41 protein-coding genes, 1 rRNA gene, 1 other RNA gene and 2 pseudogenes (1 of these 45 running past the window's edge) are annotated in these 57,671 nt (G+C 70.8%); 20 read left to right on the top strand and 25 right to left on the bottom strand.

From position 1 onward, the window contains the following. A protein-coding gene (locus ABZT02_RS27315) for a LacI family DNA-binding transcriptional regulator (protein ID WP_356021749.1) crosses the window boundary here: on the top strand, nucleotides 1–852 show its 3' portion. Its footprint begins 153 nt before the window's first position; 852 of the gene's 1,005 nt are visible here — the last part of the coding sequence; its start codon lies off the left edge, out of view; it ends in the stop codon at nucleotides 850–852. Nucleotides 853–918: 66 nt separating this feature from the next. Here the strand turns inward: ABZT02_RS27315 and ABZT02_RS27310 are convergent, their stop codons facing one another. The 6 genes from ABZT02_RS27310 to ftsE all read right to left on the bottom strand — a co-directional run bounded on the left by ABZT02_RS27310 (nucleotide 919) and on the right by ftsE (nucleotide 5,687). Continuing rightward, nucleotides 919–1,521, bottom strand: coding sequence for a contact-dependent growth inhibition system immunity protein (locus ABZT02_RS27310; RefSeq protein ID WP_356021747.1), 603 nt, complete (start codon nucleotides 1,519–1,521; stop codon nucleotides 919–921). 156 nt (nucleotides 1,522–1,677) lie between these two features. Then, nucleotides 1,678–2,064: a transfer-messenger RNA gene (gene ssrA, locus ABZT02_RS27305) on the bottom strand. 98 nt (nucleotides 2,065–2,162) lie between these two features. Beyond that, entirely contained in the window at nucleotides 2,163–2,705 is a 543-nt protein-coding gene (gene smpB / locus ABZT02_RS27300; RefSeq protein WP_352391203.1) for an SsrA-binding protein SmpB, read from the bottom strand. Nucleotides 2,706–2,796: 91 nt separating this feature from the next. After that, on the bottom strand, nucleotides 2,797–3,969 hold the full coding sequence (locus tag ABZT02_RS27295; RefSeq protein ID WP_356021745.1) for a S41 family peptidase: 1,173 nt from the start codon (nucleotides 3,967–3,969) through the stop codon (nucleotides 2,797–2,799). Nucleotides 3,970–4,037: 68 nt separating this feature from the next. Next, entirely contained in the window at nucleotides 4,038–4,955 is a 918-nt protein-coding gene (gene ftsX, locus ABZT02_RS27290) for a permease-like cell division protein FtsX (RefSeq protein ID WP_007382423.1), read from the bottom strand. A gap of 42 nt (nucleotides 4,956–4,997) precedes the next feature. Continuing rightward, nucleotides 4,998–5,687 carry a cell division ATP-binding protein FtsE gene (gene ftsE, locus ABZT02_RS27285; protein WP_007382424.1) on the bottom strand — a complete coding sequence of 230 codons (690 nt, stop codon included), beginning with the start codon at nucleotides 5,685–5,687 and terminating at the stop codon, nucleotides 4,998–5,000. A 236-nt stretch (nucleotides 5,688–5,923) separates the two neighbouring features. On the opposite strand from ftsE, the gene ABZT02_RS27280 reads away from it, so the two are divergent. Beyond that, the gene (locus ABZT02_RS27280) at nucleotides 5,924–6,115 is read left to right on the top strand and encodes a hypothetical protein (protein ID WP_356021742.1); all 192 of its coding nucleotides are present in this window, start codon (nucleotides 5,924–5,926) and stop codon (nucleotides 6,113–6,115) included. 103 nt (nucleotides 6,116–6,218) lie between these two features. Here the strand turns inward: ABZT02_RS27280 and ABZT02_RS27275 are convergent, their stop codons facing one another. The 4 genes from ABZT02_RS27275 to ABZT02_RS27260 all read right to left on the bottom strand — a co-directional run bounded on the left by ABZT02_RS27275 (nucleotide 6,219) and on the right by ABZT02_RS27260 (nucleotide 11,352). Next, nucleotides 6,219–6,833: a hypothetical protein gene (locus tag ABZT02_RS27275; RefSeq protein WP_356021740.1), complete on the bottom strand. Its 615-nt coding sequence runs from the start codon at nucleotides 6,831–6,833 to the stop codon at nucleotides 6,219–6,221. A 293-nt stretch (nucleotides 6,834–7,126) separates the two neighbouring features. Then, complete coding sequence (gene prfB, locus ABZT02_RS27270; protein ID WP_355748469.1) at nucleotides 7,127–8,233, bottom strand: peptide chain release factor 2; 1,107 nt, start codon at nucleotides 8,231–8,233, stop codon at nucleotides 7,127–7,129. Nucleotides 8,234–8,292: 59 nt separating this feature from the next. Further along, nucleotides 8,293–9,549 (bottom strand): serine/threonine-protein kinase, encoded by a 1,257-nt coding sequence (locus tag ABZT02_RS27265; protein ID WP_356021738.1) that lies wholly within the window; start codon nucleotides 9,547–9,549, stop codon nucleotides 8,293–8,295. A 108-nt stretch (nucleotides 9,550–9,657) separates the two neighbouring features. Then, nucleotides 9,658–11,352, bottom strand: a complete 1,695-nt coding sequence (locus ABZT02_RS27260) for a serine/threonine-protein kinase (protein WP_356021736.1) — start codon at nucleotides 11,350–11,352, stop codon at nucleotides 9,658–9,660. 330 nt (nucleotides 11,353–11,682) lie between these two features. Between ABZT02_RS27260 and ABZT02_RS27255 the strand changes: the two genes are divergently transcribed. From ABZT02_RS27255 to ABZT02_RS27235, 5 genes are all read left to right on the top strand, one after another. Beyond that, nucleotides 11,683–15,744, top strand: a complete 4,062-nt coding sequence (locus ABZT02_RS27255) for an FHA domain-containing protein (protein WP_356022088.1) — start codon at nucleotides 11,683–11,685, stop codon at nucleotides 15,742–15,744. 181 nt (nucleotides 15,745–15,925) lie between these two features. Beyond that, on the top strand, nucleotides 15,926–17,317 hold the full coding sequence (locus ABZT02_RS27250; RefSeq protein ID WP_356021734.1) for an ABC transporter substrate-binding protein: 1,392 nt from the start codon (nucleotides 15,926–15,928) through the stop codon (nucleotides 17,315–17,317). Between the two features lie 4 nt (nucleotides 17,318–17,321). After that, nucleotides 17,322–18,665, top strand: a complete 1,344-nt coding sequence (locus ABZT02_RS27245; protein ID WP_356021732.1) for a sugar ABC transporter permease — start codon at nucleotides 17,322–17,324, stop codon at nucleotides 18,663–18,665. Continuing rightward, on the top strand, nucleotides 18,662–19,570 hold the full coding sequence (locus ABZT02_RS27240; RefSeq protein WP_356021730.1) for a carbohydrate ABC transporter permease: 909 nt from the start codon (nucleotides 18,662–18,664) through the stop codon (nucleotides 19,568–19,570). Before ABZT02_RS27245 ends, ABZT02_RS27240 begins: the two co-directional genes overlap by 4 nt. 143 nt (nucleotides 19,571–19,713) lie before the next feature. Then, nucleotides 19,714–21,972, top strand: coding sequence for a bifunctional glycosyltransferase family 2 protein/CDP-glycerol:glycerophosphate glycerophosphotransferase (locus ABZT02_RS27235; protein WP_356021728.1), 2,259 nt, complete (start codon nucleotides 19,714–19,716; stop codon nucleotides 21,970–21,972). Nucleotides 21,973–22,122: 150 nt separating this feature from the next. Here the strand turns inward: ABZT02_RS27235 and galE are convergent, their stop codons facing one another. Continuing rightward, nucleotides 22,123–23,103, bottom strand: coding sequence for a UDP-glucose 4-epimerase GalE (galE, locus tag ABZT02_RS27230; RefSeq protein ID WP_356021726.1), 981 nt, complete (start codon nucleotides 23,101–23,103; stop codon nucleotides 22,123–22,125). Between the two features lie 193 nt (nucleotides 23,104–23,296). Continuing rightward, on the bottom strand, nucleotides 23,297–23,785 hold the full coding sequence (locus tag ABZT02_RS27225; RefSeq protein ID WP_356021724.1) for a MarR family transcriptional regulator: 489 nt from the start codon (nucleotides 23,783–23,785) through the stop codon (nucleotides 23,297–23,299). A 122-nt stretch (nucleotides 23,786–23,907) separates the two neighbouring features. Between ABZT02_RS27225 and ABZT02_RS27220 the strand changes: the two genes are divergently transcribed. Next, complete coding sequence (locus ABZT02_RS27220; RefSeq protein WP_053850338.1) at nucleotides 23,908–24,321, top strand: organic hydroperoxide resistance protein; 414 nt, start codon at nucleotides 23,908–23,910, stop codon at nucleotides 24,319–24,321. Nucleotides 24,322–24,831: 510 nt separating this feature from the next. After that, nucleotides 24,832–25,764 (top strand): ADP-ribosylglycohydrolase family protein, encoded by a 933-nt coding sequence (locus tag ABZT02_RS27215; protein ID WP_356021722.1) that lies wholly within the window; start codon nucleotides 24,832–24,834, stop codon nucleotides 25,762–25,764. Between the two features lie 180 nt (nucleotides 25,765–25,944). Here ABZT02_RS27215 and ABZT02_RS27210 read toward each other — a convergent pair whose 3' ends face one another. After that, nucleotides 25,945–26,583: a TetR/AcrR family transcriptional regulator gene (locus ABZT02_RS27210; RefSeq protein ID WP_356021720.1), complete on the bottom strand. Its 639-nt coding sequence runs from the start codon at nucleotides 26,581–26,583 to the stop codon at nucleotides 25,945–25,947. Between the two features lie 313 nt (nucleotides 26,584–26,896). On the opposite strand from ABZT02_RS27210, the gene ABZT02_RS27205 reads away from it, so the two are divergent. Then, nucleotides 26,897–27,814: an ABC transporter permease gene (locus tag ABZT02_RS27205; RefSeq protein WP_356021718.1), complete on the top strand. Its 918-nt coding sequence runs from the start codon at nucleotides 26,897–26,899 to the stop codon at nucleotides 27,812–27,814. Then, entirely contained in the window at nucleotides 27,807–28,628 is an 822-nt protein-coding gene (locus ABZT02_RS27200; protein WP_356021716.1) for an ABC transporter ATP-binding protein, read from the top strand. Before ABZT02_RS27205 ends, ABZT02_RS27200 begins: the two co-directional genes overlap by 8 nt. A 75-nt stretch (nucleotides 28,629–28,703) precedes the next feature. Here ABZT02_RS27200 and ABZT02_RS27195 read toward each other — a convergent pair whose 3' ends face one another. Further along, the gene (locus ABZT02_RS27195) at nucleotides 28,704–33,653 is read right to left on the bottom strand and encodes an NAD-glutamate dehydrogenase (RefSeq protein WP_356021714.1); all 4,950 of its coding nucleotides are present in this window, start codon (nucleotides 33,651–33,653) and stop codon (nucleotides 28,704–28,706) included. A gap of 516 nt (nucleotides 33,654–34,169) precedes the next feature. On the opposite strand from ABZT02_RS27195, the pseudogene ABZT02_RS27190 reads away from it, so the two are divergent. Further along, nucleotides 34,170–34,738: pseudogene (locus ABZT02_RS27190) on the top strand (DJ-1/PfpI family protein). Between the two features lie 30 nt (nucleotides 34,739–34,768). Here ABZT02_RS27190 and ABZT02_RS27185 read toward each other — a convergent pair. Beyond that, nucleotides 34,769–35,434: an HAD hydrolase-like protein gene (locus ABZT02_RS27185; protein WP_356021712.1), complete on the bottom strand. Its 666-nt coding sequence runs from the start codon at nucleotides 35,432–35,434 to the stop codon at nucleotides 34,769–34,771. An 88-nt stretch (nucleotides 35,435–35,522) separates the two neighbouring features. Further along, nucleotides 35,523–36,038, bottom strand: a complete 516-nt coding sequence (locus ABZT02_RS27180) for a hypothetical protein (RefSeq protein ID WP_356021710.1) — start codon at nucleotides 36,036–36,038, stop codon at nucleotides 35,523–35,525. Between the two features lie 306 nt (nucleotides 36,039–36,344). Between ABZT02_RS27180 and ABZT02_RS27175 the strand changes: the two genes are divergently transcribed. Continuing rightward, the gene (locus ABZT02_RS27175) at nucleotides 36,345–37,184 is read left to right on the top strand and encodes an Rv3235 family protein (protein ID WP_356021708.1); all 840 of its coding nucleotides are present in this window, start codon (nucleotides 36,345–36,347) and stop codon (nucleotides 37,182–37,184) included. Between the two features lie 151 nt (nucleotides 37,185–37,335). Here the strand turns inward: ABZT02_RS27175 and secA are convergent, their stop codons facing one another. After that, entirely contained in the window at nucleotides 37,336–40,176 is a 2,841-nt protein-coding gene (secA, locus tag ABZT02_RS27170; protein WP_356021706.1) for a preprotein translocase subunit SecA, read from the bottom strand. 271 nt (nucleotides 40,177–40,447) lie between these two features. Here secA and ABZT02_RS27165 point away from each other — a divergent pair, with 271 nt between their 5' ends. Both ABZT02_RS27165 and ABZT02_RS27160 read left to right on the top strand, forming a co-directional pair. Then, on the top strand, nucleotides 40,448–41,020 hold the full coding sequence (locus ABZT02_RS27165; protein ID WP_356021704.1) for a GNAT family N-acetyltransferase: 573 nt from the start codon (nucleotides 40,448–40,450) through the stop codon (nucleotides 41,018–41,020). Between the two features lie 49 nt (nucleotides 41,021–41,069). Beyond that, nucleotides 41,070–42,281, top strand: coding sequence for a crosslink repair DNA glycosylase YcaQ family protein (locus ABZT02_RS27160; protein WP_356021702.1), 1,212 nt, complete (start codon nucleotides 41,070–41,072; stop codon nucleotides 42,279–42,281). 12 nt (nucleotides 42,282–42,293) lie between these two features. Here the strand turns inward: ABZT02_RS27160 and ABZT02_RS27155 are convergent, their stop codons facing one another. The 7 genes and pseudogenes from ABZT02_RS27155 to mtnA form a co-directional block, all read right to left on the bottom strand. Beyond that, a complete protein-coding gene (locus ABZT02_RS27155) occupies nucleotides 42,294–43,040 on the bottom strand; it encodes a response regulator transcription factor (RefSeq protein ID WP_356021700.1) in 747 nt (248 codons plus the stop codon). 202 nt (nucleotides 43,041–43,242) lie between these two features. Then, nucleotides 43,243–43,935: a ribosome-associated translation inhibitor RaiA gene (raiA, locus tag ABZT02_RS27150; protein WP_356021698.1), complete on the bottom strand. Its 693-nt coding sequence runs from the start codon at nucleotides 43,933–43,935 to the stop codon at nucleotides 43,243–43,245. 825 nt (nucleotides 43,936–44,760) lie between these two features. After that, a pseudogene (locus ABZT02_RS27145) lies at nucleotides 44,761–45,531 on the bottom strand (ComF family protein); the annotation flags it as partial. Between the two features lie 304 nt (nucleotides 45,532–45,835). Further along, nucleotides 45,836–47,680, bottom strand: coding sequence for an LpqB family beta-propeller domain-containing protein (locus ABZT02_RS27140; RefSeq protein WP_356021695.1), 1,845 nt, complete (start codon nucleotides 47,678–47,680; stop codon nucleotides 45,836–45,838). After that, nucleotides 47,670–49,739 (bottom strand): MtrAB system histidine kinase MtrB, encoded by a 2,070-nt coding sequence (gene mtrB / locus ABZT02_RS27135; RefSeq protein ID WP_356021693.1) that lies wholly within the window; start codon nucleotides 49,737–49,739, stop codon nucleotides 47,670–47,672. Before mtrB ends, ABZT02_RS27140 begins: the two co-directional genes overlap by 11 nt. A 1-nt stretch (nucleotide 49,740) precedes the next feature. Then, complete coding sequence (mtrA, locus tag ABZT02_RS27130; protein WP_187281934.1) at nucleotides 49,741–50,430, bottom strand: two-component system response regulator MtrA; 690 nt, start codon at nucleotides 50,428–50,430, stop codon at nucleotides 49,741–49,743. A 145-nt stretch (nucleotides 50,431–50,575) separates the two neighbouring features. Next, a complete protein-coding gene (gene mtnA, locus ABZT02_RS27125; protein ID WP_356021691.1) occupies nucleotides 50,576–51,724 on the bottom strand; it encodes an S-methyl-5-thioribose-1-phosphate isomerase in 1,149 nt (382 codons plus the stop codon). Between the two features lie 140 nt (nucleotides 51,725–51,864). Between mtnA and ABZT02_RS27120 the strand changes: the two genes are divergently transcribed. The 5 genes from ABZT02_RS27120 to ABZT02_RS27100 are packed head-to-tail and all read left to right on the top strand — an operon-like array spanning nucleotide 51,865 to nucleotide 57,427. Further along, nucleotides 51,865–53,178 (top strand): hypothetical protein, encoded by a 1,314-nt coding sequence (locus ABZT02_RS27120; RefSeq protein WP_356021689.1) that lies wholly within the window; start codon nucleotides 51,865–51,867, stop codon nucleotides 53,176–53,178. Nucleotides 53,179–53,209: 31 nt separating this feature from the next. After that, nucleotides 53,210–53,929, top strand: a complete 720-nt coding sequence (locus ABZT02_RS27115; protein WP_356022085.1) for a DUF4129 domain-containing protein — start codon at nucleotides 53,210–53,212, stop codon at nucleotides 53,927–53,929. Continuing rightward, nucleotides 53,926–55,128 (top strand): DUF4350 domain-containing protein, encoded by a 1,203-nt coding sequence (locus tag ABZT02_RS27110; protein WP_356021687.1) that lies wholly within the window; start codon nucleotides 53,926–53,928, stop codon nucleotides 55,126–55,128. Before ABZT02_RS27115 ends, ABZT02_RS27110 begins: the two co-directional genes overlap by 4 nt. Further along, nucleotides 55,128–56,117 carry a MoxR family ATPase gene (locus ABZT02_RS27105; protein ID WP_356021685.1) on the top strand — a complete coding sequence of 330 codons (990 nt, stop codon included), beginning with the start codon at nucleotides 55,128–55,130 and terminating at the stop codon, nucleotides 56,115–56,117. The genes ABZT02_RS27110 and ABZT02_RS27105 overlap by 1 nt, the downstream gene beginning before the upstream one ends. Further along, on the top strand, nucleotides 56,117–57,427 hold the full coding sequence (locus ABZT02_RS27100) for a DUF58 domain-containing protein (protein WP_356021683.1): 1,311 nt from the start codon (nucleotides 56,117–56,119) through the stop codon (nucleotides 57,425–57,427). The genes ABZT02_RS27105 and ABZT02_RS27100 overlap by 1 nt, the downstream gene beginning before the upstream one ends. 94 nt (nucleotides 57,428–57,521) lie before the next feature. Here the strand turns inward: ABZT02_RS27100 and rrf are convergent. Continuing rightward, a 5S ribosomal RNA gene (rrf, locus tag ABZT02_RS27095) occupies nucleotides 57,522–57,638 on the bottom strand. Between the last annotated feature and the right edge of the window lie 33 nt (nucleotides 57,639–57,671).

Genomic DNA, 57,671 nt, shown 5'->3' with positions numbered 1-57,671 from the left:
CGCGCCCTGGCCGGCAGACGGTCCAACGTCCTGGCCCTGGTCGTGCCCCTGCGGCCGGGGATCCACGTCCCGACCGTGATGCAGTTCGCGGTGTCCGTGGTGACCACCGCCCGCCGCCACGACCACGACGTGCTGCTGCTCACCCAGGAGGAGGGTGAGGACGGGCTGACGCGGGTCGCGGACACGGCGCTGGTCGACGCGCTGATCGTGATGGACGTCCAACTGGACGATCCCCGGCTGCCGTTGCTGCGGTCCCTGGACCTGCCGTCCGTGCTCATCGGCTTCCCCGCCTCCCCGGAGGGCCTGACCTGCGTCGACCTCGACTTCAGGGCGGCGGGCGAGGCGTGCGTGGAGCATCTGGCACGACTGGGTCACCGGTCGGTGGCCCTGGTCGGTTCCCCGCCGGAGGTGTACGTGCGCCGGACGGCCTTCGCCCAGCGGGTGGTCCAGGGCTTCACGGCCGCCGCCGACCGCAGCGGCATGTCGTCGGCCGTGCACCCCTGCGAGCCCGGCGCGGCCCGCGAGGTCGCCGAGCGACTCCTGCGCGAACAGCCCGCGTTGACGGGAGTGGTCGTCCACAACGAGGCCCTGCTCGAGCCATTGCTCGACGCCTTCGAACAACTCGGCCTACGCGTCCCGGCCGACCTGTCCCTCACCGCCATCTGCCCCGACGAACTCGCCGAGTCGGTCCGCGTCCCCATCACCTCGGTGGCGCTGCCCTCGGCGGAGGTGGGCGCGCGGGCCGTGGAGCTCCTGATGAAGAAGCTGGACGGGACGACCGTACCGGAGTCGACGTTGTTGCCTCCTCGGATGACGGAGCGGGCGAGTACGGGGCGGCGGACGGTTTCCTGACCCGCGACCCGAGGCGGCACGGAGAAGGCCCGCACTCGGTCGAGTACGGGCCTTCCCCGCCGGAACCTACGGCTCCTCGACCAGGAACCTGACGCTGTCCACGACGAATTCGCCGTAGTGGAGAGCCGACCCGACGGCCTCCATCCGCTGGTACTGGGCCGAGGACAGCGAACCGTCAGGGGCGTACACGACGGCCTTCAGCAGCACCCGGAACGCCAGGTCCGGAGTGCAGCGGCGAGCGCACTCGACCAGCGCGCGGCGCACCTCGGCGTCCAGGAACTCCACCCGCTCGATCTCGGCGACGACCGCGTCCCGGTGGGCGATGCCGTCCTCGATATCGGCTCCGGCCAGCGGGCGCACGTCCGCTTTCGCGGCCAGCCGCGACGCGCACAGGTCGATGACCGTCCGCGTCCACTCGGCACCCGTGATCCGCTCGAAGCTCGGTATGTACTGCGTCCCGGCCGTCCACAGCACCTCCAGCGTCTTTGAGGGAAGGTGGTCGAGAAGGGCCCGGGCATCACGCTGTACCGCCAGGACCTCCTCGTCGCTCTCCTCCTCCAGGTGTTTCGCGACGACATCGGCGGCCGTGGGCCCGTCGTAGATCCAGTCCTGATGGAAGAAGCCCATCACCCAGGGGACACCGAACTCGAACTCGGTGAAGCGCTGCACTGTTGGTTGACCCCTTACTTCGAAGAGTTTTGTGGGTTACCTGTGGGAAACGTGTGAAGCCCGGGGCTGCCCTGGTCAGGACAGGACATGACGAAGGCCCCGCAGCCGTGAAGCTGCGGGGCCTTCGCCCACATGGGGTTGCCTCCCGGAAGAGGCGAGTGGAGATGGCGGGAATCGAACCCGCGTCCAACGGTGCAGAACCAGGGCTTCTCCGTGTGCAGTTCGCTGCGATTTTCTCGGCCCCGGCGATCACGCGAACAAGTCGCCGACGGGCCCAGTCACTGTTTGGTTTCCCATTGAACCCCGTGACCGGGCTCAATGGTTTAGTCCCCTAGATTATGCCAGGATCCGGGTCGGGAACACTCCCGGGCTGACACCCGTTAGGGCCTTCACTCACTGCTTATTAGGCAGCGAGGGCGAAGGCGCGGGAATCGCTCTTGGAATTGGCGATTATTGGTTGCGACATATGGTTTACGAGATCATTGCCGCTTCCTCGACACGCTTCCCCTGCCTCAACAGCCGCTGTCGAAACCGATCATCCCCATGTTTTGTTTTCAATGCGCCCACCGACCGCGGCCGGTGTTGACACCATCGTACGTGACCAACGTACGCCGATGCCACCGTATTCCGGGCGGTCCGGCCTACTGGCCCCGCTCCTTGCGCTTCACCGCCGCGATCGCGCGGTCCGACTCCCGGCGGTCCTGCTTCTCCCGCAGCGTCTGCCGCTTGTCGTACTCCTTCTTGCCTCGCGCGAGGGCGATCTCGGCCTTGGCCCGGCCATTGGTGAAGTACAGGGCGAGGGGCACGATCGTGTGACCCGTCTCCTGGGCCTTCGTCTCCAGCTTGTCGATCTCCTCGCGGTGCAGCAGCAGCTTGCGCTTGCGGCGCGCGGAGTGGTTGGTCCAGCTGCCCTGGCTGTACTCGGGGATGTGGGCGTTGTGCAGCCACGCCTCACCGCCGTCGATCTGGACGAAGCCGTCGGCCAGCGAGGTGCGCCCCTGACGCAGCGACTTCACCTCGGTCCCGGTGAGCACGATCCCGGCCTCGTAGGTGTCGATGATCGCGTAGTCGTGCCGGGCCTTCTTGTTCTGGGCGACCAGCTTCCGCTTGCCGCCCTTCTCGCCGTCCTGTGCCTTGCCGCCCCCGCCACCCTGCTTCGGCTGGGACTCCTTCGGTACGTACATTCCCTTGCTCATAGTGCTGCCATTTTCGCACCAGGGAGGGGGGCGGAGACCAGTGCTTATCCGGTGGACGGTCGGGCCCGGGGGCGACCGTCTAGTCGCCCAGCCCCCCGAGCACCTTCTCCGCCTGCTGAAGGCCCCGGTCGTCCGCCTCCAGATCAGGCGTGATCCCCCGCCCGTCGACCCCTCGCCCCGACGGAGTCCGGTAGTGCCCCACGGTCAGCTCGGCCACCGACCCGCCCGGCAGCGGGCTGGGCATCTGCACGGACCCCTTGCCGAACGTCCGCGACCCCACGACCACCGCCCGCCCCCGGTCCTGAAGGGCCCCGGTGAGAAGCTCGGCCGCGCTCATCGTGCCGCCGTCGACCAGCGCGACCAGCGCCCTGCTCGTGTCCCCGCCGGGCTCGGCGTGCAGCGCCTGCTGCGACCCGTCGACGTCGTAGGTGGCCACCAGTCCGCCGTCGAGGAAGGCGGACGCCGTGGTGACGGCCTCGGTGACCAGCCCGCCGGAGTTCCCGCGCAGGTCGAGGATGATCCCGCCGCCGGCCGGAGCGTCCCGTACGGCGTCACCGACCTCGTCCCCGACGCCCTTGGTGAACGAGTCGATCCTGATGACGGTGATCCCGCCGGCGAGTTCTCGGACGGCGACCGAGTCGGTGGACAGCCGGGCTCGCCGGACGGTCCGCGTCCACGCGTGTGTGCCGCGCTCCAGGCCCAGCCGGACCGCCGTACCGGCGGCCGCGTCCGTGGCGTCGCCGCGCAGTAAAGAGACCACCTCGGTGACCGGATGCCCGTCCACCCGCTCCCCGTCGACAGTGCGCAGCCGGTCGCCCTCACGGATCCCGGCGGCCGCCGCGGGCGAGTCCGAGCTCACCCGGGTCACCTCGATACGGCCGTCCCGCTCGCGCCGCGCCCACAGGCCGACGCCGGTGTACCGGCCGTCGAGGGCCTCCTCGAACTCCTCGTACTCGCCCCGGGAGTAGACGGCTCCCCAGCGGTCCCCGCTGCGGCTGACGGCACGCTCCGCGGCCTCGGTGGGGGACTTGCCGTCGGCCAGGGCCTCCTCGGCCGCCTCGGTCACGTCCTCGTGGTGACCGGCGGGGGCTGCCGAACGGGCCGTGTCCGACGGGGACTTCCGGTCGCCGCCGTCGGCCTCGGGGAAGGAACCGGTCGCCGCGCCGGCCACCAGCACGCTCGCGAACACCAATGTCAGGGCCGCCCCGCGGCCGATGCGGCGGGGCTGACAGAACAGATCTCGGCCCGACATGCCGGTGAGTCTAGGACAACGCAAGAGGGCCGCACGGCCGGTTGACCGTACGGCCCTCTTGGCATGTGTCACACCTTCAGGTACTTGCGCAGCGCGAAGAACGCGGCCAACGCCGGCATCAGCACGCTCGCGGCCAGGATGAGCGGCAGCTTCGTCAGGACGGCGTCCCAGCCCACGAAGTTGATCAGGTTGAGCTTCGTGGCCAGGGCCATGCCGTGGTCGACGGTGAAGTACCGGCCGACCACCAGGAAGACACAGGCGAGCCCGCCGCCGATCGCACCGGCGACGGCGGCCTCCATGATGAACGGCGCCTGGATGTAGAAGCCGGACGCGCCCACCAGCCGCATGATCCCGGTCTCCCGCCGACGGCTGAACGCCGAGACGCGCACCGTGTTGACGATCAGCAGCAGGGCGACGATCAGCATGAGCGCCATGACGCCGAGCGCGGCCCGGTTCATCAGGTTCAGCATCGTGAAGAGGTTGTCCAGGATGCCCTTCTGGTCCTGCACGGACTGCACGCCGTCACGGCCGTTGAAGGCGGTCGCGATGACCTGGTACTTCTCCGGGTCCTTCAGCTTGATCCGGTACGACTCCTGCATCTGGTCCGGGGTGAGGGACGCGGCCAGCGGGGAGTCGCCGAACTGCTCCTTGTAGTGCTTGTACGCCTCGTCCTGCGACTCGTGGATGACCGTCTCGACGACCGACATCTTCTTCAGGTCGGAGAGGATGTCCTTCTTCTGGTCCTCGGTCACCGCGCCCTTGGCGCAGTTGGGGTCCGACTCGGCGTCGCTCTTGTTGCAGAGGAAGATCGAGACGTTGACCTTGTCGTACCAGTAGCCCTTCATGGCACCGACCTGGTCGCTCATCAGGAGCGACCCGCCGAACAGGGCGAGCGACAGGGCGACGGAGACGATGACGGCGAAGGTCATCGTCAGGTTGCGACGGAGACCGACACCGATCTCGGAGAGTACGAACTGGGCGCGCATGGCGTCTTCTTCAGGCCTTTCCGGGGACTCTACGAACGGCGGTCAGTGCTGGTAGCCGTAGACGCCGCGTGCCTGGTCGCGGACGAGGCGGCCCTTCTCCAGCTCGATGACGCGCTTGCGCATCTGGTCCACGATGTTCTGGTCGTGCGTCGCCATCAGCACGGTCGTGCCCGTCCGGTTGATCCGGTCGAGCAGCTTCATGATGCCGACGGAGGTCTGCGGGTCGAGGTTGCCGGTGGGCTCGTCGGCGATCAGCAGCTTGGGCCGGTTCACGAAGGCCCGCGCGATGGCCACGCGCTGCTGCTCACCGCCGGACAGCTCGCCGGGCATCCGGTCCTCCTTGCCGCCGAGCCCGACGAGGTCGAGCACCTGCGGCACGGACTTGCGGATCTCGCCGCGCGACTTGCCGATGACCTCCTGCGCGAAGGCCACGTTCTCGGCGACGGTCTTGTTCGGCAGCAGCCGGAAGTCCTGGAACACCGTCCCCAGCTGGCGCCGCATCTGCGGCACCTTCCAGTTGGACAGGCGCGCGAGGTCCTTGCCGAGGACGTGCACCTGCCCCTGGCTGGTCCGCTCCTCGCGGAGCACCAGCCGCAGGAAGGTGGACTTTCCGGAGCCGGAGGACCCCACGAGGAACACGAACTCGCCCTTCTCCACTTCCAGGGAGACATCCCTGAGTGCGGGGCGGGTCTGCTTGGGGTAGACCTTGGATACGTTGTCGAATCGGATCACGGATGCACCACGGTAGGCCGGGGGTAGATGAGCGTGACCATACGCGAACCGGGTGCGCGAGCGCAGGCGCCGGTTCGGGTTGCGTATCGGATGGGCGGTTTTGTGCCGACCTGGTAACCCACCCTTCGGCAGCGCACAGGCGACCCCCAGCGGAACCTGGCACAGTAGGGAGGGGAACGTTCTCCGCCCCGGAGGCGTTCTCCCCGTGGAACGTATTCGCAAGAAGGGTGACGCGCATGACGTACGACCGCCTGGTGTGCGCAAACTGCGCGGCACCCGTGAGCGAGGGCCGGTGCCCGGTGTGCCGCGCGAACCGTGAGCGGCTGGAGCAGGAGAGCCCCTTCGCGGGCATGAACCCGATGGCCCTGATCGCCCTGCTCGCGGTCCTGATCGCAGCGTTGGCCCTGCTGGCGCACCAGACCGCGTAGGCGGCGCCGAGGACATACGAAGGGCCCGGAGCCGACAGGCTCCGGGCCCTTCGTCGTACAGCATGCGCACGCTAGGCGGGCACGTGACTACCGGACGTCACCGTCAGGCGGCGGCGCCACCGCGGCCGCCGGCGAGGCGCGGAAGAACACGGAAGCCGACACCGCCGGCGATCATCGTGGCGGCACCGATGATCAGGAACGCGGTCTGACCGGCACCGGTCTCGGCGAGCTCCTGGCCGTTGCCCTGGGCCGACGTGTTGGACGTGGTGTCCGTGCCGGTCTCGGTGAGGGCCGAGGAGCCCTCCTCCTGGGTGGAGGCGTTGGAGCCGCCGTCGGGGTTGGTGTTGCTGTTGCCACCCCCGGCGTTGCCGTTTCCGTTGCCGTTCCCATTCCCGTTGCCGTTCCCGTTACCCGGGGCGGTCGGGTCCTCCGTGGGCTCGGTGGGCTCCTCGGTGGGGTCCGTCGGGTCGTCCGTCGGGTCCTCGGTGACCGGCGGTGTCACCGGAGTGGTCGGCAGCTCGGTCGCCGGGTCCGTCGGGAGCTCGGTGACCGGCGGCGTGGTGGGCGGGTCGGGAGTGGGCGTGGGCGTGCTGCATTCAAGGCCCAGGAACCCGCAGTCGTCGGCGGATGCGACGCCGGCGGCCGTCAGCGAGGCGCCGGCCGCGATCACGGCACCGGCTGCTATGCGCGCGATCCGGATGCGCGTCTTCTTCGTCATGTGGTTGCTACCCCCAGTAGCTCATCGTCAATGAGGCGGCGCTCGGGGCCGTGATCGACGGGAGAAGGTAGCTGTTGCTCAAGTCCCCCGGTTCACATGCGCCCCAGAGATACGCATGCCGCGCTTCACCCTTCCCATTTTTCAAAGCAACGTCAAGGCCGTTGCGGGCGCGATGTCCTGGTAAGCGCTCTTTGCCGGGGAAAGCGGTCTGTGAGTGTGATGTAAAACCCAGACATAAAGCAAACTGCCGCCCGCTGGGCGGCAGTTGCAGAACGATGGTCAAGTCGACAAAGTTACTTCTCCTGCTGCTTGCGCCAGCGAATTCCGGCCTCGAGGAAGCCGTCGATCTCACCGTTGAACACAGCCTCGGGGTTGCCGACCTCGAAGTCGGTGCGCAGGTCCTTGACCATCTGGTACGGGTGCAGGACGTACGAACGCATCTGGTTGCCCCAGGAGTTGCCGCCGTCGCCCTTGAGGGCGTCCATCGCGGCCTGCTCCTCCTGGCGGCGCCGCTCCAGCAGCTTGGCCTGGAGGACGTTCATCGCGCTCGCCTTGTTCTGGATCTGCGAGCGTTCGTTCTGGCAGGAGACGACGATGCCGGTGGGGAGGTGGGTGAGGCGCACGGCGGAGTCGGTGGTGTTGACGCCCTGGCCGCCGGGACCGGACGACCGGTACACGTCCACGCGCAGCTCGGACTCGTCGATCTCGATGTGGTCGGTCTGCTCGACCACGGGAAGGATCTCCACCCCCGCGAAGGAGGTCTGCCGGCGCCCCTGGTTGTCGAAGGGCGAGATGCGCACGAGCCGGTGGGTGCCCTGCTCGACGGACAGGGTGCCGTAGGCGTACGGCACCTGCACGGCGAAGGTGGTCGACTTGATGCCGGCCTCTTCGGCGTACGACGTCTCGTAGACCTCGGTCTTGTAGCCCTTCTGCTCCGCCCAGCGCAGGTACATCCGCTGCAGCTTCTCGGCGAAGTCGGCGGCGTCGACACCACCGGCCTCGGCGCGGATGTTGACGAGCGCCTCACGGGAGTCGTACTCGCCGGAGAGGAGGGTCCGCACCTCCATCTCGTCGAGCGCCTTCTTGACGGCGACGAGCTCGGACTCGGCCTCGGCACGGGTGTCCGGGTCGTCCTCCTCCTCGGCCATCTCGAACAGCACGGAGAGGTCGTCGATGCGGCCGCGCAGCGCGTCCGCCTTCCTGACCTCCGCCTGGAGGTGGGACAGCTTGCTGGTGATCTTCTGCGCCTCGTCCGGGTTGTCCCACAGGGACGGCGCGGCCGCCTGCTCCTCGAGCACGGCGATGTCTGCCCTCAGCTTGTCGAGGTCCAGAACGGCCTCGATCGACTCCATGGTCGAGGAGAGGGACTTGAGCTCTTCGGATACATCGACGACTGCCACGCCCTCCAGCCTAACGGCTGTGGCAACCGACGTCGGTCGTCCCCCGGACCGCCGTCTCCTCAGGGGGAGGCGGGCGCCGAGTTCTGCGTGTCCTGCGGTGACGCTCCCGCGTCGTCGCCCGAGGTGGCCGCCCAGATACCGACGCCCGCCGCGGCCGCCAGCACCACCGCCGCGGCCCCGACGGCCAGCCGGCGCCGCCGCGTGGCCGCCCGATGCCGAGCCGAACCCGGGCGGGGCGCACCCGCGGGCCGGGGCACCCGGGCGGTCCCCCGCGCGCCTCCGGCCAGCTCGTCGGGCGCCGGCACCCTCATCGACGTGTGCGTGTCCCGGTTGGAGTCGGCGGGCTTCGCCCCCGGCACCAGCGGCACGGCCCCTCGCCGCACCGGCCGCCCGGAGGACACCGCCTCCCCGTCGGAGGCCGCCGTCGGCGCCTCCCCGTCCCGCTCCTCCTCCTGCTCCCCGTCCGGCTCGTCCACGTCCAGCGGGGGCATCCCGGCCAGCAGGGGCAGCAGCTCCCGCAGCCGCACGCCGAGCTCGGACGCGCGCAGACGTGAGGCCGGCGCCTTCGCCAGGCACTGCACGATGAGCTGCCACAGCTCGTCGGGGATTCCCGGGAGCGGAACGACCGTCTCCGTCACATGCCGGCGCAGCACCGCTCCGGGATGCCCGCCTCCGAACGGCGTGAACCCGGCCAGCAGTTCGTACAGGACGGTCGCGAGGGCGTAGATGTCCACGGACGCCCGCGGCGGCAGCCCCTCGACGATCTCCGGCGCCAGATAGTCCGGGGTACCGATGATCTTCGTGGCCCGGGTCCGCCGCGGCGAGTCGATGAGCTTGGCCACACCGAAGTCGGTCAGCAGAGCGGGGTGCGCGCCGCCGGGGCCCAGCGGCCCCTGCATGTCGAGCAGGATGTTCTCCGGCTTCACGTCCCGGTGCACGACCCCCGTCGCGTGCGCGGCGGCCAGGCCGTCCGCGACATCCGCCACGATCGCCACCGCCGCCTCGGGCGCGAGCCGCTTCTCCCGGTCGAGCCGGGTGCGCAGATCCGTCCCCCGGACCAGGTCCATGACGAGCGCGAGGTCGTTGCCGTCGACCACGAGGTCGCGTACGGAGACCACGTGGGGGTGCTCCAGGCCGAGCAGGGCCGTGCGCTCCTGGACGAAGCGTCCGACGAGCTCCTGGTCCGACGCGAGATCCTCGCGCAGCAGCTTGACGGCGACGGGCCCCTCGGGTCCCTCGCCCAGCCACACCGTGCCGGCGCTGCCCCGCCCCAGGATCTGGTTGGCGGTGTACCGGCTGCCGATCTTCCGTGCCAAGACTGCTCCTACAGACGCGTGTTGCCGACAAAACTACGCGTCGGAAGAGCCAACCTTCACCGCGGAGACGGAAATCACCCGCTGGGTGTCGACAAATCTCCAGAGTTACTACTGACCTGAGGTCTTTCCGCCCAGGTCCCCGATCCAGCCGCTGACGGTGTCGATGATGTCCCCGATCTGCTGCCAGTAGCTCTTACCGGTGCCGATCCACTCCTGGAGCGGGCTCAGCTCCCAGATCAGCCAGCTCGCGACGAACAGGATGACGATCGTGAACAGGCAGCCCTTGAGGCAGCCCAGACCCGGGATCTTCATCGGGTTGGCACTGCGCTGCCGCGGCTGCCGGGGCTCGCGCGCGGGGCGCTCGGGCTGCGGCGGGGGCGCGTACCGCTGCGGCTGCTGCTGCGGGGCGTACTGCTGGGGCTGCTGCTGCGGCTGACGGCCGTGACCGCCCTGCGGCGGGCGCTGCTGGGGCCGCTGCTGCCGCTGCGGAGGCTGCTGTTGCTGCGGTCTGGCGACCTGCCGCTGGGGGCGGCGGCGCAGCGGGTCCTCGTTGGGGTCGAGGTACTGGACCTGCGTCTGTTCGTTGCGGTCCCGGGCCGCGCGCAGCTGGTTCTGCCAGGGGTGCGGGTCCTCGGGGCCGCCGGGCTGCTGTCCCTGCTGCCCGTACTGGCCCTGTCCCGGCTGTCCGGGCGGTACCGGCGGCATGACGGCGGTCGGATCGGCCGCGCCGCGGTGCGGGAGTACGGCGGTGGGGTCGGCGGCGCCGACGGGGTTGCCGGGGCCGGTGTGCGGCAGGAAGCTGGTCGCGGCGTTCGGGTCGTAGGCGCCCGCGCCGTGCGGCAGCACCTGCGTCGGGTCGGCGGCGCCGGGGGTGTCCGGCACCGCCGCCGGGTCCGGGTCGGGCAGCAGCAGCGCGCCGACGTTGTCCGCCGCGGCGATCTGCGCGGAGTTCGCGTGCACGCCGATGCCCTCGGCGACCACACGCAGCCCGCGCGCGAGGTTCTCGGCACTGGGACGCCGGTCCGGGTTCTTGCTCAGACAGCGCTCTATGACCGTCCACAGCGGGTCGGGGACCGTGGAGGGGCGGCGCGGCTCGGCGCTGAGGTGCTGGTGCAGGACTTCGAGGGCGGAGCCGCCGGCGAACGGCGGACGGCCGGTGACCAGTTCGTACAGCAGGATGCCGGCGCCGTAGATGTCGACGGCGGAGGTCTGCGGGCGGCCCTCGGCGGACTCGGGCGCGACGTACGCGGGCGTGCCGACGAATTCCTGGGTCCGGGTCAGTCCCGGGGAGTCCGCGAGGCGCGCGATGCCGAAGTCGGTCAGCAGGGGGTGCATCTGGCCGCCGTGCTGTCGCAGCAGCACGTTGGCGGGCTTGAGGTCGCGGTGGACCACGCCGTCGGCGTGGCTGGCGGCGAGCGCGTCGGCGATCTGGGCGGTGATCAGGGCGGCGCCGACGGGGCTGAAGGGGCCGTTCTCGCGCAGGTAGCGGTGCAGGTCGGGGCCCTCGACGAGGTCCATGACCAGAGCGAGCAGATCGCCCTCGACGACCAGGTCACGCACCCGCACGATGTTCGGATGGGTCAGCCGCAGCAGGACGGAGCGCTCGCGCAGGAACCTCATCACGATGTCCGGGTCGCTCGCGAGCTCCTCCTTGAGGACCTTGATCGCGACGGTCTCGCCCGGCTGTCCGGGAACGGCGGCCTCGGCGCCCGCGGTCTCCCGCTGGCGGGCTCGCCACACGGTCCCCGTGGCACCGCGTCCGAGCGGCTCCTCGAGGAAGTACTTGCTGCCTACCGGCCGCACGTCTGCACTCCCTGCTGCTTGCTGTCGTTCCGACCCACTGTAGTGCCGCTCCTCCAGGCACTACGTAAGCGCTGCCAAGCACGTTCGAAGGAAAGACGCTCCGTCCGGGCCTCCTGGTTGCCGGACGTTGACGTGACCGATCTCAAGTGATCGCCGGCACCGCACTGGTCAGGCACTTTTGGGGGCAGAGCTGACCAATCAAGATCACTTGCCCTCGGGCGGCGGGCGCGTTGTCAGTGGCAGGTGCAAGGATGCCTACCGTCAAGGCCGACGAACTTGGGCGCGTGCTTGTCCGCGAACCAGTCCGCGCAGAAGGGACCGCTGACGGCGATGCAGATCCGGCTGACCGTCGTAGACCCGCTGGGCCCGTCCGACCGGCCCCGGGGCCGCGCCGCGAGCTGCGACGTGCTGGTCACCGCTCCCGTCGGCACGGCACTGGCCGCGGTGGCCACGGCGCTCGCCTCGGCGGTCCCCGGGGACGGGGGCGCCTCCCGCGCGGGCGAGGCCGAGCGCGGCGGCGGTCCGGTCGTGCTGTACGCGGGCGGCGAGCGGCTGGACGCCCAGCGCGCCACCCTCGGCGAGCCGCCGCTGATCGACGGCGCCGTGCTGTCCCTGGGCGCCCCGGCGGCCCCCGAGCCCCACCCCGAGCTCGACGACGCCCCCACCCAGCTCCATGTGGTCGCCGGCCCCGACGCCGGCGGCGTCCATCTGCTGCACGGCGGCCAGATCCACATCGGCCGCTCCGCCGACGCCGACGTCCCCCTGGACGACCCCGACGTCTCCCGCCTGCACTGCGCGGTCACGGTCGCCCCCGACGGCCGCGTCTCGGTGGCCGACCTCGACTCCACGAACGGCACGACCCTGGACGGCGCCCGCGTGGGCACCCGCCCGGTCCGGTTCCCTCCGGGGGCGCTCCTGAGGATCGGCGAGTCGGTGCTCCGGCTGTCGCCGAGCGGGGGGCGACGGCTCGGGACGGAACCGGACGGCGAGGGACACGTGCGGGTGACCGCCGGCGAGGCCGGGCCCGTGCCGGGCGACGAGCGAGGGCCCGCAGACGCGGATGCCGCCGCCCGTGCCGCCCGTGCCGGGCATGCGCCGGGCGGGAGCCTCGCAGCCGGTGGCTCGGCAGCGGCCTGGGAGCCGGGCACCGCGGGTCATGGACCGAGCGTGGTCGGGCAGCGCCGGGCTTCGGAGAGCGCCGCGGAACCCGGCCCGGCCGGGAACCCGCCGGGTGCTGTCCAGGGGCGCGGGACGGCAGGAACCCGCGAGGACGGCGGAGGTGCGTCCGGCTCGGCCTCCGGACCAGCCGCCGGCCCGCCACGCGCGCGCGGCAGGGTGTCGGCACGTGCCGCTGAGGCCGCCGCGTCCGCCGTGAACGCGAGGTCGGCGGAGGGCTCGGCACCCGCGCGTGGCGGCCGGGCCGGCGGCGACGCCTCACCTCAGCAGCCCGCCGACCGGACCCATCACGCCTACGGCTCCGCGAGCTGGGGCGCGTCGGGCGGCGGCCCCGAGACCACGGGAGCCCAGGGCCACGGGCCCACCGAGCCGTCGGTCGTCGTGCCGGGGCAGGGCGGCGCGCCCCGCATCGAGCGCCGGGGCGACACCGAGGCCGGCCCCCGGGGCGCTGCCGGAGCGCGCTCCTCCGGCGAGGCAGGGGGCAGGGCTCCCGGCGGGGACACCCACGGCGGCCGGTCCGGCCTCGGCTCCTTCGAGGTGACACGCACGACCGCTGTTCCCCCGCCTCCGCCGGCCGGCCAGGACCTGCCCTCCGCTCCCGCCTCCGACACCCCGGACGCCCCCGCGACCGGCCGCCGCAAGGGCACGCCCCTGCGCGGCACCGACGTACCGCAAGGCGTGCGGCGGCGCGGCGGGCTCTCCGCGTGGGCCCGGCGGCTGACCGGGGGCCGGAGCGAGCAGGAGACGTCCGAGCGGGACGAGTCGTACGACGGGACGACCCCGCCCGTCACCGCGGTGCCGTCGGCCGCCGCGCCCCAGATGCCCGAGGTCTGGCCCGATCCGGCGGCTTTGCTGCTGACGGCGCTGGGCCCCGGTGCGCGCCTGTGGGAGCGCGGGCCCGGGCATCCGGAGGCCCTCACCGTGCGGCTCGGCACCGCCGACCGGGCGGCCCCCGACGGCTCGGGGCTGCTGCCCGCCGTTCCGGTCACCGCGGATCTGCGCGAGGCCGGCGCACTGGGCCTGGCCGGTCCCCGCGCGCGGCTCGCCGGGCTGGCCCGCGCGGTGGTGGCCCAGCTCGCCGCCCTGCACGCGCCCGAGACCCTGGAGATCGTCCTGATCAGCACGGACCGCTCCCGGTCCGCGCAGGAGCGCACCGCCGAGTGGTCCTGGCTCGGCTGGCTCCCCCATGTCCGCCCGGGACACGGCCAGGACTGCCGCCTCCTCCTCGCCCACGACCGCGAACAGGCCGCGGCCCGCACCGACGAACTTCTGCGCCGCCTGGACGACCACCTGGCCGACTCCGAACTCCCCCCGGCCCGCAGGACCGCCCCCGCCGCCCACTCCGCCACCGCGCAGGACCGCCCCGGCAACACCGTCCGACGGCCCTCCTGGGCCCGGGACGACGCGGAGGACGGGACGAGCGGTGGTTTCCCCGGGCCGTACACCGTGGTCGTCGTGGACGGCGACCCCGGCGGCGCCGGTCTGCGCAAGGCCGTGGCGCGGCTGGCGGCGGAGGGCCCCCGGGCAGGCATCCACATCGTGTGCCTCGCCGAGACGGCCCCGGCCTCACCCGCCTCTCCGGTGACGGACACGTACGAGGCGGCCTGCGCGGCGGCCCCGACGTTCCGCGAGTGCGGGGCGGTCGGCCTGCTCAGCGGGGACGTGGCGACGGCACTGCGGCTGATGCGGGTGGCGCGCACAGGGGTTCCAGCGGAGGCGGGCACCGGGACCGACGGCACCGGCCCTTCCCGCAACCGCCCCGAGCCCGGCCGCCCCGACACCTCACGCTCCGGCAGCACCGCGGCCGACGCGCGCCACGCGGACGCGCCCCGCACCGGCACCGAGGCCCGCTCCACCGGCTCGGCCTCGCGCACCGACACCGACACCGTCCACCTCACCGCGGCCCCGGCCCCCGTCGGCCACGGCACGGTCGCCGCCGTGGACGCCGTCTCCGCGGCCTGGGCCGAGCGCTTCGCGCGGGCGCTGGCCCCGCTGCGGACGGACGGGGCCGTCGGTGCGGGGCACACGCGCGTGTCCGCGCCGTTGCCCCAGTCGGCGCGCCTGCTGGACGAGTTGGGGCTGGCCCGGGCCACCCCGCCGTCGCTGATGACACGCTGGGCGGACGCGGCCGACGACCCGGAGTCGCTCGGCGGCCGGGCCTGGGCGGTGCTGGGGGCCGGACCGCGCGGCCCGGTCTGCGCCGACCTCGTGGCCGAGGGCCCGCACCTGCTGATCGAGGGCCCCGCGGGCAGCGGCCGTACGGAACTGCTGCGGGCGGTCGTCGCCTCGCTGGCCGCGGCCGAGCGCCCGGACCGCCTGAGCATCGTCCTGATGGACGGCCGGGACAGCGTGGGGGGCAGCGGCCACGGCGAGGGCCTGCGCGTGTGCACGGACGTACCGCATGTCACCACCCACCTCACCGCCAACGACCCGGTCCGCATGCGGGAGTTCGCCCAGTCCCTGAGCGCCGAGCTGAAGCGGCGCGCGGAGCTGCTGGGCCGCTCCGACTTCGCGGAGTGGCACACCGGCCGGGAGCTCTCGGGCCGTATGGTCGCGCAGCGCACCGCGTCGCCCCGGAGCACGGCGGGCAGCGCGGGGACGCCCGGCGACCCGGCCGCCGGTGACCTCGACTCGCCGCCCAGCTCCACGATCCGCCTGCGCCCCGCGGCGGTCCGCCGTGGGACGGAGACGGCACCCCCGCTCCCCCGTCTGGTCGTGATCGTGGACGACCTGGACGCCCTGGTCTCCCCGTCCCTCGGCTCCCCGGGCAGGCCGGCCGCCGGCTCGGTCATACGCGCGCTGGAGGCGGTGTCCCGTGAGGGCGAGCGCCTGGGCGTCCACCTGGTGGCCGCGACCGGCCCGGGCGGCCGTACGGCGGAGTCGGAGGCGGCCCGCCGGGCCACCCTCCGCGTCACCCTGGACACCCCGGCCGCCGGCCCGGACGAACCGGCTCCCGGCCGGGGCCGGTTGACCTCATCCGACGGCCGGGTCACGGCCTTCCAGGCGGGCCGGGTCACCGGCCGCATCCCCCGCACGGCGACCCTGCGCCCCACGGTCGTCCCGCTGGAATGGGAACGCATGGGCGACCCCCCGGCCCGCCGCCCGGTCCGGGAACTGGGCAACGGCCCGACGGATCTTGCCCTGCTGGCGAGTGCATTGGAACGGGCAGCGAGGGAAGTCGCAGCGGCAGAGGTCCCGTCACTGCTCCAGACGTGACGGGGTCCGGGGGCACCGCCCCCGGCGACGCGCGCCACAACGCACCGGCACTGGTCACGACGGCATCACGATCTTCCGCTTGACAGCGGACGCCCACTTGCCGACCTCGTCCCCCCGGCGTAGACCAGATCGCACGAGACAGCCCTCGAACGTTCGACGAGGAACGAAGAACGGGGTCGTGATGCGCAGCACGAGCAGCACACAGCGGAAGCCCAGGTCAGCGAACAGGGCTGCGAAATCGGCGGCCGCCGCACTCGCGGCGGCCCTCGCCCTCTCGCTCACCGCATGCGGCGGAGACGACGACAAGAGCAATGACACAGGCGCGACAGGCGGCAAGGAGAGCGGCAGCAGTCTCAGCCTGCCCAAGCTGAACGGCCAGAGCCTGGAGGTCGCGGCCGTCTGGAGCGGCGCGGAACAGGCCAACTTCAAGAAGGTCCTGGCGGAGTTCGAGAAGCGCACCGGTGCCAAGGTGACCTTCGTGCCCGCCCAGGACCCGATCGTCAACTTCCTTGGCTCGAAGGTCGCGGGCGGCCAGCCGCCGGACATCGCGATGCTCCCGCAGCCGGGCGCGATCAAGCAGGCCGTGGACAAGAAGTGGGCCAAGCCCCTCGGCACGGAGGCCAAGGCCGAGCTCGCCAAGAACTACTCGCAGGGCTGGCAGGACATCGGCAAGGTCGGCGGCACCCAGTACGGCGTCTACTACAAGGCCGCCAACAAGTCGCTGATCTGGTACAACGCCAAGGTCTTCGAGAACGCGGGCGCCACCGAGCCGAAGACCTGGGACGAGCTGCTGACCACCGCCCAGACGGTCTACGACTCGGGCGTGACCCCGTTCTCCGTGGGCGGCGCCGAGGGCTGGACCCTGACGGACTGGTTCGAGAACATCTATCTCTCCCAGGCGGGCCCGGAGAAGTACGACCAGCTCGCCAAGCACGAGATCAAGTGGACGGACCCGTCCGTGAAGGACGCGCTGACCACGCTGGCCCAGGTCTGGGGCAAGAAGGACTATGTCGCGGGCGGCGCCAAGGGCGCGCTGCAGACCGACTTCCCGGCCTCGGTGACCCAGACCTTCACCGGCGGCGACCAGCCCAAGGCGGCGATGGTCTACGAGGGCGACTTCGCGCAGGTCAACATCCAGACGGCCAAGGCGAAGGTGGGCACGGACGCGAAGGTGTTCCCGTTCCCGAAGGTCGGTGACACCGCCCCCGTGGTCTCCGGCGGCGACGCGGCCGTGATCCTGAAGGACTCCAAGGCGGCGCAGGCGCTGGCCACCTTCCTGGCCTCCCCGGACGCGGCGACGATCCAGGCCAAGCTGGGCGGCTATCTCTCGCCGAACAAGAGCGTGGACATCTCCGTGTATCCGAACCCGGTGCAGCAGAAGATCGCCAAGGCGCTGATCGACTCGGGCGACGACTTCCGCTTCGACATGTCCGACCAGGCCCCGCAGGCCTTCGGCGGCACCCCCGGCAAGGGCGAGTGGAAGGCGCTCCAGGACTTCCTGACGAACCCGAAGAACATCGCGGGCACGCAGGCCAAGCTGGAGGCCGACGCGGCGGCCGCCTACGGGAACTGACGCGATGACGTCGGCCACCGAGGCAGGGGCCCCACCGGCCCCTGCCTCTCCCAAGTCGCGCAGGAGCGTGACCGGCACGCGCAGGACCGTGGCAGTGCTCTTCCTGCTGCCCGCCCTCGTGCTGCTGGGCGCGCTCGTGGTCTACCCGATCGGGTACTCCCTCGTCCGCAGCTTCTACGACCAGTCCGGTGACGGCTTCGCCGGAATCGACAACTACAAGGCCCTGTTCACCGACGACGGCATCCGCACGGCCCTGAAGAACAACATCATCTGGGTGGTGTTCGCGCCGACGATCGCCACCGCGCTCGGTCTGATCTTCGCGGTGCTGACCGAACGGGTGCGCTGGGGAACGGCGTTCAAGCTGGTCGTCTTCATGCCGATGGCGATCTCGATGCTGGCGGCGGGCATCATCTTCCGGCTCGTCTACGACCAGGACCCGGACAAGGGGTTCGCGAACGCGGTGTGGGTGGGCGTGCACGACACGTTCGCGCAGTCCTCGGCGTTCCCGAAGGCCCACCCGGGCCGCAACTCGCCGCTGGTGGCCCAGGGCGGCGGCTTCGTCACCAAGGCGACCGTCCACACCGGCGGCACGGTCACCCTCCCTCTGGTGGGCGTCGCCCCGGACCAGATGCCCGGTGACGCGAAGAAGGCCGTGGCGCCGCAGGCCGACCCGGGCCGGATCACCGGGACGACCTGGCAGGACTTCACGCGCGGCAAGGGCGTCGGCACGCTCGGCGGGGTCGACCCGACCGAACTCGGCTACCCCGGCATGAAGATCGAGGCGGTCAAGGACGGCAAGGTCGTCGAGACGGCGAAGGCCGGTGACGACGGCACGTTCTCCTTCTCCGAGAAGGCCGACGGAGCCCAACTGCGGTTGCCGGCGAGCAACTTCAAGGAGGCCTACAACGGGATCGACTGGCTCGGCCCGTCGCTGGTGACGCCGGCGATCATCGGGTCGTACATCTGGATGTGGGCCGGTTTCGCGATGGTGCTGATCGCCGCCGGGCTCGCGGGCATCCCCCGCGAACTCCTGGAGGCGGCCCGGGTCGACGGCGCGAGCGAGTGGCAGGTCTTCCGCAGGGTCACGGTCCCCCTGCTGGCACCCGTCCTCGCGGTCGTCACCGTGACCCTGATGATCAACGTCCTGAAGATCTTCGACCTGGTCTTCATCATCCCCCCGGGCTCCTCGCAGGACGACGCGAACGTCCTCGCCCTGGAGCTGTACCGCAAGGGCTTCGCCGAGGACCAGCCGGGCATCGCGAGCGCCATCTCGGTGTTCCTGCTGCTTCTGGTGATCCCGGTGATGTGGTTCAACATTCGTCGGCTCAGGCGGGAGGTGCGGCGATGACGACTCAGGCCGAAAGGCTCCCCGAGACGACAACGGCCGAGGGCACGAAGGCGAAGCAGTCGCTCGGCTCACGGCTCGTGGAGCGCGTCAGCGGCGGTGTGGTGAGTGTGTTCCTCGTCGTCGTCGGCCTGTTCTGGCTGGTGCCGACGATCGGGCTGCTGATCTCCTCGCTGCGCAGCCCCGGGGACCTCGCCGCGACCGGCTGGTGGAAGGTCTTCACCAAGCCCTCCCAGCTCACCTTCGACAGCTACGACAAGCTGCTCCACAACAGCGACATCACCAGCTCCATCGTCAACACCATCCTGATCACGGTCCCGGCGACGCTGCTCGTGATCGTCATCGGCGCGCTCGCGGGCTACGCGTTCGCGTGGATGGAGTTCCCGGGCCGCGACTGGTGGTTCATGGCCGTGGTCGGTCTGCTGGTGGTGCCGGTGCAGGTGGCGCTGATCCCGATCGCCGAACTCTTCGGCAAGATCGGTCTGTTCGGCAACATCTTCGGGGTGATCCTCTTCCACACGGGCTTCGGTCTGCCGTTCGCGGTGTTCCTGCTGCGGAACTTCTTCGCGGAGATCCCGCGTGAACTCCTGGAGGCGGCACGGCTCGACGGCGCGGGTGAACTGCGCCTGTTCGCAAGGGTGGTGCTGCCGCTGGGCGGGCCCGCGATCGCGAGTCTGGGCATCTTCCAGTTCCTGTGGGTGTGGAACGACATGCTGATCGCCCTGGTGTTCACGGACGCCGACAGCCAGCCGATCACCGTCGCCCTGCAGACCCAGATGCGTGCCTTCGCCGACAACGTCGACGTCCTGGCACCGGGCGCGTTCATCTCGATGGTGATCCCGCTGATCGTGTTCTTCGCGTTCCAGCGGCAGTTCGTGTCCGGCGTGATGGCGGGCGCGGTCAAGTAGCCCGTACGAACAGTTGAGTTGGAGGGGCGGACCGACACCGGTCCGCCCCTTCGCGTTCGCCCGAATGCCGTACGGACCGTAACCCCGCGCGGTCGTGGGGCGTTCCCGGGCAGACCGCCCGCGCCGACCCATGGATGTGTGCCGTGCCCAGGTTCAGTGTCATCGTCCCCGCGTACAAGGTCCAGGCGTATCTGCACGCCTGCCTGGAGTCGGTGCTGTCACAGTCGTACGAGGATCTGGAGCTGATCGCGGTCGACGACTGCTCGCCGGACGCGTGCGGCGAGATCGTCGACGAGTTCGCGGCCCGTGATCCCCGGGTCCGGGCGGTCCACCTGGCGCAGAACTCGGGGCTCGGTCCCGCCCGCAACGCCGGGACGGCCGAGGCGACCGGCGACTATCTGCTGTTCCTCGACGGCGACGACACCCTCACCCCGCACGCGCTGCGGGCGATCGCCGACCGGCTGAAGGAGACCGGCGAGCCGGACGTCCTGGTTTATGACCACGCGCTCGTCCACTGGTCGGGCGGGACCGTCCGCGAGGCCTTCGCGGGCGTGCTCACCGAGCAGGGCCCGGCGCCGTTCCGTCCGGAGGACCGGCCGGGGCTGCTGCGGGTGCCGGCGGTGGCCTGGAACAAGGCGTACCGCAGGGAGTTCGTCGAGCGCGCCGGCTTCGCCTTCCCACCCGGCCAGCACACGGATCCGCCCTGGACCTACCCGGTCCTGCTGGCCGCCGAGTCGATCGCCACCCTGGACCGGGTCTGCGTCCACCACCGGCAGCACCGCAGGCGCGAACTCCTCGGCCCGGACAGCCACTTCGACCTCTTCGGGCAGTACGACAGGGTCTTCGCGTACGTCGACTCGCGCCCCGAACTCGCCCGGTGGCGACCGGTGTTGTTCCGCCGCATGGTGGACGACCTCTGGGCGGTGTTCGCCGAGCGGGACCGTCTCCCCCGTGGCCTCCGTCGCGAGTTCCTGCGCCGGGCCCGCGACCACTACCGCGCCCACCGCGCCCCGGGCCACCCGGTCCCGGCGCGTTCCCGGCCGCGCCACACCGTGATCCGCCTGGGCCTGTACCGCACCCACCGGCTCACGGAACTGGCCCACAGGTTCGGCCGACGGACCGCCCGCCCGGTCGTACGCCTCGCCAGGTTCCTGCACGCGGCAGCCCTGCGGCTCCACTACCGCGTCCAGCGCCGCCTTCCCCTGCGCGCGGACCGTGCCGTCTTCGCCGCGTACGGGGGCCGCGGCCACAGCTGCAACCCGGGCGCGCTGGAGGAGGCGTTCCGCACCTTCGCCCCGCACATCCGCACCACGTGGATCGCCCGCCCTGAGCACCACCACACGATCCCGACCGCGACCCGCCGTGTCCGACCCGACACGGCCGCCTACTGGACGGCGCTCGCCCGCTCCAAGTACCTCGTCGACAACACCGACTTCGACCGCCGTCTGGTCAAGCGCCCCGGCCAGATCCTCGTCCAGACCCAACACGGCACGCCCCTCAAGCACATGGGCCTGGACCTCCAGGAACGCCCGGCGGCCGCAGGCGACTTGGACTTCGACGCGATGCTGCGCGGCGTCGACCAGTGGGACTACCTCCTGTCCCCCAACCGTCACACCACCCTGACCTGGGAGCGGGTCTACCCCGGCGGCTACACCACGCTCCCCTACGGCTGTCCCCGCAACGACGTGTTCCAGCGGGCGACTTCGGAGGACGTACGGCTGCTGCGCGAGTCCCTCGGCATCCCCGCGGGCTCGGTGGCGATCCTGTACGCACCCACCCACCGCGACTACCGCCGCACCCAGCACGCCGGTCTCGACCTGGACCGGCTCCTGCGCCGCCTGGGCCCCCGCTTCGTGGTGCTGGCCCGCGCCCACCACCGCCACGGCGGCCCGCTCGTCTCCCCCGCCCCCGGCCGGGTCATCGACGTCACCGACCATCCGAGCGTCGAGTCCCTGTGCCTCGCCTCGGACGCCCTGGTCACCGACTACTCGTCCCTGATGTTCGACTACGCCAACCTGGACCGCCCGATCGTGATCCACGCCGACGACCGCGAGGCGTACGAGGCGGCCCGGGGCACCTACTTCGACCTGCGGTCCTTCGCGCCGGGCGCGGTCGCGCGCAACGAGGACGAACTGACCGACATCTTCGCCACCGGCCACTGGTGCGGTTCCCGCTCCACCCAGCTGCGCTCGGCGTTCCGCGAGCGCTTCTGCCCGTACGACGACGGCCGCGCCGCCGAGCGGGTCGTACGCCATGTCGTCCTGGGCGAGTCGCAGGTGCCCCCGGTGATCCCGCTCGCGGAGCGCCACCCGGTGCCGTCGGCGGCGGCAGCGCTCGACCGCCCTCCGCCGGCCACCGTGCTTCGCCCCGCCACAAAAACGCCCGTCGCCGAGACCCACTGACGAAACGCCGAGACCAGGAGGGGCCGATGCCGTCCAGCCCGTCCCATCCCACACCGACCCGCCCGCCCACCTGGCGCCCGGTGGGACGGCCGGGGCGCCGGCTCCGCTGCCGGGGCGCGCGGATGGTGGGCGGATGGTGGAGGGGCGCCGCTAGCCCCGAGCCGCCTCCGGATGCAGCCGCACCCATCCCTCCCACGCCGACGTGATCATGTCCCGGACGTCGTGCTTGGCCTTCCAGCCGAGTTCTGTGGCAGCCAGGTCGGCGCAGGCGACCACCCGGGCCGGGTCTCCGGGGCGGCGGGGGGTGACGGTCGGGGGGCGGTCGTAGCCGGTGACGGCGTTGATGTGGTCGATCATCTCGCGGACCGAGACGCCTTCACCGCGGCCGATGTTGACGGTGAGGTCGCGTCCGGGAGCGGACTGCAGGGTGCGGGCGGCGGCCACATGGGCCTCGGCCAGGTCGGCGACGTGGATGTAGTCGCGGACGCAGGTGCCGTCGGGGGTGTCGTAGTCGTCGCCGAAGATGCGCGGGGCCGCGTCCTCGGTGAGCTTCTCGAAGACCATCGGGACGATGTTGAAGACGCCCGTGTCGGCCAGTTCGGGGCTCGCCGCGCCCGCCACGTTGAAGTAGCGGAGGCAGGCGGTGGAGAGGCCGGTCGCGCGGCCCGTGGCGCGGACCAGCCACTCCCCGGCCAGCTTGGTCTCGCCGTACGGGGACATCGGCGCGCACGGGGTCCGCTCCGTCACCAGCGGGACGTCCGGCATGCCGTACACCGCCGCGGACGACGAGAAGACGAAGGAGGGGACGTCGGCCGTCGTCACCGCCTCCAGGAGGACGCGCAGGCCCTCGACGTTCTCCCGGTAGTAGTGCAGCGGCAGCTCCACCGACTCCCCGACCTGCTTCTTCGCCGCGAGGTGGACCACGCCGGTGACTTCGTGGTCCGCCAGGGTGTGCGCGACCCGTTCGGCGTCCAGCGTGGAACCCACCACCAGCGGCACGTCGGCCGGTACGCGCTCGGCGACTCCGGTGGACAGGTCGTCGTACACGACCGCCTGCTCGCCCGCCCCGGTCATCGCCCTCACGACGTGCGCCCCGATGTAGCCGGCGCCGCCGGTGATCAGCCAGGTCATGTACGGCCGTCCCCTCGTCGGTTGACCCGTGTCCGCGTTTCAGTGAACCAGGCCGCCGGGTTCGGCGGGTGTCACGGGGGTCACCGCGTGCGAAGCGAGTGACACGTGCGGTGTCGACGCCCTTTTCGGTGACCGCCGGTCCTCAGCCGATGCTGAGCAGGTCCTCGGTGGCCGATCCTGGGCCAGTCCTCTGTCAGTCCTCGTCGGGCAGCTCGGCGTGCACCGCCGCGTCCAGGGCCGAGGTGAGCTGGTCCAGGCGGGCCCGCAGGTCGCGGATCTCGTCCACGTCGAAGCTGGTCGCGGAGACGATCCGGCGCGGCACCTGCACCGCGCGCTCGCGCAGGGCGACGCCCTGCTCGGTGAGCCGCACCTCCACCGAGCGCTCGTCGCGGGCACTGCGCTCGCGCTGGACCAGGCCGGCCGCCTCCAGTCGCTTGAGGAGCGGGGACAGGGTGCCCGAGTCGAGCCGCAGGTGCTCGCCGAGCTTCTTGACGGGCAGGTCGCCGTGCTCCCACAGCACGAGCATCACCAGGTACTGCGGGTAGGTGATTCCCAGGTCCTTGAGGATCACGCGGTAGACGCTGCCGAAGGCGCGCGAGGCCGCGTTCAGGGAGAAGCAGATCTGCTGGTCGAGGCGGAGCCAGTCGGTGGCGGGCGGAGAGGCGGTCGGGGACGTGTCCATGCGTCCAGGGTAACCCTTGGGAGCCATTTAGTTGTGCACAATTGAGTTGTGTGCTCTACTTGAGCCCGTGAGGCGGTCGCTGAAGCACCGCCGGAACGTGACTTCGAGAGGGATGGGTTTCCATGGACGCGCTCTACACCGCTGTCGCCACCGCCACCCACGGCCGTGACGGCCGCGCCTACACGAACGACGGCAAGATCGACGTCGCTCTGGCCCCGCCGGTGGAGCTGGGCGGCAACGGACAGGGCACCAACCCGGAGCAGCTGTTCGCCGCCGGTTACGCCGCCTGTTTCGGCAGCGCCCTCGGTCTGGTCGGCCGCCAGGCCAAGGTGGACGTCAGCGACGCCGCCGTCACCGCCGAGGTCGGCATAGGCAAGCAGGGCGAAGGCTTCGGCCTCAAGGTCGCCCTCCGCGTCGAGCTCCCCGACACCGTGGACGCGGAGACCGGCCGCAAGCTCGTCGAGCAGGCCCACCAGGTCTGCCCCTACTCCAACGCCACCCGCGGCAACATCGAGGTGGAGCTCGTCATCGAGTAGGGCAGCGATGTGACTTGCGGGGGTCGGGGAGTCCGGTTGTCGTCGCGGCTCGGGCTCGACGGGCGGCCGGATGGAGCGGGGCTTGCTCGCATGGGTCGTCGGCGGGTTCGGCCGGCCCGCGCGGGGGGGCGCATCCGGTTAGGACCAGCCCGCGCGGAGGGCTGTTGCGACTCAGAGCTGTTGCGACTCAGGGCCCGGTTGCGCGGAGGGCTGTAGCTGCTTGAAGTCGGTTCCTGCGCCCAGCGGTCGCACCCCCGGGACAGGGCTCACTTGCGGGGCTACCAGTGGCTCAGGGACGGCCCAGGGACGGCCCGTGCGGAGGGCCGCGCTGCGCGGGCTGCCCCGCACACAGCGCGGCCCTGGCAACTCTGAGGCCGCCGGGAGGCCGCACCGGACCAGGACTTGCCCGCGCGGGCTGCCGACGACTCACGGCGGCCCACGCGGAGGACCTTTGCAGCTCCGAACAGGCCCATGTGGGAGGCCGCAACCGGTCGGGGCTAGCCTGCGTAAATGGTCGTTCGCGCAGAGCGCGCCCTGGGCGCCGTCGTCGGTTCCGCTGTGGGGGACGCGTTGGGCGCCCCCTTCGAGTTCGGGCCGGAAGGTGCCTTCTCGCACCGGTTTCCGGAGCCGGGACATGGCGGCGAGATGTGCGGCGGTGGCGGCTGGGAGCCAGGTGAGGCGACCGACGACACGCAGATGGCGATCCTGGTCGCCGAGTCCTTGGTCGAGTGCGGCGAGCTCGAACTCCCGGACGTCTTCCGCCGGTTCCAGCGGTGGGCGGCGGCTGAGCCGAAGGACATCGGCCTCCAGACCGAGGCCGTGCTGAGCAGCGGTGACCCGTGGGACACCGCGGCCGCCCTCCACTTCCAGATGAACCAGAGGGCGGCGGGAAACGGCGCATTGATGCGGGCGGCCCCGTCCGCCGTGTATTTCGCTGCCCACGGCCGGGAGGCCACCATGACCGCCGGCCGCCGCCTGGCAGCGCTCACGCACGGCGACCGGGCCGCCTGGGAGGGCACGGCCGTCTTCCACGAACTGGTACGGGTGGCCCTGGCAGGCGGCGACCCGCTGGACGCCGTAGAAGCCACCCTTGACGCGGTCCACCGAGACCACCGTCGGCGCTACGCAACCGTCCTGGCCCCCGACTGGCACCCGGACCAGGCCACCGAGTTCAACGGCGCCGTATGGCCCTGCCTGGGCTCCGCGGTCTGGGCGCTGCGTACGACGACCTCGTACGAGACAGCCGTGCGTGCCGCGATCGACCTGGGCGGCGACACGGACACGGTGGCAGCGGTGACGGGCGGCCTGGCGGGCGCGGTGCACGGCATCACGGCTGTCCCGGAGCGCTGGACGACGGCCCTGCATGTGCCACTGCCGGGCTTCGCCGACCGGGTACTGAGAACGTCCGACCTGGCAGCCCTGACCCAACGCCTCACCGGCTGACGCAAGCGATCGCATTGGTGAGCGCCCACGCCGAGTGCTGCTCCACCGATCCGCCCATGCGGCGGCAGCAGACGGGGCAGGGGCAGCGGCCGGGTCCGGGTCCGGGTGCTCGCCCCGGAACTCCTGGCCTTGCGCGCGGCACAGCACTCCGGCCAGGGACGCGGCCACGGCCGCTGAGGCTCAGAGCGCCTTCAGCGCCTCCGTCGTGGCCCGGGCCAGCGCCGCGAGATACCCCTTCGGCAGCTTAGGGCTGCGGATCACCACCGAGCGCCAGTACAGGGGGCCGGAGATCAGATCGAGGGCCAGTTCGTCGTTGAGGCCCGTACGGAGCTCCCCGCGCCGCTCCGCCGCCGAGATGATCTTGCTGGCGACGCCCTCCTGCCCCTTCTGCAACGCGTTCTGCAGGGCCTCGGCGATCTCGGGGTTACGGGCCGCCTCGGCCTGGAGGTCCGGGATGATCTGCGAGGCCACGGGGTGCCGCAGCGCCCGGGACGTCACCTCGTACAGCATCCTCAGGTCGTCCTCCAGCGAGCCCGTGTCCGGCACCGGCAGGCCCATCACCGCGATCTCCGAGACGACGTCGAGGACCAGGTGCAGCTTGGAACGCCAACGCCGATAGACCGCGGTCTTGCCGACGCCCGCGCGGCGCGCGATGCCCTCGATCGACATCCGCGCGTATCCGACGCCCGCGAGTTCGTCGAAGACGGCCGCCCGAATGGCTTCCGTCACGTCCTCACGGAGAACGGCGGCTCCTGCCGGGGCACGGCGGCGCGTACGGGTCTGCGGCGCGTCGGCATTGGTCGTCATGCGGACCAGCATAGGGCGTAGCGACGAAACGGTCCCGTTCCGACGCGAGGTCGCCACGACGAAAGGGTAGCGACCTGACGGGAGTCGTCGCGACGAGACGGTGCCGTCCCGACGTGGCCCGTGACGACGATACGGTTACGTTCCACCGTCATCCGTGACGACGAAACGGTTGCGTTCCGACGCTCACTCGCCTTACGCTCACGTTGCGACGATACGGTCCCGTCCCGACGTAAGAAAACGTGAAGAGTCACGTAAGGAAACGTCGGATGACGGGCACGCCAGCCGCACGCGCACCACCCCCACCCTCCGAGCGAAAGCAGCGGATGTGAGCCAGGTCCTCGACACACCGCCCCCGACAGCGTCCCCGGCCGAAGACGACCTCTCGGCCCTGGCCGCCCGGCACGGCCTCGCGGTCAGCGGCGCCCGTCCCTCCCTGCCGGACTACGTCCGGCAGTTGTGGGCAAGGCGTCACTTCATCACCGCGTTCTCGACCGCCAAGCTCACCGCGCAGTACAGCCAGGCGAAGCTGGGCCAGGTCTGGCAGGTGATGACCCCGCTGCTGAACGCGGCGGTGTACTACTTCATCTTCGGCGTGCTGCTGGGCACCAAGAGGAACGTGGCGGACTATGTCCCGTTCCTGGTCACGGGCGTGTTCATCTGGACGTTCACACAGAGCTCGATCATGGCGGGCACCCGCGCGATCTCCGGCAACCTCGGCCTCGTGCGCGCCCTGCACTTCCCGCGGGCCGCGTTGCCGATCTCGTTCGCCCTCCAGCAGTTGCAGCAGCTGCTCTTCTCGATGGCCGCCCTGATCGTGATCCTGCTCTGCTTCGGTGTCCCGGTCGCCGCGTCCTGGCTGTTGGCGGTCCCGGCACTGGTGCTGCAGTCCACGTTCAACGCCGGCGTCTCGATGATCATGGCGCGGATGGGCGCCAAGACGCCGGACATCGCGCAGCTGATGCCGTTCGTCCTGCGCACCTGGATGTACGTCTCCGGCGTGATGTGGAGCATCGACAAGCTGGCCAAGGGCCACCACGACTGGCCGTCCTGGGTGGTGCCCGTCCTGCAGGCCAACCCGGCCGCGGTCTACATCGACCTGATGCGTTACTCCCTGATCGACAGCTTCCACGCCAGCCAGTTGCCGCACCACGTGTGGGCGATCGCGGTGGGCTGGGCGCTGGTCGCCGGCGTCGGCGGCTTCATCTACTTCTGGAAGGCTGAGGAGACGTACGGCCGTGGCTGACATCGAGAACGACAAGATCCCCACCGTCGTCGTCGACGGCGTCGACATCGTCTACCGCGTCAACGGCACCGGCGCGGGCAGGGGCTCCGCCACCGCCGCCCTCAACCGCATGCTGCGCCGCGGTCAGGCCGAGAAGGCGGCGGGCGTACGCAAGGTGCACGCCGTGAAGAACGTGTCGTTCGTCGCCTACAAGGGCGAGGCGGTCGGACTGATCGGCACCAACGGCTCCGGCAAGTCGACCCTGCTCAAGGCGGTCGCGGGCCTGCTCCCGGTGGAGAACGGCCGTATCTACACCGACGGCCAGCCCTCCCTCCTGGGCGTCAACGCGGCCCTGATGAACGACCTCACCGGCGAGCGCAACATCCACCTCGGTGGTCTCGCCATGGGCATGTCCCGCGAGCAGGTCAGGGACCGCTACCAGGAGATCGTCGACTTCTCCGGCATCAACGAGAAGGGCGACTTCATCACCCTCCCGATGCGCACCTACTCCTCCGGCATGGCGGCCCGCCTGCGCTTCTCCATCGCCGCCGCCAAGGACCACGACGTCCTCCTCATCGACGAGGCCCTCGCCACCGGCGACCGCTCCTTCCAGAAGCGCTCCGAGGAACGCATCCGCGAACTGCGCAAGCACGCGGGCACGGTGTTCCTGGTCAGCCACAGCAACAAGTCGATCCGCGACACCTGCGACCGGGTGCTGTGGCTGGAGCGCGGCGAACTGCTCATGGACGGCCCCACCGACGAGGTGCTGGCGGCTTACGAGGAGTTCACGGGCGGCCCGGACAAGGCGAAGCCGCAGCCGAAGGTCGCGGCCTGACGTCCGGGACAGCCGACCGGATGAGCGAGGGCGCCCCGAGCCACACGGCCCGGGGCGCCCTCGTCGTCGTATCGCCTATGAATGCTGCCGCAGCAGCGTCCTCATGGTGCGCATCGCCACCGACAGGTTGGCCAGGTCGAACGCGTCCGAACTCTGGATCTCGTCCAGGGTGGTGCGCGCCCGGCTCAGGATCGGGGCGTTCTTCTCCTCCCAGGCCTTGAAGCGCTGCTCGGGCGTGGACGTGCCGTTGCCCACCGCCAGTACGTCGGCCGTGAGCGCCGAGTGGGCCGCGTAGAGGTCCTCGCGGATGGATGCGCGGGCCATGGACTGCCAGCGGTCGGCGCGGGGCAGCTCGATGATGCGGTCCATGAGCTGGGTGATGTGGAGACGGTCGGCGAGGTCGTAGTACACCTCGGCGACGTCCATCGGGTCCCGGCCCATGCGGTCGGCCACCGAGACGATGTCCAGCGTCGGGAAGGCCGAGGAGAACCCGGCCACGCGCGTGGCGAGTTCATCCGGGACCCCGGCGCCGCTCAGCTCGTCGTAGATCTTCTGGTACCACTCCAGGTCGGCGCCCCGCAGCAGCTTCGGCAGCTGCGACCACACCTGCTCGACGCGGTCACCGAAGAACTCGACGGTCTCGGCGAGCTGGAGCGGCTGCGGCCGGTTGTTGAGCAGCCAGCGCGTGCCGCGCTCGACGAGGCGGCGCGAGTGCAGGCGGATACGGGTCAGTACGGCGGCCTCGACCTGGTTGTCGAGCGCCTCGACCCCGTCCCACACGACGCCGGAGCGGAAGATCGCGCGGGCCACGGTCTGCGCCCGGACGATCTCCTCCAGCGACGCGCCGGTCTCCTCCCGCAGGCGGTGCAGATAGGTCGTACCGCCCGTGTTGACCGTGTCGTTGACCAGGACGGTCGTGGTGATCTCGCGGTGCAGCGGGTGGTTGTCGATGTGCTCGGGGAACTTGTCGCGCAGCGCGGCCGGGAAGTACGTGTGCAGCAGGCCGTGCAGGTAGGGGTCGTCCGGGAGCGAGGTGTGCAGCAGTTCCTCGGCGACCGTGATCTTCGTGTACGCCAGCAGGACGGCCGTCTCCGGGCTGGTCAGGCCCTGGGCGGCGCCGAGGCGTTCGCGGATCTGGCGGTCGGTGGGCAGGAACTCCAGGGCCCGGTCGAGGTGGCCCTCGCGCACCAGGTGGCGCATGAAGCGCTGCTGGGCGTGGAGCATGTCCTTGGACTGGGCGAGTGCGTTGGCGATGGCCGTATTCTGCGCGTAGTTGTTGCGCAGAACCAGGCGGCCGACCTCGTCGGTCATCTCGGCGAGCAGCTTGTTGCGCTGCTTGACCGTCATGTCGCCCTCGGTGACCAGGCCGTTGAGCAGGATCTTGATGTTCACCTCGTGGTCGGAGGTGTCCACGCCGGCGCTGTTGTCGATGGCGTCGGTGTTGATCTTGCCGCCGTGCAGCGCGAACTCGATCCGGCCGAGCTGGGTCAGGCCCAGGTTGCCGCCCTCGCCGACGACCCGCACACGCAGGTCGGCGCCGTCGACGCGGATGGGGTCGTTGGCCTTGTCGCCGACGTCCGCGTGGGTCTCGGTGGACGCCTTCACGTACGTGCCGATGCCGCCGTTCCACAGCAGGTCGACCGGCGCCTTGAGGATCGCCTTCATCAGGTCGGCCGGGGTCATCTTGGTGACCTTGTCCTCGATACCGAGGGCCTCGCGGACGTGGGCGTTGACCGGGACGGACTTGGCGGTACGGGGGAAGATGCCGCCGCCGGCGGAGATCAGCTCGGTGTTGTAGTCGGCCCAGCTGGAGCGCGGGAGGTCGAAGATGCGGCGGCGCTCGGCGTAGGAGGTGGCCGCGTCGGGCTTCGGGTCGAGGAAGATGTGCCGGTGGTCGAAGGCGGCGACCAGGCGGATGTGCTCGCTGAGCAGCATGCCGTTGCCGAACACGTCACCGGACATGTCACCGATGCCGACGACGGTGAAGTCCTCGGACTGGGTGTCGAGGTCCAGTTCGCGGAAGTGCCGCTTGACGGACTCCCAGGCGCCGCGGGCGGTGATGCCCATGCCCTTGTGGTCGTAACCGGCCGAGCCGCCGGAGGCGAAGGCGTCACCGAGCCAGAAGTTGTACGACTCCGCGACCCCGTTGGCGATGTCCGAGAAGGTCGCGGTGCCCTTGTCGGCGGCGACCACCAGGTAGGTGTCGTCCTCGTCGTGCCGGACAACGTCCGCCGGGGGCACGACCTCGCCGGCCACCATGTTGTCGGTGATGTCGAGCAGGGCCGAGATGAACATCTTGTAGCTGGCGATGCCCTCGGCCAGCCACGCGTCCCGGTCGACGGACGGGTCGGGCAGCTGCTTGGCGACGAAGCCGCCCTTGGCGCCGACCGGCACGATGACGGTGTTCTTCACCATCTGCGCCTTGACCAGGCCGAGGATCTCGGTGCGGAAGTCCTCGCGCCGGTCGGACCAGCGCAGCCCGCCGCGCGCGACCTTGCCGAAGCGCAGGTGCACGCCCTCGACGCGCGGCGAGTAGACCCAGATCTCGAACGCCGGGCGCGGAGCCGGCAGGTCCGGAATGGCCTGCGGGTCGAACTTCATGGAGACGTAGTCGTGCGGCAGGCCGCCCTGCGCCTCCTGGAAGAAGTTGGTGCGCAGGGTCGCCTTGATGACGGTCAGGAAGGAGCGCAGGATCCTGTCCTCGTCCAGCGAGGCCACCTGGTCGAGCGCCGCGTCGAGCTCCTCCAGGAGGGCGTCGACGAGTTCGTGCCCGGCGCGCTGGCGGTCCGGCGACATCCGCGCCTCGAACAGGGAGACGAGCAGCCGGGTGGTGTGGACGTTGTTGCGGAGGGTGTCCTCCATGTAGTCCTGGCTGAACGTCGAGCCCGCCTGGCGCAGGTACTTGGCGTACGCCCGCAGCACCATCGCCTGACGCCAGTGCAGGCCGGCGCTCAGCACCAGGGCGTTGAAGCCGTCGTTCTCCGCCTTGCCGGTCCAGGTGGCGGCGAAGGCCTCCTGGAAGCGCTCGCGGCCGTCGTCGCCGAGGTAGTCACCGGTGCCGTTCTGCGACTTGGGCATGCGCAGGCCGAAGTCGTAGATCCAGGCGATGCTGCGGTCCGAGCAGCGCAGTTCGTAGGGCCGCTCGTCCATGACCTCGACGCCGAGCCGGTTGAGGACCGGCAGGACGGCGGACAGGGAGATGGCGTCGCCCTTGCGGTAGATCTTGAAACGGCGCTCCTCGGGGGCGGCGCCCACCGGTTCGTAGAGGCTGAGCGCGAAGTCGTTCTCCTCGCCGAGCCGCTCCAGGTGGACGAGGTCGGCGACCGCGGAGCGCGGACTGTGGTCGGCCTTGTAGCCCTCGGGGAAGGCGCTGCCGTAGCGGCGCGAGAGTTCGGATGCGCGCTCCTCGCCGAGCTCGGCGTTGAGCGCCTCGGCGAAGCCGTCGGCCCAGGAGCGGGCGGCCTCGACCAGGCGGGCCTCGATGCGCTCCTTGTCGCTGTCGCTGAGCTGCGGCAGCTCGGTGCCCTGCGGGACGCGGACCACGAAGTGCAGCCGGGACAGGATCGACTCGGTGTTCCAGGCGGTGAAGTCGACGCTGATGCCGTCGAGTTCTTCCTTGAGGATGTCGATGATCCGGAGGCGGACGCCGGTGGTGTAGCGGTCGCGGGGCAGGTAGACGAGGGCCGAGTAGTAGCGGCCGTACTCGTCCTGGCGCAGGTAGAGGCGCAGCCGCCGCCGCTCCTGGAGGTACAGGACGGAGGTGGCGATGGACTCCAGCTCGTCGGCCGGGGTCTGGAAGAGCTCGTCGCGCGGGTAGGTCTCCAGGATCTGGAGCAGGTCGCGGCCGTCGTGGCTGTTGGGCGAGAAACCGGCCCTTTCGAGCACCTCGTCCACCTTGCGCCGAATGACCGGAACCCGGCGCACCGACTCGGTGTAGGCGGCAGAGGAGAACAGCCCGAGGAAACGCCGCTCGCCGACGACATTGCCGTCCGCGTCGAACTTCTTGACCCCGATGTAGTCGAGGTACGACGGCCTGTGCACCGTCGCCCGGCTGTTGGCCTTGGTCAGCACGAGCAGATTGTGCTCACGCGCCTTCGCGCGGGCGTCGGCGGGCAGCCGCTCGAAGGACGGGCTGACCGGGTGGCCCTCGTCGCCGGCGTGGTGCGGGTCGGAGCGCAGGATGCCGAGGCCGGTGCCGGGCACGGCCGCGAGGGAGTCGTCCGGCCTGAGCTGGTACTCCCGGTAGCCGAGGAAGGTGAAGTGGTCGGCGGCCAGCCAGCGCAGCAGCTCGCGGGCCTCGTCGATCTCCGTGTCGCGCAGATCGGTGGCGACGGGCTCGGCGGGCAGTTCGTCGGCCATCCGCAGGGCCGCGTCCCGCATCTTCTCCCAGTCCTCGACGGCCTCCCGGACGTCGGACAGGACACGCAGCAGGTCGGCGGTGATCTGCTTCAGGTCCCCGCGGTCGGTCTCGCGGTCGATCTCGACGTGGATCCAGGACTCGGTGTGCGCGTCGTGCGGGAGGTCGGCGGAGGGCGGGGCGGTGAGGACCTCGATCAGCCTGCCGGTGAGGTCGCGGCGGACGACGACCTGGGGGTGGATGACGACATGGATGCCGCGCCCCTGCCGGGTCAGCTCGTTGGTGACGGAGTCGACGAGGAAGGGCATGTCGTCGGTGACGACCTCGACGACCGAGTGGGTGCACGTCCAGCCGTTCTCCTCCACCGTGGGCGTGTGCACTCGCACGTTGGCCGTGCCCTGCGGGCGCGTCTCGCCCAGCCGGAAGTGGGAGAGAGCGGCTCCGTAGACGTCGACCGGGTCGCGGCCGGCGAGGTCTTCCGGGGCCGTGTGCAGGTAGTAGCGCTGGAGGAACGCGAGCACGGTCTCGCTGTCCGGGGTGTCCGGGGTGCGGGGGGTGTCGTCGTCCGTCGTCCCAGTCGGTAGGTGCCCCCCGACCGGGCTGTTCTCAGCTACCCGTGCGGCCCTCTCGAGCAGCTCGGCCTTGGCTTCGTCCAGCTTGGTCTGCATTGTCCTCTGACTCCTGTCGCGCGCCGTTGCGTGACGTAGAAGGAAGTACGGCCTCTTCCCCTGCGGCTCGACGCCACGGCCCGGGGTCTCCGGTCTGCTCCGACGCTATGCCGCAAGGTGAGAAGAGCGGGGGTATATCAGCCATTCTCGACACGCCCGCCAGGTGTGACGCTGCTCTCTGCCGCGCCGGTGACGAGGGTGTACTCGGCGTCATGGGGGCCCCTACGGCCCCGTCCCGCCCGCGAGGACCAGCGGCCGCCGCCCGGCCACGGAGGTGTTCCGTGCGCACCGGGCGCGGGGCGGGGGCCACAGCGCCCCCGCGAACTATCGCGCTGATCACGCCACCCAGGCTATCGCCCCTCACAGGGGGGTCGTCATGAGCCGTATGTGTACAAAACCGGGGGTGGAACTTTGACACTCTGCACAGTGCCCACGCCGCATCCAGGCCATGACCTTTTCCCCTCCCCCTTCGCACACCCTCTTGGCAAGCACGTCCCGTCGGTGCACTTTGCCGACATGACCACAAAAATCCTCATCGTCACCGGTGACGCAGCAGAGTCGCTGGAAGTCCTGTACCCCTACCAGCGGCTCCGCGAGGAGGGCTACGACGTCCATGTCGCGGCCCCCGCCCGCAAGAAGCTCCGCTTCGTCGTCCACGACTTCGAACCCGGCTTCGAAACACCTACACCGAGAAGCCCGGCTACACCTGGCCCGCCGACCTGGCCTTCGCCGAGGTCGACGCCGGTCAGTACGCCGCTGTCGTCATCCCCGGCGGCCGCGCCCCCGAGTACCTGCGCAACGACCCCGAGCTCCGCAAGATCCTCAAGTCCTTCTTCGACGCGGACAAGCCGGTCGCCCAGATCTGCCACGGTCCCCTGCTCACCGCCGCGATCGACGGCCTGCGCGGTCGCCGCGTCACCGCCTACCCGGCTCTGGAACCCGACATGCAGTCCGCCGGCGCGGCCTTCCAGGACGCCGAGGTGGTCGTCGACGGCACCCTGGTCTCCTCCCGCGCCTGGCCGGACCACTCGGCCTGGATGCGGGAGTTCTTGGGGGTGCTCAGGGCGAAGGCACCGGTGACCTGATCGACGGGGTGCCGGAACCGACGCGAACCGTCACGCCGCTATTCGCTCGGCCTCCGCGACCGCCTCCGCCAAGGTGTCCACCACCGGCACCCCGACCCCCTCGAGACTGGCCCGGCTGTGCGACCCGCCCGTGTACAGCACAGCCCGTGCCCCCACCCGCATCGCGGCCACCGCGTCGTCCGCGGCGTCCCCGATCACCACGGTCCGCGCCGCCTCCACTCCCACCAGCGCGGCGAGATGCCGCTCCATGTGCTCCGCCTTGCTCCCGCCTGACGGTCCCGTGCGCCCGTCCACCCGCAGGAAGTGCGCCTCGATCCCGAACCCCCGCACCAACGGCACCAGCTCGTCATGCACGTACATGCTGAGGATCGACTGGCTGCGGCCGGCCGACCGCCACCCCATGAGCAGCTCCACCGCCCCCTCGGTGAGCCCGCACCCCACCCGGTGCTCGGCGTAGTACCGGTGGAAGGTCTCGTCCATGACCTCCCACTCCGCGTCGGTGGGCAGCCGGCCGAGCAGTCGCTCGTAGAACTTCGGTACCGGCACGCAGTACAGCGCCCGGTACTGCTCCATCGTGATCGGCGCGAGCCCCAGCTCGCCGAACGCCGCGTTCGTCGCCCCGATGATCGCGTCGTTGTCGTGGAACAGCGTGCCGTTCCAGTCCCAGACGATGTGCGCCCCTGTCAGCTTCCCCATGCCAAAAACGTACCCGCCCCCACTGACAATCAGGAGACGGGCAGGTCAAAGTGGGTAAAGCCGCGACTCTGCACGACGGAGAACGGACTCAGCCGCCGAGCCCCACCAGGTTCGGGATCTCCTGCGTCGCGTACCACAGCAGCTCGTGGTCCTCGGCCCCGTCCACCACGAACTGCGCGTCGTCGTCCCCCGCGTCCGCCGCCGCCAGCGCGTCCACGGCGGCGGTGACGTCCTCCACCGCGCCGTCCGAGTCGACGTGCACCGCGGCCGCCTTGGCCAGCTTCACCGTCCCGGCGACCCGCACCTCACCGAGGGCCACGGGATCCATCGCCCGGTCGGGATCGGCGACCGCCGCTCCGTCGGCCACGTCGACGGCCACGACGACCCGGCGCCGCACGGCCCCGGGGTCCGCGGCGAGCAATCGCAGCGAGCCCAGCGCGGCCCGGTTCAGCGCCGCGTACTCCAGCTCCTCGATGTCGTCGGAGAGGTACCACTCGCGCAGGGCGGGCGTGACGGCGTAGGCGAGGAGCGGTCCGGCCCCCAGCTCACCCGTCTTGTACGCCTCGGCGAGACCGGAGAGGGTCAGGGGGACGTAGACGCGCATGACTGGCCGCTTTCGTGGTCGGAGAACATCATCGGAGGGGCTCCGCGAAGGCCTTCAGGATACGTGCGGGCGTCCCCTTTCGAGTCCCTGCCCAGACCTCGGCAGGCGTCCACCCCGGGCCTGGAATTCACCCGCCCTGCCCCCGGATTCCCGGGCTTCCGTCCCCTCGGATCACCCTGATAGGTGAACATTCCGGCCGCCCGACCCGACCCGCCGCTTCCTTGCCGCCGCGGTCCACGGCCCCGTACAAGATCCCCATCAGAAGTTACTGCCCGGTACTCGCCGGGCTCGCAGAACGGGGATCCCATGAACAAGGTCATGACCAGGGCCCAGCACCACCCCGGCGCCCGCCCACCGGCTCGCCGCGACTCCCGCCGCCCGGGCGGCACACCGCCCCGCACGCCCGGCGGCAGCACGCCTCGCACGGCCCCGGGCGACGGCCGCCCACCGGGTTCCCCCGGCAGCGGTCCCCGCGCCGGCACGGGCCCCGCGGACAGCCGTCCGCAGAACATCCCGGGCCGGTCCGAGACGACCACCGGAGCTTCGCGGCGCAGCACCAGGGCGGGCACCACGACGACGAGCACGACCGACACCACGAGCAGCGGCACGCGCGGCACCTCCACCGCGACACGCGCCGCCGCTCTCACCCGCACCGCGGCAGCGGTCTCCGAAGGAACCACTACCAGGCCCTACGCCCCCGCCTCAGGCCCCGCACCCCGCGGCACAGCCACGCGGTCGCACCGCACCCCCGCAGCCACCCCGGCGGTCGTCCCGCCCCAGTCCCCGCGTCGCCCCCTGGCTCCCCAGCCACGCCCCACCGATCTCTTCGCCGACCTCCTCCTCGCCGTGCTGAGCGGCCAGCGCCCCGTCCACTCGATGCTCCGGCACACCGCGGGCCGCGCCTATGACGAACTGGCCCTGCTCGCCGAGCGCGGCCCCCTGCGCACCCGCGGCACCCGCCCCGTCGTCCGGGACATCGGCTACTACGTCCCGCGTCAGGGCGCCGTGGAGGCCTTCGCCCGCATCGGCGCCGGTGACCAGCTGCGCGCCATGGCCTTCCGCCTGGAACAGGGCCAGGACCTCCGCTGGCGCTGCACGGCGGTCGAACTGGGCGGCCCCCGGGCTCCGCGTCCGGACGACGACTGACAGGCCCGGAGAAGCCCGCGAGAGGCACCCACGCATCCCTCATACGCCGAAGGGCCGGCCACCCCGAGGTGACCGGCCCTTCCTGCGCCACGGCGCCCGAGGCACCGTCACATCCATCCGCTACGGCGACCAGCGCGCCGTAGGCACGGCACTACTTCTTGCGCCGCCCCCGCGCACGGGACTGCTTGCGCCGCTCCGCACGCGTGAGGCCGTCCGCCTCGGAGCGCACGGGCTCGTCGTCGTCGGCGAACTCGCCCTCGATGACGCCGCCCTCGCCGTCCACGCTCGGCGCGGAGAAGTGCAGGTCCCGCCGCTGCGGGGCGTCGAGCCCCTTGGCGCGGATCTCGGGACGCGAGCCGGCCTGCGCCGGAACGGAGTCCTGCTTGGCGAGGGACGGCTTCTCGTCCTCGACCGGGACCTCCTCGACCTGCTGCTCGACCTGGACCTCCAGGTTGAACAGGTAGCCGACGGACTCCTCCTTGATGCCCTCCATCATGGCGGTGAACATGTCGAAGCCCTCACGCTGGTACTCGACCAGCGGGTCCTTCTGGGCCATCGCGCGCAGGCCGATGCCCTCCTGGAGGTAGTCCATCTCGTAGAGGTGCTCGCGCCACTTGCGGTCCAGGACCGACAGCACGACCCGGCGCTCCAGCTCGCGCATGATCTCGGAGCCGAGCTGCGCCTCGCGCGCCGCGTACTGCTCGTGGATGTCGTCCTTGATGGACTCGGAGATGTACTCGGCGGTCAGGCCCGCGCGGTCGCCGGCCGCGTCCTCCAGCTCCTCGACGGTGATCTTCACCGGGTAGAGCTGCTTGAACGCGCCCCACAGCCGGTCGAGGTCCCAGTCCTCCGCGAAGCCCTCGGCGGTTTCCGCCGCGACGTACGCGTCGATCGTGTCGTCCATGAAGTGCACGACCTGCTCCTGCAGGTCCTCGCCCTCCAGGACACGACGCCGCTCGCCGTAGATGACCTCGCGCTGCCGGTTGAGCACCTCGTCGTACTTCAGGACGTTCTTACGGGTCTCGAAGTTCTGCTGCTCGACCTGCGACTGCGCGGACGCGATCGCGCGCGTGACCATCTTGTTCTCGATCGGGACGTCGTCCGGGACGTTCGCCATCGACATCACGCGCTCGACCATCTGGGCCTTGAACAGCCGCATCAGGTCGTCGCCCAGGGAGAGGTAGAAGCGGGACTCGCCGGGGTCGCCCTGTCGGCCGGAACGACCGCGCAGCTGGTTGTCGATACGGCGCGACTCGTGCCGCTCGGTACCGAGGACGTAGAGCCCGCCGAGCTCCTTGACCTCCTCGAACTCCGCCTTGACCGCCTGCTGGGCCTTCTCCAGGGCGGCGGGCAGGGCCGCGGCCCACTCCTCGATGTGCTCCTCGGGGTCGAGGCCGCGCTGGCGCAGCTCCGCCTCCGCGAGGTCCTCGGGGTTGCCGCCGAGCTTGATGTCGGTACCACGGCCGGCCATGTTGGTGGCGACGGTGACGGCGCCCTTGCGGCCGGCCTGGGCGACGATCGTCGCCTCACGGTCGTGCTGCTTGGCGTTCAGCACTTCGTGCTGGACGCCGCGCTTGCTGAGCTGCTGGGAGAGGTACTCGGACTTCTCGACCGACGTCGTACCGACGAGGATCGGCTGGCCCTTCTCGTGCTTCTCGACGATGTCGTCGACGACCGCCTCGAACTTCGCGACCTCGGTGCGGTAGATCAGGTCCGACTGGTCCTTGCGGACCATGGGCCGGTTGGTCGGGATCGGGACGACGCCCAGCTTGTAGATCTGGTGGAACTCGGCGGCCTCGGTCATAGCCGTACCGGTCATGCCGCAGAGGCCCGGCTGTTCCTTGCCGTTGTGGTCGTGGCGCTTGTAGAGGCGGAAGAAGTTCTGAAGGGTGATCGTGGCGAGGGTCTGGTTCTCGTCCTTGATGTCCACCCCTTCCTTCGCCTCGATCGCCTGGTGCATGCCCTCGTTGTAGCGGCGGCCGGCGAGGATACGGCCGGTGTGCTCGTCGACGATCATGACTTCGCCGTCCATGACGACGTAGTCCTTGTCCTTCTTGAAGAGCTCCTTCGCCTTGATGGCGTTGTTCAGGTAGCCCACCAGAGGGGTGTTGACCGACTCGTAGAGGTTGTCGATGCCCAGCCAGTCCTCGACCTTGCTGACACCGGACTCGTGGATGGCGACCGTGCGCTTCTTCTCGTCGACCTCGTAGTCGCCGGTCTCCTCGATGCCCTTGAGCGGGTTGCCGGCCTCGCCCTTCTTCAGGCGGGTGACCAGCTTGGCGAAGTCGCCGTACCACTTGGTGGCCTGGTCGGCCGGACCGGAGATGATCAGCGGCGTACGGGCCTCGTCGACCAGGATGGAGTCGACCTCGTCGACGATGGCGAAGTTGTGGCCGCGCTGGACGAGTTCGTCCTGGGACCACGCCATGTTGTCGCGCAGGTAGTCGAACCCGAACTCGTTGTTCGTGCCGTAGGTGATGTCGCACGCGTACTGCGCGCGGCGCTGGGCCGGCGTCATGTTGGCGAGGATGCAACCGACCTCGAGGCCCAGGAACTTGTGGACGCGGCCCATCATCTCGGAGTCGCGCTCGGCCAGGTAGTCGTTGACCGTGATGAGGTGGACGCCCTTGCCGGACAGCGCGTTCAGGTACGCGGGCAGCGTGCCGACGAGCGTCTTGCCCTCACCGGTCTTCATCTCGGCCACATAGCCGAGGTGGAGGGCTGCGCCGCCCATGATCTGCACGTCGTAGTGGCGCTGGCCCAGCGCGCGCTTGGCGGCCTCGCGCACGGTGGCGAACGCCTCGGGCAGCAGGTCGTCCAGGCTCTCACCGTCGGCGTACCGCTGCTTGTACTCCTCGGTGAGGGCCCGCAGCTCGGCGTCGGAGAGGTCGATGAAGTCCTCTTCGATGGAGTTGACCTGGTCCGCGATGCGGTGCAGCTTGCGCAGGATCTTGCCTTCGCCTGCACGCATGATCTTCGAGAGGACGGACACGGGGGTTGGTCTCCTTGCCGGTCGGGCCTGGCACGGTCGGTTTCCATTTGACTTACTGAGCAACGGCCATCGTATGCGAGGACCCCGCCAGGTCGGGAGGCCTGCCGGGTACGCCGACTGTCAGCTCCTTCAAATCTGCTTCAAAGGGGACAACGGGCGGGGAACGCCGATGGTGCCGCGCCCTGCTCACGAATTGCGCGAATTGTGATCACTCGCTCACTCACAGCGAAAGCGATGGCGTCTTCACCGAACACCTGAGCAGAATCGGCCGATGGAACCCGTCACGCTGACCACGGACCGTCTCCTGCTGCGCGCGCCCGCCCCGCAGGACACCGAGACCGTCCTCGCGGCCGTGCAGGACCCCGACATCCTGCGCTGGACCACGATCCCCTCGCCCTACCTGGTGGAGCACGCCCGGAGCTTCACGGAGCAGCTGGCCCCGGCGGGCTGGGCGAACGGCACGATGTTCACCTGGGGCCTCTTCCTCCCCGAAGGGGAGGACCTGGTGGGCATGCTGGGTCTGACCATGCGCTCGCCGGGCACGGCCGAGATCGGCTACTGGGCCACCAAGGAACACCGCGGCCACGGCTATGTCACCGAGGCCGTGCTCGCCGCCTCCCGCTGGGCGTTCACCGAAATGTCGATCGACCGCGTGGAGTGGCGCGCGGAAGTGGGCAACCGGCCCTCCCGCGCGGTGGCGGAGCGCGCCGGGTTCGCCATCGAGGGCGTCCTGCGCTCCGGCATCGCCCACCAGGGCGTACGCCGCGACTGCTGGGTGGGCGCGCTGTTGCCCTCGGACCTGGGCCTGCCGTCGACGGCGCAGTATCTGCCCGCCCAGGGGTAGATCCGCAGATCGCCTCGCGTTGTCAGTGCCGGGCCCTATCTTCGGACCCATGACGACCCCGCCTCCCCTCACCGACCTCTCGGCCGACGAGGCCCGCCGCATCGTGCTGCGCGCCCAGGGCTTCCTCGGCACCCCCGACCGTCGGGCCGGAGTCCGCGGCGTCCTCCGTCACCTCGGCGCGGTCCAGCTCGACACCATCTCGGTACTCGCCCGCTCCCACGAGCTGATCCCGTACGCCCGCCTCGGCGCGGTGGGCCGCAAGAAGGTGGAGAGCGCCTACTGGACCACTGCTCCCTTTGGCGCGCCTCCGGCACGACCCCACGCCTTTGAGTACTGGTCGCACGCGGCGTGCATCCTCCCCATCGAGGAATGGCCCCACTTCGCCTTCCGCCGCCGCGCCTACCGCAGCCGCCCGCACTGGAACCACCAGCTCCCGGACGGCACCTACGACCAGGTCATCAAGCAGCTCCGCACGGAAGGCCCCCTCACCGCCACGGAGTTGGGCGGCGCGAAGAAGACCAGCGAGTGGTGGGACTGGTCCGGCACCAAGGTCGCCGTCGAGCGCGCCCTGATGTACGGCGAGGTGGTGTGCGTGGAGCGCCGCGGCTGGAAGCGTGTGTACGACCTCGCCGAGCGCGCCGTCCCCGCCGACCTGCTCCACGACGAGCTGGACGACGCCGAATGCCTGCGCCGCCTGGTCCGTCTCGCCGGCCAGTCGCTGGGCGTCGGCACCCGCGCGGACATCGCCGACTACCACCGCCTCAAGGGCGAACAGGTCGACGCGGTGATCGCCGACTCGGGCCTGGTACCGGTCACGGTCGAGGGCTGGGGCAAGCCTGCCTGGGCCGACCCCGCGGCTCTGGAGACGCCCCCGCGTGGCCGCCACCGCACCACTTTGCTGTCCCCGTTCGACTCCCTGATCTGGGAACGCGCGCGCACGGAGCGGATCTTCGGCTTCACCCACCGCCTGGAGGCGTACGTCCCGAAGCCCAAGCGGGTGCACGGCTATTTCGCGATGCCGGTGCTGGCCGGTGGCCGTCTCGTCGGCCGCGTGGACCCGGCCCGCGAGGGGGCCACGCTGGTGGCCAGGCAGGTCACTCTGGACGGCTCGAAGGCGGTCCCGGCGGTGGCCCAGGCCCTGGTCGAGGCGGCGAGCTGGGTGGACTGCACGGACGTTCGGGTCGAGCGGGTGGACGCGCCGGATCTGCGCGAGCCCCTCGCCAAGGAGGTCACTCGAGCGCTGACGACGGCTCTGCGCTGACCGGGAGCCGGGTCAGCGGATTTCGAGGATCTTCTCCCGCATCGCGTAGACCACCGCTTCCATCCTGGAGTGCAGTTGCAGCTTCTCCAGGATGTTGCGTACGTGGTTCTTCACGGTGTTCTCGGAGATGAACAACTCCTTCGCGATATCGCGGTTGTTCATCCCGGTGGCGACGAGCTTGAGGACTTCCAGCTCACGGTCGGTCAGCCGCGGGGCCGGCACGAGACGGCGCTCGTCCGTCCGCTGGATCATCGACTTGAACTCGGTGAGCAGTTTCGAGGCCATGGACGGGCTGATCTGCGACTGTCCGTCGGCCACCGCGCGAATGGCGGTGGCCACCTCGTCCGTGGAGATTTCCTTGAGGAGATATCCGGTCGCGCCCGCCTTGATCGCTTCGTAGAGGTCGGCTTCCTCATCGCTGATCGTCAACATGATGATCTTGGCGCTGGGTGCGACTTCCTTGATGGAGGTGCAGGCCTCGATCCCGCCTCGCTTGGGCATCCGCACGTCCATCAGAACGATGTCCGGCAGCAGGTCGGCGGCCTTGTCGACGGCCTCGGCGCCGTCGCCCGCCTCGCCCACGACCTGGATGTCCTCCTCGGCCGCGAGCACGATCTCCAGTCCGCGCCGGAAGAGTGCGTGGTCGTCCACGACGAGAACCCTGATCGGCTCCTTGCGTGGAGAGCCCGTGTCCGCGCCCATGCCGACGGCACCGTCGCCGGCATGCTCGCCGTGCAGCGGTCCGAAGCTGTCCGCCATCGTTCCTCCCCCTGAAGGCTGTGGCTGGTTCTGCGCCATCGCCAACGCAAGGCAACGACCCACCGGTTGGGCCGGTGGGGCCATGATTTCATGCCCGGACGACAGTGAGGTGACAGTGCGGGGCGCGAAGTGGTCGCACGCGGGTGCCCCTGGGGGCGCACACGCGCTCCAGGGGCACCGGCTCAGCTGTCATCCGGGAGGGTCAGCTGCCCGTCGTGTCGCCGGCCGCGGGAGAGTGCGCCCGGGCGACCATCGGGTCCGTGCTCAGGTGGATGACGCCGTAGTCATAGGCGTGCCGCCGGTAGACGACACTCGGTTCCTTGGTCTCGGAGTCGACGAACAGATAGAAGTCGTGCCCGACCAGTTCCATCTCGTAGAGCGCCTGGTCGAGGGTCATCGGGGAGGCGACGTGGGTCTTCTCACGGACCACGAGGGGGCCTTCACCCTGGATCTCCAGCGAGCCGATCTTCTTGGTGGGCACGCCGTCCGGCTCGTCATCGTGGACCGGGCGGCCGTCGCCGTTGAGCGTCGCAGCGTCCGGAACGTGGTCGGCGACCTCAGCAGCCGTGAGCCGTCGTGCGCCCCTGCGTGTGTGGCGCTTGTCGTGCTCCTTGCGCAGCCGGGCGTCCAGCTTCTCCGCCGCCAGGTCGAGTGCCGCGTACGGGTCGCTGGCTGCCGCTTCCGCCCGGATCACCGGACCGCGGGAGCGGAGCGTGATCTCCACTCGGTCACAACGGTCGGCCTGTCGGGGGTTCGGCTCCTTGGACACCTCGACGTCGAGGCTGATCACCTTGCCATCGAGCTTCTGGATCTTCTCCAGCTTCAGCTTCTCGGCCACGTGCTTGCGGAACCGCTCGGGCACCTCGGTCTTGCGGCCCTTGACGACGATGTCCACGCAGAACTCCGTTCCCGGATCGCTCCGCCTCGATGCGGAGCATCTCCCTTTTGCACCCGGCTCCGGTGAGCCCCGGAACCTCGGACTCGGTGACGTCCACCTCCTCCCCCGCGGGCAAGATCTCCATTCCACCGTCGCGGATGATGGTGGAAATCCCGCGGGCACGGCATTCGGATTTGCGAGGTGTGGCCTGCGCCTTTCTCTCACAACCGAACATATCTCGCCTGGACGGATGTCGTCACCCTCTACTGCGGCGTACCTCCGTTCAGGTGAATTGATCCTCTCGTAACCTGCAACGATGCAACTACACAGTCAGTTCCGGTTTATTTCGAAAGATTCCGGCGAGGCCGCGACCACCGCCGCGCAGATCACGTCACGAACGCCACCGGCGCCCGCCGTTGTCGCCAAGCAGTGCTCCCGGACCGTGCCCTCCTCGGTCACTGCGATCATCCGTTCCCTCATGCCTTCCCGAGTTGCAGCGGTGTACACGAGACCCGTCGGTTCATCGCCGCATCCGCCCACCACTCGTCCACCACGGTTCCCGCCCCCGTCCTGCCGCCGTTCGCCATGACGTGCCTCCGCTCCCCGCTGCCCCCGGACAGGCCGTCCCGCTGCCCCCGGCTGCCGATGCCTCTCCCGTGTACCCGCTTCGGGCCATCGATCATCAGGCCACGCAGCCGTCTTCAGCGACCGACAACCGCTGCCCTCTCCTCCGTGCTGTTGCCGTGGATCACGGTGCCCGGTGGTCATCCGTTCATCGCCGTGCGCGATGTCCTCCCGAGCCCTCGCCGCCGGGTTGTCCCCAGCCGCCCTCTCCCGAGCCCTCGCCTCCCGGACGGCCCGCGCCGCCTCGGTCAGCGACGCACCCGTCGTCATCAGGTCGTCGACCAGCACGACCAGGCCCTCGGCCAGGAGCCGACCGCCACCGGGAACCACGGTCAGCGCGCCCGCGAGATTGTCCCGCCGCTGGCGGAAGTTGAGCCCCGACTGGTCGGCCACCCCCCGCCGCTGCCGCAGTACGGCAACCACCCGCGCCGGCATCCCCGCCCGCCGCAGCTCCCTCGCCGCCGCAAGCGCGATACGCCGAGCCGGATCATGCCCCCGAGCCCGAACCGCCCGCCGCGCGGAGGGCACGGGAACGAGCAACACCGGCACACCGATCCCCTCCCCGGCCCACCCTCCACCGACGAACGCACCCGACTGCGAGCCGGCGCTCCCGGCCAGGACCTCACCACGTGACACCCCGCCTCGGGCCAGTGCCCCACCACCCGACGCCGATCCCTCACCCCCCGGGTCACACACCTCCCGCACGCTCGCCCACACAGCCCCCGCCAAGGCCGTCCCGAGCGGCCCCGCGAGGCCCAGCACCCCCCTCTCCTTGTGCGCCAGCAACACCGCCCGTACCGAGTCCGCATACCGAGCCGCCGCATGCACGACCGGCAGTCCGGGCGGCTCCGGCACCGGTCGCACCCGGCTCGGCGCGGCCCCGTCCAGGGCGGCACGGCACTCCGGACAGAGCACCGTGCGAGGCGTCCCGCAGCCTCCGCACTCGGCCGGCAGCACCAGATCGGTGAGGTCCTGCCACCACCCCCGCATGCCCACCACTGTGCCAACGCCGAAGCCGACCGGCCACCCCTGTGGATAACCTCCTGTGGAAAACCCCGCCCCGACACGAACAACAGTTCCCACCACAAATGCGGGCCCTATACAGCCAACCGCTCGGCCGAACACAGCCCGCGAATCCGCTGCTCCCCGTACGACGATTCCGCCCCGCCCCACCCAGCGAATCCAGCCCGCCCGGCCGCGAATCCCCCACCGGCCCCAGAAACGAAAGCGGCCACCCCCACCAGGGCCTCACCCCGGCAAAAGCGGCCGCTCCCGACAGCGCGGTCCCGTCACCTCATCCCGGATAGACCGGCGCCGTCCCGTCCGCGTCCACCTTCTGCCACTGCCCCCCGGACGGCAGCCGTACGATCCCGTCCTCCGAGTAGGCCACCAAGGGCATCTCGTCGTCCTCGGACGCCGCGATCTCCTTCACGCCGGTGAGCGCGGCCGGCGGCGGCCCCTCCGGAGTGGAGCCGTCGACCTGGACGTACCGCGTCTGCTGCACCCCGCCCTTCTCGCGCCCGACCACCACGAGCCTGCTGTCGCCGGCCCAGGACATGGTCGTGACCTCCTCCAGATCCGGTGTCGTGGAGCGCAGTTCCCGCACCGAGACGCGCTGCGGGTCCCCGGTCCTGCCCTCCCGCTCGATCCGCCCGATGAACAGCGACTGTTTGCCGCCCTTCTCCACGACGAGCGCGATCCGCACACCGTCGGCGCCCACCCGAAGGTCCCTGACACGCCCCTCCAGGCCGGGAGTCTCCACCTCCAGCGGCTTGCCCGCACCCTCCTTGAACAGCAGCAGCCGCGGATCGGCGGGGTTCCGGTCGGCCACCCACAGGTCGCCCTCGGTGTCCCAGCTCGGTGTGGTCAGTCGGTCGTCGGCCGTCTTGCCGTTGCTGACCAGCACCGGTTCCCCGAGCGACCCGCCCGACACCAGCGACCCGACGTACAGCGCCTTGCCGTCGATGCCGACACCGGCCGCCGTGTGCTCGTCACGCGAGACGGCCACCGACCGCAGGGCCTTGTCGCCGTCGCCCAGTGCTCCGGGCACCGGCACCGGCTCGGCCTTCGTACCGCTGCCGTCCGGCGCGGCCGAGACCCGTACCAGCCGGTGCTCGCCGTTGACGAAGTACAGGAACTCGGGGCTCTCGACCGAACCGCGCGTGGCCTCCCCATCGGCGTCTCTCTCCGCGGCGGAACACAACTGCTTGCCTCCCGCCTGCAGTTCGACGTCATCCACGGCAGGGGTGAGATTCTGCAGGGTGAACAGCAGCTGGGCCGCCATCGCCTTGCACTGGTCCAAACCGACGTTCCTGGCCTTGTTGTTGAGCGGCACCGTCAGCGTGCTCCGGTCGTCGGGAGTCAGCGAGGAGACGCCGCTCCTGAGGGCCGTACCGGTGGGAAAACTCGTCCTGACGACAGGGTCGAGCCAGCTCGTCGGCCCGCTGAGCAGGGACCGCACCAACTGCGTCATGGGGTCCACGCGCTCCCGCACATACACGGGGTCGGCGACCGCCACGGTCTCCGGAGCCGTCGCCGCCCTGGTGTGCGAAGCGAAGTAGTACTTGTTGACGGACACGTAGTTTCGCTGGAAGTCCGACTTGCCCATGACGACACCGCGCGGAGGGCTGTCGATCCGCCACTGCTTGGTCTTCTTGTTCTGCACGAGGTGCACGGTCTCCCGGTACTCCCCCGAGGCCGGCGCGTACGACTGCTGCGCGTCCACCACGGCCACCTTGGTGCCGACCAGCGTGAACGACTTGTCGTCGGTCTGCTGCCGGTCCGCGGGCGGCACGACGTCGGCACCGGGACCGTCGTCGAGCACCGTGGTGGACAGCCCCGGCTGCCACTGCTTCGCCACGCTCGGTGTCAGGTACTTGCGGGCCGTCTCGTAGTTCGGATCATCGCTGGTCAGCGCCTCGAGGAAGCCCTGCACGATGTCCGTGGGCTCGGCGTCCTCCTGCGGCGGCATCGCGAAGACCCGCACCGGCGTGTCCTGCCGCGGCGTGGAGTCGACGCCGCGCAGATCCCCGCTGTCCGGCATGGAGGCACACCCCGCCAGCAGTACGACACCACAGGCGACGTACGCCACCGCGCGCCCCGGCGTGCGCCGGGCGCCCGCCTCGCGGTCAGCGCCCACGGAATGCCTCCCCCTGCTGTTCGTACGACTCCTGCGACCCGGCGTCCGGGCGGCTCACGGTCTCGTCGCCGGACGCGTCCCCGGCGGACGCACCGTCCGGCCGTCGCGCACTCGAGGTCGGCCGGGGCACCACGCGCGCGCCATTGCCTGGCAACGCCGTCGGATCGGCTGTGGGGGTCGTCGCACCCGCCCGGGGCGCTATCGGGTCCCGCGCGGTCGCCTGGTCGCCCTTCGGCTGGACCGGCACGGTGGCTGCCTTGTCACCGCCCCCGCGCGGCAGGCCGGCGTCATCGAGTCCACGGTTGCGCCGCGAATCCTTGGGCTCCAGTGGTATCGGCGAGCCGCGCAGCGGCTCGTCGGCCGTCCTGGGCAGGGTCAGCCGGAACTGCGAGCCGCCGCCCGGCTCACCCCACGCCTGGAGCCAGCCGCCGTGCAGCCGCGCGTCCTCCAGGGCGATGGACAGCCCGAGACCCGTACCGCCGGTGGTACGCGCGCGTGCCGGGTCGGCCCGCCAGAAGCGGCTGAAGACGCGAGTGGCCTCGCCGGGCTTGAGTCCGACCCCGTAGTCGCGAACCGCGATCGCGACCGCCCCGCCCGCAGATGCCAGCTTGACCACGACGTCCCTGCCCTCGCCGTGCTCGACGGCATTGACGACGAGATTGCGCAGCACCCGCTCCACCCGCCGGGCGTCGGCCTCGGCGACGACGGGCTGCTGGTCGCCCACGATCCGGACGGTCGTGCCCTTGCGCTCGGCCAGTGGCTCGGCCCCACTGACGACCCGCCGCACGACCTCCCTGAGGTCTATCGGCTCGGCCTCCAGCGCCGCCGCCCCCGCGTCGAACCGGCTGATCTCCAGCAGGTCCGCGAGCAGCGTCTCGAACCGGTCCAGCTGGTCGGCGAGCAGTTCGGCCGACCGCGCGGTCATCGGATCGAAGTCCTCGCGCGCGTCATGGATGACGTCGGCGGCCATCCGTACGGTCGTCAGCGGCGTCCGCAGCTCGTGCGACACGTCGGACACGAACCTCCGCTGCATCCGCGACAGGTCCTCCAGCTGCTGGATCTTCAGCTGAAGGTTCTGCGCCATCTTGTTGAAGGCCTCACCGAGCCGCGCGATGTCGTCCTCGCCGGTGACCTTCATCCGCTCCTGCAACCGCCCGGCGGACAGCCGCTCGGCGATCCCGGCCGCCATCCGTACCGGCGTGACGACCTGCCGCACCACGAGCCAGGCGATGGCTCCGAGGAGTACGACGACGAAGAGCCCGGCGGTCGCCAGGGTGCCCTTGACCAGGCTGAGCGACTTCTCCTCCTGGGTGAGCGGGAAGAGGTAGTACAGCTGGTACGGGTCGCCGTTGGGGTCGTTGACCTGCTTGCCGATGACCAGGGCCGGCTGGGGTTCCTGGTAGGGGTCGTAGACGATGCGGGTGTAGCTCTGAGCGGCCGTCGTGTTCTCGTCGATCTTCTCGCGCAGAGCCTCGGGGACGCTGGCCGTCGGGTCGACATCGCCGGAGGCACGCGGACCGCGCCCGCTCCCGCTGTCGCCGCCCACGGGCAGGGTCACCACGTCGAAGGCGCCCTGACCGCCGCTGGAGAGCGAGTAGACGAGGTTGCTCATCCACTCGATGACGAACTGGTCGGACCGACCGTCCGCCGGAGCCGTGTCGTCGGTCCCGGCGTCGGCCTCCTCCGCCTTCTGCTTGGCCACCGCGAACCCGCCGGTGGCCTGGCTCTGCGATGCCTTCACCTTGGCGTCGAGGAGCCCGTTGCGCACCTGCCCGATGACGACGAAGCCCAGCAGAAGGACCACGCCGAGCGACATCAGGAGGGTGGTGACGACGACCTTGAGCTGGATGTTGCGCCGCCACAGCCGCATCACGGGCAGCAGCGGCCGGCGCACCCAGCGCATGAAGAGCCTCAGGACCGGGCTGCCCTGGACTCCGCCCTGGAGCAGCCCGCCCTCCAGGAACCGCCCCCAACGGGAGCGGGCCTTCGTCCGCCCGACAGGCCGCCCCGCACCCACCCCGGTCCGTCCGGGCGACGAAGCGGCACTGTCTCCGGACATGTCAGCTGGGCCCTGCCTTGTAACCCACACCACGGACGGTCACCACGATCTCGGGCCGCTCCGGGTCCTTCTCGACCTTGGAACGCAGCCGCTGCACATGCACGTTGACGAGCCGGGTGTCGGCGGCGTGGCGGTAACCCCACACCTGCTCGAGCAGCACCTCACGCGTGAACACCTGCCACGGCTTGCGCGCGAGCGCGACCAGCAGGTCGAACTCCAGCGGCGTCAGCGCGATCGACTGCCCTTCCCGCTTCACGGAGTGGCCGGCCACGTCGATGACCAGGTCACCGATGGCGAGCTGCTCGGGAGCCGGCTCCTCCGACCTGCGAAGCCGCGCCCGGATCCGGGCCACGAGCTCCTTCGGCTTGAACGGCTTCACGATGTAGTCGTCGGCACCGGACTCCAGGCCCACGACGACATCGACGGTGTCGCTCTTGGCCGTCAGCATCACGATCGGCACCCCGGACTCCGCCCTGATCAGACGGCACACCTCGATACCGTCCCGCCCGGGCAGCATCAGATCCAGCAGCACCAGATCCGGCTTGGCCTCACGGAACGCGGCCAGCGCCTTGTCACCGTCGGCTACGAAAGACGGCTCAAAACCTTCACCACGCAGCACAATGCCCAGCATCTCGGCAAGTGCGGTGTCGTCGTCGACGACAAGGACTCGTCCCTTCATAAACGACATCATCCCATTCTCATAACAGTGGTGAAGGCAGTGGTGAGACAGCTCACCGACCAGTGACCTTAGTCGTACCGGACGGTCACTGTCTGCCTCGACCGCGGCCGAGGCTGCAAGCCACGGATCTCCGCGGAATGCGGCCACTCCCTCCGGATCAGCTGTTCGTCACCTCCCGCGACCTCGCACACACCTCGGCAAGGGCCTCGGCCGTCACCGGCGACACCACGCCCTCCTCCGTGACAATCGCCGTCACCAGCTCCGGCGGCGTCACGTCGAAGGCCGGGTTGTACGCCTGCGTCCCCAGCGGCGCCACCGGAATCCCGCCGCCCGCCTCGGCCCCGGCCACCGGCGCCTGAGGCGCCGCGATCTCGGTCACCTCGTGCCCGGCCCGCTGCTCCACCTCGATCGACGCCCCGTCCGGCGTGTCCGGATCCACCGTGGTCACCGGCGCCACCACGATGAACGGCACATGGTGATACCGCGCGAGCACCGCCAGCGGATAGCTCCCCACCTTGTTCGCCACCGAGCCGTCGGCCGCGATCCGGTCGGCCCCGATGAGCACCGCGTCCACCTCCCCGGCCGCGAACAGCGAACCCGCCGCGTTGTCGGTCAGCAACGTGTACGCCATCCCGCTGCGGGCCGCCTCGTACGCCGTCAGCCGGGCGCCCTGGAGCAGGGGGCGCGTCTCGTCCACCCACAACCGCCGCAGCCGCCCCACCCGGTGAGCCGCGAGCGCCACCGCGAACGCCGTCCCCTCACCGCCCGACACCAGCGAACCGGTGTTGCAGTGCGTCAGAATCCGGTGCCCGCCGCCCGGCAGCAGCTCGTCCAGCAGCGCCAGCCCCCGCTCGGCCATCGCCGCGCTGGCCGCCGCGTCCTCCCGGTGCAGCCTGCGCGCCGCCGCCAGCGCCGCCCCGGCCGCCGACTCCTGGTCACCGCTCTTGCCGAGCTCGGCCCGGTACGCGGCAGCGGCTCTGCGCACTCCGACACCGAGGTTCACCGCGGTCGGACGCGCGCCGGCCAGCACGGCCGCCGCCTCGTCCACGTCGAACCCGCGCGCGGCGGCGAGCGCGACCCCGTACGCCCCCGCGATGCCGAGCAACGGCGCCCCGCGCACAGCGAGCGAACGAATCGCCTCCACCAGCGCGGACGCGTCCGTACAGACCAGTTCGACCTCCTCGGCCGGCAGCCTCGTCTGGTCGAGAAGCACCAGCACAGGGCCTTCGGGTGGCTCCTCCCAGCGGATCGCCGGTGTCTCGGTGGGCTTGCTGTCCTCGCCGGATTCCACGTACTGATCAGCCATGCCGTCAGTCTGCCCCTTGTGCGCCGGAGTATTGAAGGTGCGCAGCCCATACCGCGGCTGGTCACTCGCCGACCACCCCATGGCACGATGGCTGCCAACCTGCCGCCGCGACCGCGGACGGGCACCGTGAAGGAGCGACGATGAACGACACTCCGGGCTGGGCCTCGCCCGGATCCGCCCCGTCCGACGGGCACGAGCCCGGCACGTCCGGTCCCGCCGCCGGTCCCGACACTGCGAAGCCCGCGCAGCAACCGGAGGACAACCCGCACGACGCCGACTCGAAGTGGTCCCAGGAGCAGCCGCCGGCCGGTCAGTGGTCCGCCCCCACCGGCCCCGCCGCTCCCGGCCAGACCCCGCCGCCCCCACCACCCGGCCCGGGCTGGGGAACCCAGCCGCCCGCCGGCCCGCCCGGAGGCTACAGCCCTCCCCCCGGCTGGGGCGGTGGCTACGGCGGCTGGGGCGGCCCCCCTCCCGCGGCCAAGCCCGGTGTGATCCCCCTGCGCCCGCTCGGCGTGGGCGAGATCCTCGACGGCGCGGTCTCCACCATGCGCACCTACTGGCGCACGGTCCTCGGCATCTCGCTGACCGTCGCCGTCGTGACCGAGGTCCTCGTCATCCTGCTCCAGGGCCTCGTCCTGAACGACAGCGCGGGGACCGAGGCCCTCAACGACCCCAGCGCCAGCGCCGACGAGCTGCTCCACGCCCTGGGCGAGACCATGATCGGCTCCACCGTCGTCTTCCTGATCTCCCTCATCGGCACGGTCGCCGCGACCGCGCTGCTGACGACCGTCACCAGCCGGGCCGTGCTCGGCCGGCCGGTCACCACAGGTGAGGCCTGGCGCGACGCCCGCCCGCAGGTGCCCAAGCTTTTCGGCCTGATCTTCCTGCTGCTGCTCATCACCTTCGGCGTGCTCGCCGTCGGCGCACTGCCCGGCATCCTCGTCGCCGCAGCGGGCTCGAACGGCGGCGGTATCGCCCTCGTGATCCTGGGCGTCCTCGGCACCGGCGTCGTCGCGCTGTGGCTGATGATCCGCTTTTCCCTGGCCTCGCCCGCGCTGATGCTGGAGAAGCAGAGCATCGTGAAGTCGATGAGCCGCTCCACGAAGCTGGTCCGCGGTTCCTGGTGGCGGGTCCTCGGCATCCAGATGCTGGCCGGGATCATCGCGAACATCGTCGCGGCGATCGTCGTCATCCCCTTCACGTTCCTCGCCGCGGCGCTCAGCGGCGAAGGTGTCGGCGGCTTCGTCAACGGCACCGGCGACCTCGGCTGGACGTTCCTCATCATCAGCGGCATCGGCTCGGTGATCGGCTCCATGATCACCTTCCCGATCTCGGCGGGCGTCACCGTGCTCCTCTACATCGACCAGCGCATCCGCCGCGAGGCCCTCGACCTCGAACTGGCCCGCGCGGCCGGCGTCCAGGGCTACAGCACCGGCCCCACTCCCGGGAGCTGATGCGGTGAACCTGCCGGGGGGAGTGCTCACCATGCTGCGCGCCGTCGACGCCTCCGTGCTGTCACCGGCACGGTCCGCCGACGAACCGCCACTGACGATCCCGCGCGACCCCGCGCGGGAGGCGGCCCGCCGCGAGCTGTCCAAGCACATGTACCACGAGAACGACCCCAGTTGGTTCCAGCGCGCCCTCAACGCCTTCTGGGACTGGGTCGACAAGCTGTTCAACGCCGCCTCGTCAGCGACGCCGGGCGGACCACTCGGCCTGGTCGTCGTCATCGCCGCGATCGTCCTGGTCGTCGGCGCACTGTGGTGGCGCCTGGGCACCCCGCGCCGTGGGCCCGCCTCCTCCGCCGCCCTGTTCGACGACCGCCCCCGCAGCGCCGCCGACCACCGCGCGGCCGCCGAGGCACACGCAGCCCAGAAGCACTGGAACCAGGCCCTACAGGAGCGCATGCGCGCGATCGTCCGTTCCCTGGAGGAACGCGCACTCCTCGACGTCCGTCCCGGCCGCACCGCGGACGAGGCCGCCGCGGAAGCGGGCCATGCCCTGCCCTCCCACACGGACCGGCTGCGCTCCGCGGCGCAGGACTTCGACGACGTCACGTACGGCGGCCGGGCCGCGACCGAACAGGCGTACCACCGCATCGCCGAACTCGACCGCGACCTGGAACGCACCAAGCCGGTACTCGCGAACAGCACGAGCAGCAGCCACAGCGCGGACCACAACGCCCGCCGGGGAGCCGCCGAATGACCACCGAGGCCACGCTCCCGTCCACCTCGGCCTCGCCCACCGCCCGCCAGGTGTGGACCCGCGCGCGAGGCGTCGTACTCGCCCTCGTGCTGCTCCTCGTCGCGGCGGTGGCGATCGCGGCGATCCGCTCCACCGAACGACACGGCAGCCTCGACCCGCGCTCCGCAGACCCCTACGGCAGCCGCGCCGTCGCCGAACTCCTCGCCGACCGAGGCGTCGACACCCGCGTGGTCACCACGCTGGACGAGGCACGCGCCGCGGCCGGCCCCGACACCACCCTCCTGGTTGCCGTACCCGACCTCCTGACGCACCGCCAGCAGAGCGAACTGCGCTCCGCGACCGCCGACTCCGACGGCCGCACCGTCCTCGTCGCCCCCGGCAGCTGGTCCGTGGAGCGGCTGGCGCCGGGCGTGGTCGCGAACCCCGCCACCAGCCTCGACTCGACGCTCTCCCCCGACTGCGGTCTGCCGGCGGCCCAGCGCGCGGGCAAGGCCGACACCGGCGGCATCCGCTACACCGTCACCCACCCCGGCAACGACGAGTGTTACCGCAGCGAGCGCCTGCCCACCCTGGTGCGCGTCCCGGCAGCCGCCGGGGACGGCGACACCGTCGTGCTCGGCGCGCCGGACATCCTCTACAACGACACCCTCGACGAGCAGGGCAACGCCTCGCTCGCCCTCCAACTCCTCGGCTCCCGCCCCCATCTGGTCTGGTACCTCCCTTCGCTCTCCGACTCCTCCGCCACCGACCCGGACGAGGAAAAGGGCTTCCTCGACCTGCTCCCAACGGGCTGGCTCTGGGGCACACTTCAGCTCTTCTTCGCGGCAGCGCTCGCCGCCCTGTGGAGGGCACGCCGACTCGGCCCCCTGGTGCCCGAGAAACTCCCCGTGGCGATCCGCGCCTCCGAGACTGTCGAAGGCCGCGCCCGCCTCTACCGCAAGGCCAACGCCCGCGACCGAGCGGCCACCGCTCTTCGCTCCACCACCCGCACCCGCCTCGCCCCCCTCGTAGGCGTCCCCGTCGCCCAGGCGCACGCGCCCGAGGCCCTGCTCCCCGCCCTGTCCGCCCATCTCCACAGCGACGGAGACGGACAGTCCCCACACTCCCTGCTCTTCGGCCCGCCGCCCGGCGACGACGCAGCCCTCATCTCCCTAGCCGACCAACTCGACGCCCTCGAAAGAGAGGTACGCCGTTCATGATGGACCCGACCACTGACAACGCCGGGACCACCGAGGCCCCGGACACCGCCCGGGCCTCCCTGGAAGCCCTGCGCGCCGAGATCGCCAAAGCCGTGGTCGGCCAGGACCCCGCCGTGACCGGTCTTGTCGTCGCCCTCCTCTGCCGCGGACACGTACTACTGGAAGGAGTCCCTGGGGTCGCCAAAACGTTGCTCGTCCGCGCCCTCGCATCTGCACTCGAACTCGACACCAAGCGCGTCCAGTTCACCCCCGACCTCATGCCGAGCGATGTGACGGGCTCTCTGGTCTACGACACCCGCAGCGCCGAGTTCTCCTTCCAGCCCGGCCCGGTCTTCACCAACCTCCTGCTCGCGGACGAGATCAACCGCACCCCGCCCAAGACCCAGTCGTCCCTCCTGGAGGCCATGGAGGAGCGCCAGGTCACGGTCGACGGCACCCCGCGCCTCCTCCCCGACCCCTTCCTGGTCGCCGCGACCCAGAACCCGGTGGAGTACGAGGGCACCTACCCTCTCCCCGAAGCCCAGCTGGACCGTTTCCTCCTCAAACTGACGATCCCGCTCCCCTCCCGCCAGGACGAGATCGACGTCCTCACCCGCCACGCCGAGGGCTTCAACCCTCGTGACCTCAAGGCCGCCGGCCTGCGCCCCGTAGCAGGCCCGGCCGACCTCGAAGCCGCGCGCGCGGCAGTCGCCAAGACCACGGTCTCCCCCGAGATCACCGCCTACGTCGTCGACATCTGCCGTGCCACCCGCGAGTCCCCGTCCCTGACCCTCGGCGTCTCCCCGCGCGGCGCCACGGCCCTCCTGGCCACCTCGCGCGCGTGGGCGTGGCTCACCGGCCGCGACTACGTCATTCCCGACGACGTGAAGGCCCTGGCCCTCCCCACCCTCCGACACCGCGTACAACTGCGCCCGGAGGCCGAGATAGAGGGCGTGACGGCCGACTCCGTCATCAACGCGATCCTCGCCCACGTACCGGTCCCCCGCTGATGGCCCTCACCGGACGCGCCGCACTCCTCGCAGCCCTGGGCTCCGTCCCCATCGGCATCTGGGAACCCAGCTGGACGGGCATCCTCGCCGTCAATGCCCCCCTGGCAGTGGCCTGCGCCTGCGACTTCGCCCTGGCGGCACCCGTACGACGGCTCGGCCTGACCCGGTCCGGCGACACCTCCGCCCGCCTGGGCGAGGCGGCCGACGTCACCCTCACGGTCACCAACCCGTCCGGCCGCCCGCTCCGCGCCCACATCCGCGATGCCTGGCCCCCCAGCAGCTGGCTGCCCGGCACGGAGGTGGAAGCGTCCCGCCACCGATTGACGGTCCCGGCCGGCGAACGCCGACGCCTCACCACTCGCCTACGCCCCACCCGCCGCGGTGACCGCCAGGCCGACCGAGTGACGATTCGCTCCTACGGCCCCCTCCGCCTCTTCTCCCGCCAGGGCACACACAAAGTCCCCTGGACGGTACGCGTCCTGCCCCCGTTCACCAGCCGCAAGCACCTCCCCTCAAAGCTCGCCCGCCTGCGTGAACTCGACGGCCGCACCAGCGTCCTCACCCGCGGCGAAGGCACGGAATTCGACAGCCTGCGCGAATACGTCCCCGGCGACGACACTCGTTCCATCGACTGGCGAGCCACCGCCCGCCAGACCTCCGTCGCCGTACGCACCTGGCGCCCCGAACGCGACCGCCACATTCTCGTGGTCCTCGACACGGGCCGCACCTCGGCAGGACGCGTGGGCGACGCCCCTCGCCTCGACGCCTCCATGGACGCGGCCCTGCTCCTGGCCGCCCTCGCCTCCCGCGCCGGCGACCGCGTGGACCTCCTCGCATACGACCGCGGAGTACGCGCCCTGGTCCAAGGCCGAACAGCCAACGACTTGCTTCCCTCGCTGGTCAACGCAATGGCCACCCTCGAGCCCCAAATCGTCGAAACGAACGCTCGCGGTCTCACCGCCACAGCCTTGCGTACGGCCCCTCGCCGCTCCCTGATCGTGCTGCTGACCAGCCTCGACGCCGCGCCCATCGAGGAGGGCCTGCTGCCCGTACTTCCTCAGCTCACCCAACGGCACACGGTACTTCTGGCCTCAGTGGCGGATCCTCACATCGCCCGCATGGCCACGGCCCGCGGCAATACCGACGCGATCTACGAGGCCGCAGCCGCCGCCCAGGCCCAGACGGAACGCGATCGCACGTCGGAACAGCTCCGCCGCCATGGAGTGACCGTCGTCGACGCCACGCCGGACGATCTGGCTCCCAGGCTGGCGGACGCGTATCTGGCGTTGAAAGCAGCGGGGCGGCTGTAAAAAGAAGGGGGCGCGCAGAGCGCCCCTTGAAAAAGACAGACCACAAACGCGAAAAGGCCCACACCATAAGGTGTGGGCCTTTTCATCAAAAGTTGTTCGGCGGTGTCCTACTCTCCCACAGGGTCCCCCCTGCAGTACCATCGGCGCTATAAGGCTTAGCTTCCGGGTTCGGAATGTAACCGGGCGTTTCCCTCACGCTATGACCACCGAAACACTATGAAACTGTTCAGCCGCACCACGTATG

It is taken from the genome of Streptomyces sp. NPDC005402 (assembly GCF_040606575.1).
In the GTDB taxonomy this organism is placed as follows: Bacteria; Actinomycetota; Actinomycetes; order Streptomycetales; family Streptomycetaceae; genus Streptomyces.
Note: the sequence above shows the minus strand (reverse complement) of the source record. Positions and strands in the feature narration are given on the sequence as shown.

Bases quoted from the DNA above. Each gene is read 5' to 3' on its own strand.
- ABZT02_RS27185 (WP_356021712.1), bottom strand. From the start codon at position 35,434: ATGGGGAAGCTGACAGGGGCGCACATCGTCTGGGACTGGAACGGCACG.
- ABZT02_RS27165 (WP_356021704.1), top strand. From the start codon at position 40,448: ATGGAACCCGTCACGCTGACCACGGACCGTCTCCTGCTGCGCGCGCCC.
- ABZT02_RS27115 (WP_356022085.1), top strand. From the start codon at position 53,210: ATGCTGCGCGCCGTCGACGCCTCCGTGCTGTCACCGGCACGGTCCGCC.
- ABZT02_RS27280 (WP_356021742.1), top strand. From the start codon at position 5,924: ATGACGTACGACCGCCTGGTGTGCGCAAACTGCGCGGCACCCGTGAGC.
- mtrB (WP_356021693.1), bottom strand. From the start codon at position 49,739: ATGTCCGGAGACAGTGCCGCTTCGTCGCCCGGACGGACCGGGGTGGGT.
- galE (WP_356021726.1), bottom strand. From the start codon at position 23,103: ATGACCTGGCTGATCACCGGCGGCGCCGGCTACATCGGGGCGCACGTC.
- ABZT02_RS27250 (WP_356021734.1), top strand. From the start codon at position 15,926: ATGCGCAGCACGAGCAGCACACAGCGGAAGCCCAGGTCAGCGAACAGG.
- ABZT02_RS27175 (WP_356021708.1), top strand. From the start codon at position 36,345: ATGAACAAGGTCATGACCAGGGCCCAGCACCACCCCGGCGCCCGCCCA.
- ABZT02_RS27100 (WP_356021683.1), top strand. From the start codon at position 56,117: ATGGCCCTCACCGGACGCGCCGCACTCCTCGCAGCCCTGGGCTCCGTC.
- ABZT02_RS27105 (WP_356021685.1), top strand. From the start codon at position 55,128: ATGGACCCGACCACTGACAACGCCGGGACCACCGAGGCCCCGGACACC.
- ABZT02_RS27295 (WP_356021745.1), bottom strand. From the start codon at position 3,969: ATGTCGGGCCGAGATCTGTTCTGTCAGCCCCGCCGCATCGGCCGCGGG.
- mtnA (WP_356021691.1), bottom strand. From the start codon at position 51,724: ATGGCTGATCAGTACGTGGAATCCGGCGAGGACAGCAAGCCCACCGAG.
- ABZT02_RS27215 (WP_356021722.1), top strand. From the start codon at position 24,832: ATGGTCGTTCGCGCAGAGCGCGCCCTGGGCGCCGTCGTCGGTTCCGCT.
- mtrA (WP_187281934.1), bottom strand. From the start codon at position 50,430: ATGATGTCGTTTATGAAGGGACGAGTCCTTGTCGTCGACGACGACACC.
- ABZT02_RS27120 (WP_356021689.1), top strand. From the start codon at position 51,865: ATGAACGACACTCCGGGCTGGGCCTCGCCCGGATCCGCCCCGTCCGAC.
- ABZT02_RS27155 (WP_356021700.1), bottom strand. From the start codon at position 43,040: ATGGCGGACAGCTTCGGACCGCTGCACGGCGAGCATGCCGGCGACGGT.
- ABZT02_RS27195 (WP_356021714.1), bottom strand. From the start codon at position 33,653: ATGCAGACCAAGCTGGACGAAGCCAAGGCCGAGCTGCTCGAGAGGGCC.
- ABZT02_RS27275 (WP_356021740.1), bottom strand. From the start codon at position 6,833: ATGACGAAGAAGACGCGCATCCGGATCGCGCGCATAGCAGCCGGTGCC.
- ABZT02_RS27225 (WP_356021724.1), bottom strand. From the start codon at position 23,785: ATGGACACGTCCCCGACCGCCTCTCCGCCCGCCACCGACTGGCTCCGC.
- ABZT02_RS27110 (WP_356021687.1), top strand. From the start codon at position 53,926: ATGACCACCGAGGCCACGCTCCCGTCCACCTCGGCCTCGCCCACCGCC.
- ftsX (WP_007382423.1), bottom strand. From the start codon at position 4,955: ATGCGCGCCCAGTTCGTACTCTCCGAGATCGGTGTCGGTCTCCGTCGC.
- ABZT02_RS27255 (WP_356022088.1), top strand. From the start codon at position 11,683: ATGCAGATCCGGCTGACCGTCGTAGACCCGCTGGGCCCGTCCGACCGG.
- ABZT02_RS27220 (WP_053850338.1), top strand. From the start codon at position 23,908: ATGGACGCGCTCTACACCGCTGTCGCCACCGCCACCCACGGCCGTGAC.
- ABZT02_RS27180 (WP_356021710.1), bottom strand. From the start codon at position 36,038: ATGCGCGTCTACGTCCCCCTGACCCTCTCCGGTCTCGCCGAGGCGTAC.
- ABZT02_RS27210 (WP_356021720.1), bottom strand. From the start codon at position 26,583: ATGCTGGTCCGCATGACGACCAATGCCGACGCGCCGCAGACCCGTACG.
- ABZT02_RS27240 (WP_356021730.1), top strand. From the start codon at position 18,662: ATGACGACTCAGGCCGAAAGGCTCCCCGAGACGACAACGGCCGAGGGC.
- ABZT02_RS27160 (WP_356021702.1), top strand. From the start codon at position 41,070: ATGACGACCCCGCCTCCCCTCACCGACCTCTCGGCCGACGAGGCCCGC.
- smpB (WP_352391203.1), bottom strand. From the start codon at position 2,705: ATGTACGTACCGAAGGAGTCCCAGCCGAAGCAGGGTGGCGGGGGCGGC.
- ABZT02_RS27245 (WP_356021732.1), top strand. From the start codon at position 17,322: ATGACGTCGGCCACCGAGGCAGGGGCCCCACCGGCCCCTGCCTCTCCC.